Annotated in this window: 36 protein-coding genes; 25 read left to right on the plus strand and 11 right to left on the minus strand. The window is 71.3% G+C overall.

From position 1 onward, the window contains the following. A partial coding sequence (locus tag BFN33_RS44040) for a DEAD/DEAH box helicase (RefSeq protein ID WP_141758063.1) occupies positions 1–1,405 on the minus strand: 1,405 nt, incomplete at its 3' end. Positions 1,406–1,891: 486 nt separating this feature from the next. Here BFN33_RS44040 and BFN33_RS44045 point away from each other — a divergent pair. Beyond that, entirely contained in the window at positions 1,892–2,647 is a 756-nt protein-coding gene (locus BFN33_RS44045; protein WP_069765851.1) for a ferritin-like fold-containing protein, read from the plus strand. A gap of 70 nt (positions 2,648–2,717) precedes the next feature. Here BFN33_RS44045 and BFN33_RS44050 read toward each other — a convergent pair whose 3' ends face one another. The 4 genes from BFN33_RS44050 to BFN33_RS44065 all read right to left on the minus strand — a co-directional run bounded on the left by BFN33_RS44050 (position 2,718) and on the right by BFN33_RS44065 (position 4,732). Next, the gene (locus BFN33_RS44050) at positions 2,718–2,987 is read right to left on the minus strand and encodes a hypothetical protein (protein ID WP_079141336.1); all 270 of its coding nucleotides are present in this window, start codon (positions 2,985–2,987) and stop codon (positions 2,718–2,720) included. Between the two features lie 197 nt (positions 2,988–3,184). Further along, a complete protein-coding gene (locus BFN33_RS44055; protein ID WP_019754243.1) occupies positions 3,185–3,412 on the minus strand; it encodes a DUF3107 domain-containing protein in 228 nt (75 codons plus the stop codon). Positions 3,413–3,613: 201 nt separating this feature from the next. Beyond that, positions 3,614–4,255: a TetR/AcrR family transcriptional regulator gene (locus BFN33_RS44060; RefSeq protein ID WP_069765852.1), complete on the minus strand. Its 642-nt coding sequence runs from the start codon at positions 4,253–4,255 to the stop codon at positions 3,614–3,616. A gap of 225 nt (positions 4,256–4,480) precedes the next feature. Then, positions 4,481–4,732 (minus strand): hypothetical protein, encoded by a 252-nt coding sequence (locus tag BFN33_RS44065; RefSeq protein WP_069765853.1) that lies wholly within the window; start codon positions 4,730–4,732, stop codon positions 4,481–4,483. Between the two features lie 190 nt (positions 4,733–4,922). Between BFN33_RS44065 and BFN33_RS44070 the strand changes: the two genes are divergently transcribed. The 12 genes from BFN33_RS44070 (at position 4,923) to moeZ (ending at position 20,257) form a co-directional block, all read left to right on the plus strand. Further along, entirely contained in the window at positions 4,923–5,996 is a 1,074-nt protein-coding gene (locus tag BFN33_RS44070) for an alpha/beta fold hydrolase (protein ID WP_069765854.1), read from the plus strand. 512 nt (positions 5,997–6,508) lie between these two features. Then, positions 6,509–8,107 (plus strand): DUF3152 domain-containing protein, encoded by a 1,599-nt coding sequence (locus BFN33_RS44075; protein WP_079141337.1) that lies wholly within the window; start codon positions 6,509–6,511, stop codon positions 8,105–8,107. A gap of 57 nt (positions 8,108–8,164) precedes the next feature. Next, a complete protein-coding gene (locus tag BFN33_RS55730) occupies positions 8,165–8,260 on the plus strand; it encodes an Ms4533A family Cys-rich leader peptide (RefSeq protein WP_370743381.1) in 96 nt (31 codons plus the stop codon). A 165-nt stretch (positions 8,261–8,425) separates the two neighbouring features. Next, positions 8,426–10,144: an ABC transporter substrate-binding protein gene (locus BFN33_RS44080; protein WP_069765856.1), complete on the plus strand. Its 1,719-nt coding sequence runs from the start codon at positions 8,426–8,428 to the stop codon at positions 10,142–10,144. Between the two features lie 4 nt (positions 10,145–10,148). Next, positions 10,149–11,153, plus strand: coding sequence for an ABC transporter permease (locus tag BFN33_RS44085; RefSeq protein ID WP_069765857.1), 1,005 nt, complete (start codon positions 10,149–10,151; stop codon positions 11,151–11,153). Further along, the gene (locus tag BFN33_RS44090) at positions 11,150–12,148 is read left to right on the plus strand and encodes an ABC transporter permease (RefSeq protein ID WP_069765858.1); all 999 of its coding nucleotides are present in this window, start codon (positions 11,150–11,152) and stop codon (positions 12,146–12,148) included. Before BFN33_RS44085 ends, BFN33_RS44090 begins: the two co-directional genes overlap by 4 nt. After that, a complete protein-coding gene (locus tag BFN33_RS44095) occupies positions 12,145–13,737 on the plus strand; it encodes an ABC transporter ATP-binding protein (RefSeq protein ID WP_069765859.1) in 1,593 nt (530 codons plus the stop codon). Before BFN33_RS44090 ends, BFN33_RS44095 begins: the two co-directional genes overlap by 4 nt. Before the next feature lie 85 nt (positions 13,738–13,822). Beyond that, entirely contained in the window at positions 13,823–15,634 is a 1,812-nt protein-coding gene (locus BFN33_RS44100) for a DUF3492 domain-containing protein (RefSeq protein ID WP_305144243.1), read from the plus strand. Positions 15,635–15,894: 260 nt separating this feature from the next. Further along, a complete protein-coding gene (locus tag BFN33_RS44105; protein ID WP_256123038.1) occupies positions 15,895–17,130 on the plus strand; it encodes a hypothetical protein in 1,236 nt (411 codons plus the stop codon). A gap of 191 nt (positions 17,131–17,321) precedes the next feature. Then, positions 17,322–18,281 carry an NAD(P)-dependent oxidoreductase gene (locus tag BFN33_RS44110; protein WP_069765861.1) on the plus strand — a complete coding sequence of 320 codons (960 nt, stop codon included), beginning with the start codon at positions 17,322–17,324 and terminating at the stop codon, positions 18,279–18,281. Next, a complete protein-coding gene (locus tag BFN33_RS44115) occupies positions 18,269–19,015 on the plus strand; it encodes a spherulation-specific family 4 protein (protein ID WP_069765862.1) in 747 nt (248 codons plus the stop codon). The genes BFN33_RS44110 and BFN33_RS44115 overlap by 13 nt, the downstream gene beginning before the upstream one ends. 63 nt (positions 19,016–19,078) lie before the next feature. Further along, the gene (moeZ, locus tag BFN33_RS44120) at positions 19,079–20,257 is read left to right on the plus strand and encodes an adenylyltransferase/sulfurtransferase MoeZ (protein ID WP_069765863.1); all 1,179 of its coding nucleotides are present in this window, start codon (positions 19,079–19,081) and stop codon (positions 20,255–20,257) included. Positions 20,258–20,310: 53 nt separating this feature from the next. Here the strand turns inward: moeZ and BFN33_RS44125 are convergent, their stop codons facing one another. The 3 genes from BFN33_RS44125 to BFN33_RS44135 all read right to left on the minus strand — a co-directional run bounded on the left by BFN33_RS44125 (position 20,311) and on the right by BFN33_RS44135 (position 26,335). After that, complete coding sequence (locus BFN33_RS44125) at positions 20,311–21,858, minus strand: alpha/beta hydrolase (RefSeq protein WP_069765864.1); 1,548 nt, start codon at positions 21,856–21,858, stop codon at positions 20,311–20,313. Between the two features lie 141 nt (positions 21,859–21,999). Then, complete coding sequence (locus tag BFN33_RS44130; RefSeq protein WP_069765865.1) at positions 22,000–23,544, minus strand: alpha/beta hydrolase; 1,545 nt, start codon at positions 23,542–23,544, stop codon at positions 22,000–22,002. Positions 23,545–23,626: 82 nt separating this feature from the next. Then, on the minus strand, positions 23,627–26,335 hold the full coding sequence (locus BFN33_RS44135; RefSeq protein WP_069765866.1) for a lysylphosphatidylglycerol synthase transmembrane domain-containing protein: 2,709 nt from the start codon (positions 26,333–26,335) through the stop codon (positions 23,627–23,629). Positions 26,336–26,521: 186 nt separating this feature from the next. On the opposite strand from BFN33_RS44135, the gene BFN33_RS44140 reads away from it, so the two are divergent. The 6 genes from BFN33_RS44140 (at position 26,522) to BFN33_RS44165 (ending at position 37,731) form a co-directional block, all read left to right on the plus strand. Further along, positions 26,522–26,908, plus strand: coding sequence for an MGMT family protein (locus BFN33_RS44140; protein ID WP_069765867.1), 387 nt, complete (start codon positions 26,522–26,524; stop codon positions 26,906–26,908). Positions 26,909–27,270: 362 nt separating this feature from the next. Then, positions 27,271–30,885: a UvrD-helicase domain-containing protein gene (locus BFN33_RS44145; RefSeq protein WP_069765868.1), complete on the plus strand. Its 3,615-nt coding sequence runs from the start codon at positions 27,271–27,273 to the stop codon at positions 30,883–30,885. A 111-nt stretch (positions 30,886–30,996) separates the two neighbouring features. Further along, positions 30,997–34,587, plus strand: a complete 3,591-nt coding sequence (locus BFN33_RS44150) for an ATP-dependent DNA helicase (RefSeq protein ID WP_069765869.1) — start codon at positions 30,997–30,999, stop codon at positions 34,585–34,587. Between the two features lie 10 nt (positions 34,588–34,597). Continuing rightward, on the plus strand, positions 34,598–36,010 hold the full coding sequence (locus BFN33_RS44155) for a dipeptidase (RefSeq protein WP_069765952.1): 1,413 nt from the start codon (positions 34,598–34,600) through the stop codon (positions 36,008–36,010). A 154-nt stretch (positions 36,011–36,164) separates the two neighbouring features. Further along, positions 36,165–37,109: an NAD(+) diphosphatase gene (gene nudC / locus BFN33_RS44160; protein WP_069765870.1), complete on the plus strand. Its 945-nt coding sequence runs from the start codon at positions 36,165–36,167 to the stop codon at positions 37,107–37,109. Positions 37,110–37,119: 10 nt separating this feature from the next. Next, positions 37,120–37,731 carry a bifunctional 2-polyprenyl-6-hydroxyphenol methylase/3-demethylubiquinol 3-O-methyltransferase UbiG gene (locus BFN33_RS44165; protein ID WP_069765871.1) on the plus strand — a complete coding sequence of 204 codons (612 nt, stop codon included), beginning with the start codon at positions 37,120–37,122 and terminating at the stop codon, positions 37,729–37,731. 32 nt (positions 37,732–37,763) lie between these two features. Here the strand turns inward: BFN33_RS44165 and BFN33_RS44170 are convergent, their stop codons facing one another. Beyond that, a complete protein-coding gene (locus BFN33_RS44170) occupies positions 37,764–38,006 on the minus strand; it encodes a mycoredoxin (RefSeq protein ID WP_069765872.1) in 243 nt (80 codons plus the stop codon). A gap of 182 nt (positions 38,007–38,188) precedes the next feature. Here BFN33_RS44170 and BFN33_RS44175 point away from each other — a divergent pair, with 182 nt between their 5' ends. From BFN33_RS44175 to BFN33_RS44185, 4 genes are all read left to right on the plus strand, one after another. Further along, positions 38,189–40,384 (plus strand): ATP-dependent DNA helicase UvrD2, encoded by a 2,196-nt coding sequence (locus BFN33_RS44175; protein ID WP_176742623.1) that lies wholly within the window; start codon positions 38,189–38,191, stop codon positions 40,382–40,384. Positions 40,385–40,553: 169 nt separating this feature from the next. Next, positions 40,554–40,877, plus strand: coding sequence for a hypothetical protein (locus BFN33_RS50870; RefSeq protein WP_079141338.1), 324 nt, complete (start codon positions 40,554–40,556; stop codon positions 40,875–40,877). Between the two features lie 174 nt (positions 40,878–41,051). Then, entirely contained in the window at positions 41,052–41,420 is a 369-nt protein-coding gene (locus BFN33_RS44180) for a WhiB family transcriptional regulator (RefSeq protein WP_020119791.1), read from the plus strand. Then, the gene (locus tag BFN33_RS44185) at positions 41,417–41,740 is read left to right on the plus strand and encodes a hypothetical protein (RefSeq protein WP_069765874.1); all 324 of its coding nucleotides are present in this window, start codon (positions 41,417–41,419) and stop codon (positions 41,738–41,740) included. Before BFN33_RS44180 ends, BFN33_RS44185 begins: the two co-directional genes overlap by 4 nt. A 153-nt stretch (positions 41,741–41,893) precedes the next feature. Here the strand turns inward: BFN33_RS44185 and BFN33_RS44190 are convergent, their stop codons facing one another. Together BFN33_RS44190 and BFN33_RS44195 are read right to left on the minus strand one after the other, a co-directional pair. Then, the gene (locus BFN33_RS44190; RefSeq protein WP_069765875.1) at positions 41,894–43,264 is read right to left on the minus strand and encodes an AarF/ABC1/UbiB kinase family protein; all 1,371 of its coding nucleotides are present in this window, start codon (positions 43,262–43,264) and stop codon (positions 41,894–41,896) included. Continuing rightward, positions 43,257–44,474 carry a TOMM precursor leader peptide-binding protein gene (locus BFN33_RS44195; protein ID WP_069765876.1) on the minus strand — a complete coding sequence of 406 codons (1,218 nt, stop codon included), beginning with the start codon at positions 44,472–44,474 and terminating at the stop codon, positions 43,257–43,259. The genes BFN33_RS44190 and BFN33_RS44195 overlap by 8 nt, the downstream gene beginning before the upstream one ends. 261 nt (positions 44,475–44,735) lie before the next feature. On the opposite strand from BFN33_RS44195, the gene BFN33_RS44200 reads away from it, so the two are divergent. Then, entirely contained in the window at positions 44,736–45,332 is a 597-nt protein-coding gene (locus tag BFN33_RS44200) for a M48 family metallopeptidase (RefSeq protein WP_079141339.1), read from the plus strand. 115 nt (positions 45,333–45,447) lie between these two features. Further along, positions 45,448–46,110, plus strand: a 663-nt coding sequence (locus BFN33_RS54960) for a TerD family protein (protein WP_256123039.1), incomplete at its 3' end; no start/stop codon positions are given.

Below are 46,110 nucleotides of genomic sequence, written 5' to 3' on the forward strand. Positions count from 1 at the left end.
TGCGGGGCGCGGTGGTGTCCTCGACCGCGGTGGTCTCCGACGGGGCGACCGCCTCGACGGGGGCCGGCGCGTCCGGCGAGCCGCCACCACGGGTACGACGGCGACGGCGCGGCGTACGCTCCGAACGCTCCGGGTCGGCGGTGCGGGACTCGTCCCGGCCACCACGCCCGCGACCCCGGTCACGGTCACCGCGGCCGCGTGCACCGCGTCCGCCCGGCTCGCCCAGGTCCTCCAGCTCCTCCGCGGCGAGCCCCGCGCGTGTGCGGTCGGCCCGCGGCAGGACACCCTTGGTGCCCGCGGGGATGCTCAGCTCCTCGTAGAAGTGCGGGGAGGTGGAGTACGTCTCCGGCGGATCGTTGAAGTTGAGCTCGAGCGCCTTGTTGATCAGCTGCCAGCGCGGGATGTCGTCCCAGTCGACGAGGGTGATCGCGATGCCCTTGGCACCCGCGCGGCCGGTACGGCCGATGCGGTGCAGGTACGTCTTCTCCTCTTCGGGAGACTGGTAGTTGATGACGTGCGTGACGCCCTCGACGTCGATACCGCGGGCGGCGACGTCGGTGCAGACGAGGACGTCCACCTTGCCGTTGCGGAAGGCGCGCAGCGCCTGCTCACGGGCGCCCTGGCCCAGGTCGCCGTGGACCGCGCCGGCGGCGAAACCGCGCTGCTGGAGCTGGTCGGCCAGGTCGGCCGCGGTGCGCTTGGTGCGGCAGAAGACCATGACCAGTCCCCTGCCGTCGGCCTGCAGTATGCGCGCGACCATCTCGGGCTTGTCCATGTTGTGCGCGCGGTACACGTGCTGCTTGGTGTTCGCGACCGTCCTGCCCGCGTCGTCGGGCGAGGTGGCGTTGATGTGCGTGGGCTGCGACATGTAGCGGCGCGCGAGACCGATGACGGCGCCCGGCATGGTCGCCGAGAACAGCATCGTCTGGCGGCGGGCCGGCAGCATGTTGATGATCTTCTCGACGTCGGGCAGGAAGCCCAGGTCGAGCATCTCGTCGGCCTCGTCGAGGACGAGCGCCTTGATGTGGCCGAGGTTGAGCTTCTTCTGGCCCGCGAGGTCAAGCAGTCGGCCCGGGGTGCCGACGACGACGTCGACGCCCTTCTTGAGGGCCTCGACCTGGGGCTCGTAGGCGCGGCCGCCGTAGATGGCGAGAACGCGTACGTTGCGTACCTTGCCCGCGGTCTGCAGGTCGTTGGTGACCTGGGTGCACAGCTCGCGCGTGGGGACCACGACGAGCGCCTGCGGGGCGTCGGTGAGGGCCTCGGGCTTGGCGCGGCCGGCCTCGACGTCGGCGGGGACGGTGACGCGCTCGAGGAGCGGAAGGCCGAAGCCCAGCGTCTTGCCGGTGCCGGTCTTGGCCTGGCCGATGACGTCGGAGCCGGAGAGGGCTACCGGGAGCGTCATCTGCTGGATGGGGAACGGGTTGATGATGCCGACGGCTTCGAGAGCCTCGGCCGTCTCGGTGAGAATCCCGAGATCGCGGAAGGTCGTAGTCAGGGTGCTGCCTCTTCTGTGTGCGCGGTGCGAGGCGAGCGCGGGGGGTCGTCTACCGTGCTGGGGACGTCGGCTGCCTTACGGGCTAAGCCGTAATGGCACGGGACCACTGCCGACGCTCTAGCGCTCGTACCGCTGAGGGTCCCCCTCCGAACTTCGTACGCACAGTGCCGTACGGGCGAGGAGGGCTGTCGGGTCGGAGCCGATCGGGCCACCGACCGGGCATCCTCATACGTGCGGCCTGTCGAGGTTCGGTGCACTCATGAAGTGCCGTCGTACCAGCAGGCGCATTACCACCATACCCCGGAATCGTGCACATGCGATGGCCGATTTGGTCACGTAGTCGTCGTCACACTGATTGACCAGGACCTTCCGCCGTCCGGAGAGCGGGCTATTGTGCGCTTCATGACGACCTCTGACAAGCCCGACAACGCCTCCGAGACCCCTGCCGAACCCACCGGAGTCGCCGCCCAGGACTGGACGAAGGCCTCCGCCGACCCGCAGTACCGAGCCGCGGTCGTCGACCTGCTCGGCGCGCTCGCGTACGGCGAACTGGCGGCCTTCGAGCGGCTCGCGGAGGACGCGAAGCTGGCGCCGACGCTGTCGGACAAGGCGGAGCTGGCGAAGATGGCGTCGGCCGAGTTCCACCACTACGAGAAGCTGCGCGACCGGCTGACCGAGATCGGCGAGGAGCCGACGCTCGCGATGGAGCCGTTCGTCGCGGCACTCGACGGCTTCCACCGGCAGACGGCTCCGTCGGACTGGCTGGAGGGGCTCGTCAAGGCGTACGTCGGCGACTCGATCGCCAGTGACTTCTACCGGGAGGTCGCTGCACGGCTCGACGCGGACTCGCGCGAGCTGGTGCTGGCCGTCCTCGACGACACCGGGCACGCCGGCTTCGCCGTCGAGAAGGTGCGGGCGGCGATCGACGCGGAACCGCGGGTGGGCGGTCGACTGGCCCTGTGGGCGCGGCGGTTGATGGGGGAGGCGCTCTCGCAGTCGCAGCGGGTCGTCGCCGACCGGGACGCGCTGTCGACGATGCTCGTCGGGGGCGTCGCTGACGGGTTCGACCTCGCCGAGGTGGGACGGATGTTCTCGCGGATCACCGAGGCGCACACGAAGCGGATGGCCGCACTGGGCCTGGCCGCCTAGCGTCCGGCAGCTCGGGGGGCTGTGCCCTGTCGGCGGCCGTGGGTTCGTTGTGGCGGGTCGCGCAGTCCCCCTACGCCGGCGCTGATCGGCGCAGCCTGCCGTTCGGCCGCAGGAGCAGGGACAGTGACGCCACCGAGACCACTGCCGCGCCCAGCAGGATCAGCAAAATGTTGCCCGGGCCCAGCGCGGTGTGGGTCAGGAAGGCGCCGAAGAGGCCTCCCGCGGTGCCCGTCGCGAGGACCAGGGAGCGGGCCGGCAGGCGGTGGGCGAGGCGGTGTACCGCCACCCCTGCCAGTACGAGACCGAGCAGAGCGGAGCCGAGCGCTTCGAACAACATCATGGGGTCCCTCCCACACGGCCACACTGCGCATCACGGTCGTAGCCCGTCATACCCGTGACCTGCGGAATGCAATCCTCCTCCGGGTGCTCCCCGTGCTCCATACGTGGAGAAAAGAAACCTGGACAAAGGAATGCCGCCCGCGGCGCGAAGAGGGGCCCGGCGACCACCGGTCGCCGGGCCCCTCTCCGTCTGTCTGCCTACAGCGCGCCGAAGCCCACCTTGCGCGGAGCCGGCTCACCGAGCTCGACGTACGCCAGACGGTCGGCCGGGACGAGGACCTTGCGGCCGTGCTCGTCCACCAGGCTCAGCAGCTGGGACTTGCCGGCCAGGGCCTCCGACACCGCCCGCTCGACCTCCTCGGCGCTCTGACCGCTCTCCAGAACGATCTCGCGGGGCGCGTGCTGCACGCCGATCTTGACCTCCACGGCTATGTCCCTCCGACGGTCAGTGAAGTGCGCGGCCTTCCGCGCCGTACCCAGCACACATTAGCCCGGTGAGGGGACGTACACGTTCCGCGCGAGAACGCCAACAGCGAACAACGGACGGGAACAAACGACCCGCACGCGCGCGTGCGGGTCGAAGTGCTGGTCCCAGCGGTGCTCTCAGTGGTGCTCTCAGTGGTGCTCTCAGTGGTTCTCCATGCCGTGCAGCGGGAATCCGGCGATGCCCCGCCACGCCAGTGACGTGAGCAGTTGGACCGCCTGGTCGCGCGGGACGCTGCGGTCGCTGTGCAGCCAGGACCTGGCCACCACCTGGGCGAGGCCACCGAGGCCCGAGGCGAGCAGCATCGACTCCGCGCGCGAGAGGCCGGTGTCCTCCGCGATCACCTCGGAGATCGCCTCGGCGCACTCGACGGTGACCTTGTCGACGCGCTCGCGCACCGCGGGCTCGTTCGTCAGGTCCGACTCGAAGACCAGGCGGAAGGCGCCGCCGTCGTCCTCGACGTACGCGAAATAGGCGTCCATGGTCGCCCGTACGCGCTGCTTGTTGTCGGTCGTCGACGCGAGCGCGGTGCGCACCGCCAGGATCAGGGACTCGCAGTGCTGGTCCAGCAGCGCGAGATAGAGATCGAGCTTGCCCGGGAAGTGCTGGTAGAGCACCGGCTTGCTGACGCCGGCGCGCTCGGCGATGTCGTCCATCGCGGCCGCGTGGTAGCCCTGCGCCACGAACACTTCCTGCGCGGCGCCCAGCAGCTGGTTCCGTCGGGCACGGCGCGGCAGGCGCGTCCCGCGCGGGCGTGCCGCCTCTGTCTGCTCGATGGCTGTCACGCCGCCTCCCAATGTCGTCCACATGCGGTGTGCGCCGCGCCGCCATCGTACTTTTCGGTAACCGTGCTGTGCGCGGTGCGAACGCAGAATTTCACGGACCGGACGGTGACGAAAACCGCCCAAAGGTTTCAAAAGGTCATCTAGTGGGCACTGGCCGCCCCGTTCCTGCCAGGGAATGTGCTGATGAGTGCTTTGTCGGCCGCTCGGCGCCAGGCCGGGCCGACGTCACCGATAGTCGTCCTCGTCGAGCGAGACGACCCTGGCCTGTTCGACGAGGTCGGCCTCGTTGGCCCGGTCGGGGTCGACGCCGGTCAGGGGGTCGTCGCGGTCGGGCGCGATGTCGGTGTGCTGCTCTGCCGCGTCGCCCTCGGGGGCCTCGACGTCGAGCTCGACGACGTCGTCCTCCTCGACGGCCTCGGAATCGGTGAAGGCCTCGGGGTCGGTGAAGGCCTCGGGGTCGGTGGGGTCGTAGGCCATGGTGGGCTCCCTTCCTAGAACGTCCCTGATGTACACAGGGGGCCACATTCGGGTGCCCTGCGTACGAGCCTAGGAGACACACGATCTGGATGCCATGCGATGTGGGCGCCGCCGCCGAGCACGCCTCGTACACGTGCTCTGTGATGGCGAACACACGAACCACTGCGTGATCGTCTCGTAACATTGCCCCATGTCTTCGACCGAGCTGCCCTTCGTGCCGCCCGCCACCGTCCTTCCGAAGGTGGCACCCGTCAGGGTCGGCGAGGGCGAGCGGATCAGGTCGGTGGGGCTGCCGGGGATCACTCTCACGGTGCGTTCGAGACCACCCGCGCGCGAGGGGCTGCCGCCCGCGTTGTACGTCCATGGCCTGGGCGGTTCCTCGCAGAACTGGTCGGCGCTGATGGAGCAGCTGGAGGGCGACGTCGACGGCGAGGCCGTCGATCTGCCGGGCTTCGGTGACTCGCCGCCTCCGGACGACGGCAACTACTCGATCACCGCACACGCGCGCGCGGTGATCCGTTTTCTCGACGCGTCCGGCCGCGGTCCCGTCCACCTCTTCGGGAACTCCCTCGGCGGCGCGGTCTCCACGCGCGTGGCAGCGGTGCGGCCCGACCTGGTGCGCACCCTCACCCTCGTTTCGCCGGCCCTCCCGGAGATCCGCGTCCAGCGCAGCGCCGTGCCCACGGGGCTGCTGGCGGTGCCCGGCGTGGCCGGTCTGTTCACCCGGTTCAGCAAGGACTGGACGGCCGAGCAGCGCGTCCGCGGGGTCATGGCCCTGTGCTACGGCGACCCCGGGCGGGTCACTCCGGACGGCTTCCGGTACGCGGTGGAGGAGATGGAGCGGCGGCTGCAACTGCCGTACTTCTGGGACGCGATGACGCGTTCCGCGCGCGGGCTGGTGAACGCCTACACCCTGGGCGGCCAGCACGCGCTGTGGCGTCAGGCCGAGCGTGTTCTCGCGCCCACGCTCCTCGTCTACGGCGGCCGTGACCAGCTCGTCGGCTTCCGCATGGCCCAGAAGGCGGCCCGGGTCTTCCGTGACTCCCGACTGCTGACCCTGCCGGAGGCGGGGCACGTGGCGATGATGGAGTACCCGGAGACGGTGGCGGGGGCGTTCCGGGACTTCGCGGCGGACAGGGGGCCTTCCGACGGTTCCGTGGGAGGCTCTGACAGGCGTGACGGCTCCGTGGGGGCCTCCGCTGACAGCGGCGATGCCGCGACGGCCTCCGGTGACGGGGCCGACGCCACGACTGTGGGGAGCTGAGGCGGGGCGTGGGACGCCACAGTCGACGCGGGTCCGCTCCCAAGAAGGGGCCCGACAGGGGCAGTTCCGAACAGGCCGATCCGGGCAGCCGCGCGGGCGCCAAGGGTCTCGGGCCGGGGGTTACGGGCCGGGCGGGCGCTGAAGGAGTGCGGGGCGTCGAGGGTTTTGGGCCGGGGGTTACGGGCCGGGCGGGCGCTGAAGGAGTGCGGGGCGTCGAGGGTTTTGGGCCGGGGGTTACGGGCCGGGCGGGCGCTGAAGGAGTGCGGGGCGTCGAGGGTTTCGGGCCGGGGGTTACGGGCCGGGCGGGTGCCGGAGGGGCGCGAGGCGTCGGCCCGGGTCTCGGCGCGGAGGCGACCGGCCGGAATCTCGGCTCGGAGGCGACCGGCCGGGGACGGACGCCGACTTCCGCCGCTCCGGCGCCGCAGGCTGCTCGGCAGAGGGCGCAGGGAGGCCGGGGGCCCGACCGTGGGGCACCCGGGGCTGGGCCCGGGGTCGACGCTGCCGGGTATCGGGTGCCTGCGCAGGGCGGCCCGCGGCTTGCGGATGGCACGCCCGCGCGTGGCGTTCCTCGGCTTGGGGACGGGACACCCGCGCAGGGATTTCCTCGGGTTCCCGATGGCACCCCCGCACATGGCTTCCCCCGGCTTGCGGATGGCACGCCCGCGCGTGGCGTTCCTCGGCTTGGGGACGGGACACCGGCGCACGGGTTTCCCCGGGTTCCCGACGGCACCCCCGCGCACGGCTTTCCTCGGCTGGCCGACGGCACGCCGGCGCGTGGGGTTCCTCGTGTGTCCGACGGTCCGGCCGGCCAAGGTCCGCGGCGCGTCCCGGACGGGACGCCCCCGCACGGTTTCCCGCGGCTGCCCGACGGCACCCCGGCCCATGGCGTCCCCCGGGCCCGTGGTGGCCATCCCGAGCAGCGTGAATCCGGCGGTGGCTGGGGGGAGTTGAGCGATCAGGGGCCGGACGGGCACGCCGCCGCCGGACCGGGAGCCGCTCCTCCGCGGCAGCGGCAGGGCCCGTCGCGGTCGAGGTCGGGGCCACGACAGGACTACCTCGACGCGTTCACCGACGAGGTCGACGCCTTCGCGCCCGGCGGCCCTCGTGGACCCCGCGGCCCTGTTCCCGCGAACGGTCCCGCCACAGGGGCCCGCGCGTCCGCCTCCGCGTACCCCGCCACCGCGCACCACTCCGACCCGTACGGCTCGGTCACCGACTGGCCCGACGCCGGCGACACCGACCCCGACGAGGACGCCCGCCCCGACTCCGGCGACGCGCCGCCGGCCGACCCGCCGCCGGTGGCCAAGGGCGGCAAGGGCCGGGCGTTCACCGGCATCGCGGCCGCCGCCGTCGTCACCGTGCTCGCCGTCGTCGTGGCGGGGCAGGTCACCGGCGGGCACGACACCGCCGTGGGCACACAGTCCGCGACCGACCAGGCCCGGGACGCCCGCGACTCCGCCACGGGTGCGGACGGGCAGCCGACGCCGTCCTCCTCGGCCAGTGTGGCGACGCTGCCGTACGACCAGGCGATGGGCATCAAGTACCCGCTCAGCGCCAAGCTCGACGGCTCGGGGAAGTTCGACGCGGTCCAGGGCGTCGACAAGGCGCCCGGCAAGGGACAGAAGTACACCTACCGCGTGGACGTGGAACAGGGTCTCGGACTCGACGGCGAACTCTTCGCCGAGGCCGTGCAGAAGACGCTCAACGACGACCGCAGCTGGGCCCATGGCGGTGCCCGGACCTTCGAGCGCGTCTACTCGGGCAAGCCCGACTTCGTGGTCACGCTCGCCAGTCCCGGCACCACGGCCGACTGGTGCGCCAAGTCCGGCCTCGACACCACCGAGGACAACGTCTCGTGCGACTCGGCCGCCACCGAACGCGTGATGATCAACGCGTATCGATGGGCGCAGGGATCAACCACATACGGTGATCAGATCCATGCCTACCGTCAAATGTTGATCAACCATGAAGTCGGTCACCGCCTCGGCTACTCCCATGTCACCTGCGACAAGAACGGCGAGCTCGCGCCGGTGATGCAGCAGCAGACAAAGTTCCTCGACCACGACGGCATCCACTGCCGGGCCAACCCCTGGGCCTACCCCGGGAGTTGACGGATGGTGCCCATGTCACATTGACATGGGTTGATCCGGTCGTACATATTGCTGCGCATGTGGTCTAGTCATGTCACCGAGAGCAGCGCCGCCATCCAGCTGGCGCTCATCGGTGTGACCCCGCTCTGCGTGGCCGACATTCTCTGTCGCTGACGCCCGCCCTCAGGCGCGCGCGTCGCGAATCCCGCATTTCTCCGTGGCCTCGGTCACGACTCTTTCGACGACCCGACGCCGGGGCAGACGTCTGTCCACTTTCGTCTCACCCTTCGTCAATCCGTCTCGCCATTCGAGACTCATCATTTCGAGAGGTCGTCTCCGATGCGTCCACCGTTCCTCACCACGCGCCGTGTGGCAGCGGTATCCGTAAGCCTGGTTCTGGCAGCGGGCGCCGCCGCCTGCGGCCCTGAGGACAACGATGCCAAGAGCTCCGGTGGCGACTCCACGCCCCACAAGGGCGGCACCCTCACGGTGCTGAACTCCAACCCGCAGCAGGACTTCGACCCCGCACGCCTGTACACCTCCGGCGGCGGCAACGTGCCCTCGCTCGTCTTCCGCACCCTCACCACCCGCAACCGCGAGAACGGCGCCGCCGGTGCCAAGGTCGTCCCCGACCTCGCGACCGACCTCGGGCGCCCCAACAAGGACGCGACCGTGTGGACATACACGCTGAAGGCCGGGCTCAAGTACGAGGACGGCACCGCGATCACCTCGGCCGACATCAAGTACGGCATCGAGCGCTCCTTCGCGCCCGAACTCTCCGGCGGCGCCCCCTACCTGCGGGACTGGCTGGTCGGCGCGGCGGACTACCAGGGGCCGTACAAGGACAAGAAGGGTCTCGCGGCCATCGAGACGCCGGACGCCCGCACCATCGTCTTCCATCTGAACAAGCCCGAGGGCGAGTTCCCGTACCTGGCCACCCAGACGCAGTTCACGCCGGTCCCGAAGGCCAAGGACACGGGTACGAAGTACGAGGAGCACCCCGTCTCGTCCGGCCCGTACAAGGTCGTCACCAACCAGAACGACGGTGAGCATCTCGTCCTGGAGCGCAACACGTACTGGTCCACTTCCACGGACGCCGAGCGCAAGGCGTACCCGGACAGGATCGACGTCAAGTCAGGGCTCGACTCATCGGTGATCAACCAGCGGCTGTCGGCGTCCCAGAGTGCGGACGCCGCCGCGGTCACCACGGACACCAACCTCGGCCCGGCCGAACTCGCCAAGGTGACGGGCGACAAGGAGCTCGCCTCCCGCGTCGGCACCGGGCACTTCGGCTACACCAACTACATAGGGTTCAACCCGACGGTCAAGCCGTTCGACGACGTCAAGGTGCGCCAGGCGATCTCGTACGCCATCGACCGGTCCTCCGTCGTGAACGCGGCCGGCGGCAGCGCGCTCGCCGAGGCCGCCACCACCTTCCTGCCGAACCAGAAGTCCTTCGGCTACGAGCCGTACGACCTCTTCCCGGCAGGGGCGACGGGCAACGCGGCGAAGGCCAAGGAGCTGCTGAAGCAGGCCGGTTACCCGAAGGGGCTCACGGTCACGCTCACCCACTCCAACGCCAAGGACTTCGAGACCAGCCCCGAGATCGCGACCGCGATCCAGGACGCGCTCAAGAAGGCCGGCATCACGGTCAAGCTCCAGGGCCTGGAGGAGAACGACTACTCGGACACCATCCACAGTGTGAAGACCGAGCCCGGCTTCTTCCTCGCCCACTGGGGTGCCGACTGGCCCTCCGGTGGGCCCTTCCTCGCCCCGATCTTCGACGGCCGGCAGATCGTCAAGGACGGCGCGAACTTCAACACGGGCCTGCTCAATGACAAGTCGGTCAATGACGAGATTGACGCGATCAACAAGTTGACCGATCTTGACGCTGCCGCCAAGCGTTGGGGCGCACTGGACAAGAAGATCGGCGAGCAGGCACTGACCGTGCCGTTGTTCCACCCGGTCTACAAGCGGCTGTACGGCAAGGACATCAAGAACGTCGTGATCAGCGACTGGACCGGTGTGCTGGACATCTCGCAGGTCGCGGTCAAGTAACCCGATGAGCGAGGCACTTGTCGCCACCGAGGTTCCCGAGGCGTCCGCCGCGGGGACCTCGGGGGCACGTCAGTTCTGGCGGCGGCTGCGGACGCAGCGCGCCGCCATGGTCGCGGCGTTCGTCGTCGCACTGCTCGTCCTGCTGGCGCTCGCGGCGCCCCTGCTCAGCGCGCTGGAGGGCCAGGACCCGACCACCTACCACCCCTCCCTGGTGGACTCCGCGCGCGGCGGTGTGCCCATCGGGTCCTTCGGAGGCATCAGCGCGGACCACTGGCTCGGCGTCGAACCGCAGACCGGACGCGACCTGTTCGCGCGCCTGTTGTACGGCGCCCGGGTCTCCCTGGGCGTCGCGCTGACCGCGACCGCCGTACAGGTCTTCCTCGGTGTCGTCGTGGGCGTCGCGGCCGCGCTCGGCAACCGATGGGTTGATCAACTGTTGAGCCGGATCACCGACATCATCGTGGCCATGCCGTTGATGATCATGGCGCTCGCGCTGCTGGCCATCGTGCCGAGCAGCTTCCCGCGGCCGGTCCTGGTCGCGCTCATCATCGGCTTCGTCGCCTGGGGCACGATCGGCAAGATCGCGCGCGCCCAGACGCTCTCCCTCAAGGAACTCGACTACGTGGCCGCCGCCCGGCTGAGCGGCTGGGGCACCCTGCGGATCGCTCGCCGGGAACTGCTCCCCGGTCTCGCCGCGCCCGTCATCACCTACGCGGCACTGATGGTGCCGGCGAACATCAGCATCGAGGCCTCCTTGTCCTTCCTCGGCGTCGGCGTGAAGCCGCCCACCCCGTCCTGGGGACAGATGCTCTCCTCGGCCGACGTCTGGTACCAGGCGGCCCCGCAGTACCTGCTGCTGCCCGCGGCCGCGCTGTTCCTCACCGTCCTCGCGCTCACCGTCCTCGGCGACGGCGTCCGCACCGCCCTCGACCCGCGCGCGGCCTCCCGCCTGCGCATCGGCACAGGCCGCAAGCAGGAGTCCAAGGCCGGAAAGGAGGGCACCGCATGAGCGGCTTCACCGGATTCGCCCTGCGCCGGACCGTGAGCGCCGTACTCACCCTGCTCGCCCTCTCGGTCATCATCTACGTGGTCTTCTACGCCACTCCCGGCAACGTCGCCCAGATCACCTGCGGCCCCCGCTGCTCGCCGGAACAGGTGCACCAGGTCGCCCAGCAACTCCGTCTCGACGACCCGCTGTACCTGCGTTACTGGCATTTCCTCCAGGGCATCGTCGCGGGCCACGACTACTCCACCGGCACCTCGGTAGAGCACTGCCCGGCGCCCTGCCTCGGGCTGTCGTACCAGAGCGACCAGCAGGTCACGCAGATCATCCTGAACAAGCTGCCCGTCAGCCTGTCGCTGGTGGTCGGCGCGATGGTGCTCTGGCTGCTGCTGGGCGTCGGCACCGGCGTGCTCTCCGCCTGGCGGCGCGGCCGCTTCACCGAGCGCGCGCTGACCGGCCTCACCCTCGCGGGAGTCGCCACACCCGTCTTCGTCATCGGTCTCGTCCTGATGATCGTGGTCTGCGGACAGCTGGAGCTCCTGCCCTTCCCGGAGTACGTCGCCTTCTCCGACGACCCCGAGCAGTGGATGTGGGGCCTGCTGCTGCCGTGGGTCACGCTCGCCCTCGCCGAGGCGGCCTATTTCGCCCGGCTGACCCGTGCGTCGATGCTCGAGACGCTCGCCGAGGACCACATCCGCACCTTCCGGGCCTACGGCGTCGGCGAGCGGTCGATCGTCGGGCGGCACGCCCTGCGCGGGGCCCTGGCGCCGATCATCGCCCTGAACGCCAACGACTTCGGCAGCGCGGTGGGCGGGGCCGTGCTCGTCGAGTCCCTGTTCGGCCTGCCCGGCATCGGCCAGGAACTGGTCCACGCCGTCAGCGTCGTCGACCTCCCGGTCGTCGTCGGGATGGTCCTGGTCATCGGGTTCTTCGTGGTGCTCGCCAACGCCGTCGCGGACGTCCTGTACGCGGTGGCCGACCGACGGGTGGTGCTCGCATGAGCCTCGTCCATGTCACGGACCTGACCGTCGAGTTCGGCGACCTGCGCGCCGTCGACGGCCTCTCCTTCCGCCTGGAGCAGGGCGCCGCCCTCGCCCTGGTCGGCGAGTCCGGCTCCGGCAAGTCCACCGTCGCCTCGGCCCTGCTGGGGCTGCACCGCGGTACGGGCGCGCGCGTGGGCGGCTCGGTCGAGGTCGCCGAGGTGGACGTACAGCGGGCGTCGGACGACGACCTGCGGCGGCTGCGGGGCGCGAGGGCCGCGATGGTCTTTCAGGACCCGCTGTCGTCCCTGGACCCGTACTACGCGATCGGCGACCAGATCGCCGAGGTGTACCGCGTGCACACGCGCGTGTCGCGACGAGCGGCACGCGCGCGGGCGGTGGAGGTGCTGGACCGGGTCGGCATTCCGGACGCCGTACGGCGATCCCGGGCCCGTCCGCACGAGTTCAGCGGCGGCATGCGTCAGCGCGCCCTCATCGCGATGGCGCTGGCCTGCGAGCCCGGCCTGCTGATCGCCGACGAGCCGACGACCGCGCTCGACGTGACCGTCCAGGCCCAGATCCTCGACCTGCTGCACACCCTGCGCCAGGAGACCGGCATGGGCCTGCTGCTCGTCACGCACGACGTGGGCGTCGCCGCCGAGAGCGTCGACGACGTGCTCGTCATGCGGCACGGTCGCGCGGTCGAGCAGGGGCCGGTCGGCGCGGTGCTCGGGGCGCCCGCGCAGGCGTACACGCGGGAACTGCTCGCCGCCGTACCGCGCGTGGACGCGCCTCGGGCGCCTTCCCGGGCGTCCGGCGAGGTGGTCCTCGAAGCGAGGGGCCTGCGGCGCGAGTTCGGGCGCGGCAAGAAGGCCTTCGCGGCCGTCGACGACGTCTCGTTGACCATCCACCGCGGCGAGACCCTCGGCGTCGTCGGCGAGAGCGGCAGCGGCAAGACGACCCTGGGGCGCATGCTGGTCGGGCTGCTGGAGCCGACGGCGGGCGAGGTCCGTCACGACGGCCACGCGCGCGTGGGCGTGAACCCGGCAGTCCAGATGGTCTTCCAGGACCCCGTCTCCTCCTTGAACCCACGCCGCAGCGTGGGCGAGTCGATCGCCGACCCGCTCCGCGCGCGTGGTGAACGGGACGAGAAGCGGATCAGGGGGCGCGTGACGGAACTCCTGGAGCGCGTGGGGCTCGAAGGGGCGCACCACGACCGCTATCCGCACGAGTTCAGCGGCGGCCAGCGCCAGCGCGTGGGCATCGCGCGGGCGCTCGCGGCCGACCCGCGCGTCATCGTCTGCGACGAACCGGTCTCCGCTCTCGACGTCACCACCCAGGCCCAGGTGGTCGCCCTGCTCGGCGAGTTGCAGCGGGAGCTCGGACTCGCGCTGGTCTTCGTCGCGCACGACCTCGCCGTCGTACGCCAGGTCAGCGACCGGGTCGCCGTGATGCGGCGCGGCCGGATCGTCGAGACCGGTCCCGCCGACGAGGTGTACGACAACCCCCGGGACCCCTACACCAAGCAGCTCCTGGCCGCCGTACCGGCGCTCGATCCGCGGATCGCGGCCCGGCGCAGGGCGGAGCGCCGGGAAGTGGCCGTGACCTGACGTTCCGTGTCCACATGATCTCCTAGCGCGACCGAACGCGATCCGCACGGGAAAGTTACGACCGTTCACCCCTTTTGGTGGCGCGATGGACAACCGTCCGTCGCGCCACCGCCTTGTCCGCATACGTTCGTCCCGCTGCGAGCCGCCGGGCCAACGGCGGCTCTCGACACGGGAGATCGGGGGCGCACTCGTGCGCATAGGACTGCTTACGGAGGGTGGCTATCCGTATGTGAACGGTGACGCCAGGCTCTGGTGCGACCGGCTCGTGCGCGGCCTGGAGCAGCACGAGTTCGACATCTACGCGCTCAGTCGCAGCGAGCGCCAGGAGGACGAGGGCTGGGTCCAGCTGCCGCCGCAGATCGGCCGGGTCATCACGGCTCCGCTGTGGACCGCGGCGGACGACGGGGTGGTCTACGGCAGGCGGGCGCGCCGTCGGTTCGCCGAGTCCTACGGCGGGTTGGCGGCGGCGCTGTGCGAAGGCGGGGTCGGCGACGCCTCGGGGGAGTCGTCGGCCGTCGAGGCGGACCGTTTCGCCAGCGCTCTGTACGGGCTCGCCGAACTCGCCCGCGACGAGGGCGGACTGGTGGGGGCGCTCCGCTCCGAGACCGCCGTACGCGCCCTGGAGCGCGCCTGTCGCGCACCCGGCGCCCGGCAGACGGCGCGCGAGGCGCGCGTACCGGATCTGCTGGCTGTCGCCGCGCACCTGGAGCGCGCCCTGCGCCCCCTCTCGCTCGACTGGTACGAGGACGACGCCCTCGGCGCGGTCGACCTGTGCCACGCGGCCTCCGGAGGGCCGGCCGCCCTGCCCGGTCTCCTCGCGCACCACTTCTGCGGCGTCCCGCTGCTGGTGACCGAGTACGGCGTGCGGCTGCGCACGCACTACCTGGCCGACACCGAGTCCGCTCCCGCCGTACGGGCCCTGCTCGCAGCCTTCCACGGCCGGCTGGCCACCGAGACCTACCGGCGGGCCGCGGTCGTCACGCCCGGCAACACTCATGCCCGCCGCTGGCAGGAGCGCTGCGGCGCCGACCGGGAGAAGCTGCGCACGGTCTACCCCGGCATGGACGCCACCCGCTTCATGGACGTGGGGGAGTCCGCTGACTGCGGGGACCCGGACCGGCTGGTCTGGGTGGGTCGCGTCGAACCCGCCAAGGATCTGATCTCCCTCCTCCACGCCTTCGCGGAGATCCGCAAGGAGGAGCCCAAGACCCGGCTGAGAATCGTCGGCGCGCCCACCGGCCCCGAGGGCGCGGCCTATCTGGGGCACTGCAAGGCACTGGCCGCCCAGCTCTTCCCGGACGAGGCGGAGGGGCTGCACGATGTCGGCGACAACCCTGTCTCCTTCGAGGAGATCGGCGGTCCCGAGGTGCCGACACTCGCCGAGGCATACGCCTCGGGCGCGGTCACCGTCCTGTCCAGCGTCGTCGAAGGCTTCCCGATCAGCCTGGTCGAGGCCATGTTCTGCGGCCGGGCCACCGTGTCCACCGACGTCGGCGCGGTGGTGGAGGTCATCGGCGGCACGGGGCTCGTCGTCCCGCCGCGCAACCCGAAGGCGCTCGCGGAGGCGTGCGTGACGCTGTTGCGCGACCCCGAGCGACGTGAGCGCCTCGGTGCCGCCGCGCGCGCCCGCGCACTGGAACTGTTCACCGTGGAACAGAACATCGCGGCATTTCACAGCATTTACCTGGAGATCGTCTCGCACACGCCGGTCCGCCGGGTCGTGCTGGACGCCACCGGCGAGCCCCTCCCGTTCGCCGCCCCCGCCGAGGCCCATGTCCCCGGCCACTGGGCCGAGCTCAACCCCCACGTCGTGGCCCGAAGCGGCCCAGGCTGGGCCGCGGGACCCCCGGTCCGCGCGACACCTCCCTTCGCCGCCACGGAAGGAGCGTCCGGATGAGCGAGGTGGGACTCGGCCGCCCGGGCGCCGCGGGCAGCTCGGGGGCCGGCGGGCGGGGGATGGATGGCGACACGGGGCGCGTCGGGGCATCGGGAGCGTCGGGTACTTCGGAGCTGCGAGCCATGAAGAGCCGAGATAAACCAGACGAGTTCGGAGGATCCGAGGAGTCCGGAGGGGCCGGAAGGTCTGAGGCGGGCGTCGCCCACACACTCACCGGCGAAGCTTCCGGGGGCGCCGCCGCGCGCACCTCTGAGTCCCCCATGGCCCCCGGAGATACCGGCGCGCACGCCCCGGCGTTGTCGGGAGACACGGACGCGCACATTTCGGAGGGCGCGGACCCATTGGCACCCGCCCCCCGCGCGCCCGAGGTCTCCACCGGCCGCAAGGCCGCCACCCCAGGCCCCACCCGCCGTTCCCCCGCCGACCCGGTGAAGGCCCTGATGCACCGTCACCGGGAGCTGTGCGAACGGGCCGTGGACCCCCTGGAGATCGCCGCAGGTCTCGAAGCCCACGGCGTCACCGACCGCACTGCCGCCCGCTTCCGGCACCGGGACGTCTTCTCCCTCGCCGAGGAGATGTACGCCCGCGTCCCGAGGGACGGCGAGACGCCCCCGCCCCCCACGGCGGAGCAAGCAACCAAGGCTCGTGCCGACTGGGCCCTGCTCACCCTCCTCCCCGGCGCCCTGTGCGCGGCCACGGTGGCCGGCGTCCGCCTCACCGACGGCCAGTCCCGCCTGGTCGCCGCCCTGGTGGGCTTCCTGGCCGTGTCCCTGGCCATGCGTGCGGCCCTGTCCCGCGGCCCCCTCGGCATCCCCGACCGCGCACCCACCACCGGCACCTCCACCTGGACGTACTGGCTCCTCGCCTACGCGGCCCTGGGTGACGGTCTCCTGACGGCGGCCGTGACCGGCGGTCCCGACGCCCTGCCCACGGGCGCCGCCGACGCCCCCTGGCCCATGGCCACGGCTCCCGTGCTCGCCCTGGCCCTGTCCTGCGCTCCGGCAGCCTGGTCCGCCCACCTCTTCGCGGCGGGCGCCCGCCGCAAACTGACAGTCAGTCGAGGACTGGAGGACTTCGCGGCCTCCGTACGCCCCCTGCTGCTCGGCACGTTCGCCCTGTACCTGTGCGCCCTGACGGCTCTCTCCGCCTTGTCCGGCGCAGCCCTGGACGAACCCTCCGCCCACCCACAGGTCATCGCCCTGGGCGCCCTCCTCTTTCTAGCCCGCCTCCTCACCGTCCACGGCTTCACCCACGCCCCCGCGGTGGTGCTCACCGCCGCTACGACAGCCCAGGCGACGGCCCTGGCCGCGGCCTTCGCCTCCCGGCTACCGGGCTGCGGCTTCCTGACCGCTCCGGTGGACGCCCTCGTGGACCTCTGGGGCGCGGGCGGCATCCAGACCCTTTCCTGCGGGCTCGGCGCCCTGGCCCTGCTGATCCACGGGTTCCGCAAGCTGACGAGGGCCTCGGCCCACGCCCAGGCGGAGGACCCGTGCTGACCCGGCCCCGAGCGACCCACCCGCCGTAGGCGCGGCCACCCGCCCGCCGTGGGCGCAACCGCCCCGCTGAACCCTCACAGGCCGCCGCAGGCACCCCGGCCCCAAGCCGGTGGCAACTCGCAAGCCCCTCCCGAAGGAGAACCCGCAATGACCACCTCCCGACCTGCCCCCAAGGCCCCGGGAGCAGCCCGATGAGAGTCCTGCTGATCGGAGCCAACGGCTACCTCGGCCGCTTCGTCGCCGACCGCCTGCTCGCCGACCCCGCCGTCCAGCTCACCGCGCTCGGCCGCGGTGACGACGCCGACGTCCGCTTCGACCTCGCGTCGGGCAGCCCGGGCGCCCTCACCCGCTTCCTCGACGCGGTCCACCCGGGCGTCGTCGTCAACTGCGCCGGCGCCACCCGCGGCGGTGCCCGCGAACTCACCCGCCACAACACGGTCGCGGTCGCCACCGTCTGTGAGGCCCTGCGGCGCAGCCGCTGTGGTGCCCGGCTCGTGCAGATCGGCTGCGGCGCGGAGTACGGCCCCAGCCAGCCCGGCTCCTCCACGGCCGAGGACGCCGTCCCCCGCCCCGGCGGTCCGTACGGCGTCAGCAAACTCGCCGCCACCGAACTGGTCCTGGGGTCCGGCCTGGACGCGGTCGTCCTGCGGGTCTTCTCACCGGCGGGTCCCGGCACTCCCGCGGGCTCCCCGCTCGGCCGTCTCGCCGAGGCCATGCGCCGCGCCATGCAGTCCGGCGACGGCGAACTGAAACTCGCCGGCCTCGGCGCCCAGCGCGACTTCATCGACGTCCGCGATGTGGCCCGCGCCGTCCACGCGGCCTCGCTCTCCGCCGCACAGGGTGTCATCAACATCGGCTCGGGCCGTGCCGTCCGCCTCCGCGACGCCGCCGCCATCCTGGCCCGGGTCGCCGGATACGGCGGCGCCCTCCATGAACTCGACGGTCCTCCCGGCCAGCTCAGGGCGACCATCGGGCATCCCCGCTCCGAGTCGGACCACGCGGGACCCGTCGCGTACCCGTACCCCGACGGCTGCGGCAGCTGGCAGCAGGCCGACGTGCGCACCGCACGCGACCGGCTCGGCTGGCGCCCCCGGATCAACCTCGAAGAGTCCCTCGCCGACATCTGGATGGAGGCGGCATGCCGCATCTGACCAGCACGGAGACAAGCACGCCGAGCACCGACCTGCGCGCCGGCCTCGGTGCCCCCGGCTTCGCCCACCCCTTGGTCGCCCCCGCCGAATGGGCCGAACTCACCCGCCCCGGCACCCCACTGCACTGGGCCGTCCTCAACGTCGCCGACGGACCCGGTGCCCGCCCCGACCCGCACTGCCTCGAAGCGGCCGGCCGACTGCGCAACGCGGGCGTCCGCGTCCTCGGTCACCTCGACACCTCCGGAGTCCGCACCTACGGCGAACTGGTCCCCGAGGCGCACCGCTACGTCGACTGGTACCAGGTCGACGGCTTCCTCCTGGACCACTGCCCGGCCGAACACGCCGCGCTCCCCGAAGTCCGCCGCACCGTCACCGCGCTCCGCGCGCTCCGTGACGATGCCCACATCGTCCTCGGCCACGGCACCCACCCGCACCCCGGTTACGTCGAGACCGCCGACCAGCTGGTCACCTTCTCCGGCCCCTGGAGCGACTACCGCTGGTCGCAGGTGGCCGAGTGGACCGCCGACTACCCGCCCGCCCGCTTCTGCCACCTCGTCCACGGAGTGCCGGGCCCGCACCTCGAGGAGGCCCTGCGGATCGCGCGCTGGCAGGGCGCCTCGACGATCTGGTTCACCGACCGCACGGACCGAGGCGGCAGAGTCGACCCCTGGGAGGCCATGCCCGGCTACTGGGACGAAATCGTCTCGCGGATCGGAACGGGTGTCTCGGAATGAAGAAGGCCATGGCAGTGTTACGGGGAGAACAACTGTAGTGATTGACCGACCAACGGAGTCCCCGTGTCGCTGCCACCCCTGGTCGAGCCCGCCTCCGAGCTCACCGTAGACGAGGTCCGCAGGTACTCCCGCCACCTGATCATCCCCGACGTCGGGATGGACGGGCAGAAGCGGCTGAAGAATGCCAAGGTGCTCTGTGTGGGCGCCGGCGGCCTGGGCTCGCCGGCGCTGATGTACCTGGCCGCGGCGGGCGTCGGCACGCTCGGCATCGTGGAGTTCGACGAGGTCGACGAGTCGAACCTGCAGCGCCAGATCATCCACAGCCAGGCCGACATCGGCCGCTCCAAGGCCGCGTCCGCGCGTGACTCGGTCCTCGGCATCAACCCGTACGTGAACGTGATCCTTCACGAGGAGCGGCTCGAGGCCGACAACGTGATGGACATCTTCAGTCAGTACGACCTGATCGTCGACGGAACCGACAACTTCGCGACCCGGTACCTGGTCAACGACGCGTGCGTGCTGCTGAACAAGCCGTACGTCTGGGGCTCGATCTACCGTTTCGACGGCCAGGCCTCCGTCTTCTGGTCCGAGCACGGTCCCTGCTACCGCTGCCTCTACCCGGAGCCCCCGCCCCCCGGCATGGTCCCCTCCTGCGCCGAGGGCGGCGTCCTGGGCGTGCTGTGCGCGTCCATCGGCTCCATCCAGGTCACCGAGGCGATCAAGGTCCTCACGGGCATCGGCGATCCGCTCGTCGGCCGCCTGATGATCTACGACGCCCTCGAGATGCAGTACCGCCAGGTCAAGGTCCGCAAGGACCCGAACTGCGCGGTCTGCGGCGAGAACCCGACCGTCACCGAGCTCATCGACTACGAGGCCTTCTGCGGCGTCGTCTCCGAGGAGGCCCAGGAGGCGGCCGCCGGCTCGACGATCACTCCGAAGCAGCTCAAGGAGTGGATCGACGACGGCGAGAACATCGAGATCATCGACGTCCGTGAGATCAACGAGTACGAGATCGTCTCGATCCCGGGCGCGAAGCTGATCCCGAAGAACGAGTTCCTCATGGGCACCGCCCTGGAGGGTCTTCCGCAGGACAAGAAGATCGTCCTGCACTGCAAGACGGGTGTCCGCAGTGCGGAAGTCCTCGCGGTGCTGAAGTCCGCGGGCTTCTCCGACGCCGTGCACGTCGGTGGCGGCGTGATCGGCTGGGTCAACCAGATCGAGCCGGACAAGCCGGTCTACTAGGCCCACGTTTTCCCGGAAGGGGCTCGGCACCAGGTGTGCCGGGCCCCTTTCCGCTACTCGTGCCGGCCGCAGACCTTGCCGTCCTTCGGCACCGTGCCCTTCAGCAGATACGTGTTCACCGCGGAGTTCACACAGTCGCTCCCGTTCCCGTACGCCCCGTGTCCCTCGCCCTTCCAGGTGAGCTCCACGCCGACGCCCTTGCCCAACTCGTCCGCCATCCTGCGGGCCCCTTCGTAGGGGGTCGCCGGGTCGCCCGTGTTGCCGATCACCAGCACCGGTGCCGCACCGGGCGCGCTCACCTCCGGGGTCTCGTACTGTCCGGGCACCGGCCAGTCGTGGCACCAGCCGGCCGCGTCCCAGCCGAGGAAGGGGCCGAACACGGGCGAGATCCGCTCGAACTCGGGCAGCAGCTTCTTCGTCGCCGCGAGCGTGGGCCGCTGCTTGTCGTCCAAGCACGATATGACCCGTTGTGACTGCGTCACCATGCCGTAACGCCCCGAGGGATCCCGCTCGTTGTAACCGTCGGCGAGCGCCAGCAGTTCGGAGCCGTCCCCCTGCTCGGCCGTATCGAGGGCGCTGGTCAGCGAGGGCCAGCTGTCCTGGCGGTACAACGGCCAGACGATGCCGGTGAACGCCAGCACCTGGGTCAGCTTCCGCCCGGAATACGTGTCCAGCGGTTTCGCGTCGATCCGCTCCAGCAGGTCCGCGATCTTCCGGGTGCCCCGCGCGGGGTCCTGGCCGGTGGATTCGAGGTAGTTGTCGAGGGCGCGCTGGAAGCCCCGGGCCTGGTTCTTGCGGTGGTCGACCAGGTCGGCGGTCGGATCGACGACCGCGTCGAGCACCAGCCGCCCCACCTTCTCGGGGAACAGGTGGGCATAGACGCCGCCGAGTTGGGTGCCGTAGGAGATGCCGAAGTAGTGCACCTCGGTGTCGCCGAGGACCTGGCGCATCAGGTCCATGTCCCGCGCGGTGTCGGTGGTCGAGACGTGCGCCAGCAGCCCGCCCACGCCCTTCTCGCAGCCCTGGGCGAAGTCGGAGGCGTCCCGGAGGTACGCCCGTTCCTCGGCAGGGGTGTCCGGGGTGGGGTCCACGGCCTCGGCGGCCTGGGTCTCCTTGTCGCTACGGCAGCGGACGCCTTCGCTGGCGCCGACCCCGCGCGGGTCCCAGCTCACCAGGTCGTACCGCTCGCGGAGCAGGGAGACGGTGGCGGCGTACCCGGGCATTCCGGCGACGCCCGACGCGCCGGGGCCGCCGAAGTTGAACAGGAGCGAGCCGATGCGGTCGCCGCCGCGGGCCTTGGAGCGGATCAGCGCGAGGTCGATCGTCTCGCCGTCGGGCTTCGACCAGTCGAGCGGCACCTTCAATGTCGCGCATTGCCAGTCTCTGCCGGGCGGGGAGGAGTCCGCGGTGGCCTTGCACCGCTCCCAGTCGAGCTTCTGGGAGGTCAGCGCGGCGGGCAGCGCTTTCGCGCCCGTGGTGGTGGGCCTCGCGCCGCCCGACCGCTCCACCCCCTCGCCGTCGCCGGAGGAGCCGCCGCTGCAGCCCGTCGTCAGCAGTGCGGCCGCGGCGGTCACAGCCGCCCACCGTACGAAACGCCCCATTTCCAGTCCCCCTCCCCAGCCGTCCGTGCCGAGCCACGAACGTCGGTCCGGCCATGGTATGCCGATCACCCGACACCCGTCGGGGCCTGTGGATAACTCTCTGACCAGCGATTTCACCGAGGCCGAGGTGGCTTCGTCGCGCTACGAGCAGACGGTCCCGGCCGTCGGCACCTTGCCGGTCAGCAGGTAGCCGTTCACGGCGTCCTGGACGCACTTGTTCTTGCTGTCGTACGCCCCGTGTCCCTGCCCCTTGTACGTCAGCTCGACCCCGACGCCCGCTCCGAGCGCCTGCACCATCTTGCGCGCGCCCTCGTACGGGGTCGCCGGGTCCCCGGTGTTGCCGACGACCAGGATCGGCGCCGATCCGGTGGCGCTGACGTCGGGATGGTCGGCGGCGCCCGCCACGGGCCAGTCGGTGCAGCTGACCATCGACCAGGCCAGGAAGTCGCCGAACAGAGGGGACGCGGCGCGGAACTCGGGCAGCTTCCGCTCGACGTCTGCGGAGGTGTACCTAGCCTTGTCGTCGGCGCAGTTGATGGAGATGTTGGCCGCGGCGAGGTTGCTGTACTCGCCGTTCTCGCTGCGCCCGTTCAACGAGTCGGACAGCAGCATCAGGGTGCTGCCGTCGCCGTCGTACGCCTGCTCCAGGCCCTCGGTGAGGTACTCCCAGAAGTCCTTCGAGTACAGCGCCTGGGCGATGCCGTTGGTCGCGGCGGTCTGGGTCAGCACCCGCTGCCCGATGCCGGGGATCGGCTTGCTGTCGAGGTCGGCCAGCAGTTTGGCGATGCGGTTCCTGACGTCCTGCGCGGTGTCGCCGACGGGGCAGTCCGTGGGCTGCGAGGTGCAGTCCTCGGCGAAGTTGTCGAGCGCGAGCTGGAAGCCCTCGGCTTGTCCGAGAGAACCCTGCTCGCTGTTCTGCGTGGGGTCGACGACCGCGTCGAAGACCGCGCGCCCCACGTGCTTCGGGAAGAGATGGGCGTAGACACCGCCGAGTTCGGTGCCGTACGAGATGCCGAAGTAGTGCAGCTTGTCGTCGCCGAGGACCTGGCGCATCAGGTCCATGTCGCGGGCCGCGTCGGTCGTGCGCACATGCGACAGCGTCTTCCCGGAGTTCTCCTCGCAGGCCGCGTTGAACTCCTTGGTGTTGTTCAGGAGCGCGGCGCGCTCCGCCGAGTCGTCAGGGGTCCAGTCCTGCTCGAAGTACACGTCGAGCTGGGGGTCGTTCAGGCACTCCACCGGGGCGCTGCGGCCGACCCCGCGGGGGTCGAAGCTCACCAGGTCGTAGCGGGTGCGCAGTTTCGCGTAGTCCGTGCCGAAGGCGGGCAGCGTGGTGACGCCCGAGCCGCCGGGACCACCGAAGTTGAAGACGAGCGAGCCGATGCGCTTGTCCTCGGCGCCACTGGCCTTCGCCCGGATCAGGGCGAGGCCGATCGTGTCGCCCTTCGGCTTCGCCCAGTCGAGGGGAGCCTTGAGGGTGGCGCACTGCCACTCGTCGTCACCCGGCAGCGGTGAAGGGGCCTCACCGCCGCCCTCGGCCTGGGAGGGTGCCGGGCAGTCCTTCCAGCTCAACTTCTGGGCCGACAGGTCCTCGTCCTGGGAGTCGTCGCCGCAGCCCGCCAGCACGGAGGTCAGCAGAAGGGCCGTGGCGGTCAGGGCGGCGACGCGCAGGTGAGGGGGGTTCGGCATGATCCCATCCTGCGGTCGCGCGCGTGGGCGCGCTCGGGGCGCGAGCCGTACGAGGTACGTGCCGCGGTTCGGGCGGCACGCACTACAGCGCGCCCTTCCGGGACAGCTGGTTGAAGGCCAGCCAGCCCGGCAGCACCGGCAGCCACAGCGTCAGGAGACGGAACAGCAGGACGGCCGGGGCGGCGACCTCCTTGGGGAGTCCCACGGCGATCAGACCGACCGTCAAAGTGGCCTCCACGGCGCCCACACCGCCCGGTGTCGGGGCCGCCGACCCGAGCGCGTTGCCGGCGAGGAAGACGACGGCGACGCTGGCGATGCTGAGCGACGTCCCCTCCTGGCCGAAGGCGCGGATCGAGGCGTCCAGACACATCACGAAGCACGCCGTCAGCAGCAGCATGCCGCCGATGCCGGTGACCAGCTTCTGCGGCCGCTGCAGCACGTCCAGCATGCGCGGCACGACACCCGCGAACAGCGACCTCACGCGCGTGACGACGAATTTCCTGAGGAACGGCACCGAGGTGACCACGAGCACGAGCACCGCCACCGTCAGCAGACCCGCGATGACCGTCCGGGACGGCGACAGCGACGGCGTCTTCTCCGTACCGGTCAGATAGCCGAAGGACAGCAGCATCAGGATGTGGCAGCCGAGCCCGAACAGCTGCGAGGCGCCGACACTCGCCACCGCGAGCCCCGGCCGCACGCCCTGGCGTTGCAGGAAGCGCGTGTTCAGTGCCACACCGCCGACCGCGGCCGGCGCGACGATCTTCACGAACGAACCGGCGACCTGGGCCGCGACCGTCCGCAGGAACCCCACCCGCTCGGGCACGAAGCCCAGCAGAGCCATGGCCGCGGCGAAGTAGCTGCACGCCGAGAACAGCACGGCGGCCGCGACCCAGCCCCACTCGGCGTTGGCGACGAGCGGCCCGAACTCGATGTGGGTGAGCTGCGTCAGCAGGAAGTACGCGCCGATGGCACCCGCGATGAAACTGATCAGCGTGCGCGGTTTCACCCGCTCCAGGCGGGCCGGTTCGACCGGTGCCTGTGGCCTGATCAGCAGCACCTGGTGGCGGATCTGCGTCAGCAGGTCCTCCTCGCGCGCCTCTTCGATGGCCTCGTCGATGGCCCGCTTCTCGGCCCGCGCTTCCGCCTTCACGGTCTTCTTGTCGGGCTTCTCGAGTACGGGTCCTGCGTCCCCCGGCGCCTCCTCCAGACGGGCCTGCTTGGCCTGATGGGACGCGTCGAGGACCGCCTCACGCTCGCGCTGGGCCCGCTCCCGCGCCAGTCTGCGCAGTGTCGCGCGCGTGGAGCGCGTCAGCGCGATGGGCTGCAGCATCGGCAGACAGTCGGCCACGGCGTCGGGGCCGAGGATGCTGACCGCCGAGGCCACCGCACGCTCCGCGCCGGCCAGCAGCCCCAGCGTCGTCACCAGCTGGGCGACGTCCATGCGCAGCAGCAGGGTGCTGGCCGCGATCTCGCCGCCACGAAGATCGGTGAGGATCACCGCACCGGAACGATCCACCAGGATCGCGTCACCCGCGAGCCTGCGGTGCGCGATACGCCGCGACTGCAGCGCCTGCACCTGACGCCAGGTGTTGCGCAGCAGCTCGTCGGTGATTTCTTCCTCGGCCAGTGACTCGAGCGTGCGTCCGCCGGTGTGTTCGTACACCAGCATCACGGCATCGGGACCGAGCTCGGAGGTGGCGATCAGCTTGGGCGCGTTGGCACCGGCCGCGATGGCCGCGTAGGCCAGCAGCGCCTCCTGCTCCAGCGCCTGTCTGAGCGACTGGAGGCTGCTGCGGGTGGCGAAGCCGCGCAGTGTGAGATTGCGCCACACGCGGTAGAAGAAGCCCTGCGCCTGCTGCTCCCGGTCGACGACCGTCACATCCAGCGGGGGGCCGTCCTCCAGGGTGACGAAGTAGCGCCGGCCGCGGTCACTGTTCTCCGCGGTCTCCGAGGCCTCCTCGCGGGCCGCGCTGACCGGGTGGAAGCCGACGGTGCTGAGGCCCGCGATCAGCGTCTGCCCGGTGGGCCGGACATTGGGCGAGCCGACCGCGTACAGCGTCCCGTAGGCGACCGTCCAGCCGATCAGAACCGTCAGGATGATCGAGAACGGTGTGGTGTAGCCGGTGACGAGCATCGAGAACGCGTCGAGCATGAGCACGATCCACAGCACCGCCCGCCAGCGCGGCCTGCGGGACATGCCGACGGCCGTCATATAGGCGATGACGGGCGCGAGATAGCCGTGGACCGGGTCGGTGAGGGCGTGGATGTCGCCGGGGGAGGGCTGGGTGAGTGCCTCCTGGATCGAGCCCGGGGCGGCCTTGGCGACCCACAGGTCGGTGGCGAGAGTCACACCGTGGGCGAGGACCGCGGCGAGCACGCCGTCGGCGATCCGCAGTCCGTCGCGCTTGATCAGCCGTTCGATCGCGAACGCGACCGGGACGAGGAGGATCGCGATGCTGGAGGCGAGACCGGCGATCTTGATGAGCAGGTCGGGTGCCTGGCCGGTGCCCTTGTTGATGTCCTGTTCGAGGCCGGAGGTGGTGCCGTGCGCGAACGCGGCGATCGCGAGCAGGACGACGACGGCCAGCACGCCGACCAGCAGTCGCATGAGGTCGGAGGGCCGGTGCACGCGCGCGGGAAGCAGCGGTTCGTCGCGCTCGACCTCGTCGGCGTGCACCTCCTCGACGCAGGCGTCGGTGCCCTTGCCGTCCGCGTCGGCGGTGTCGGGGCGCGACGAAGCGTCAGAGGTGCTCTCGGCGCCCTCCGGGTGCACACCCTGTGGCTTCATCGTCTCTTCTTGATCTCGTATCACCAGTCACCGCCCGCACGATGGTGGCATGCCCCACCGACACGCGGGGGCGTCAGGGTGCACATGCGGGGGCGCACAGTCTGCCCGAAGCGCTGTCCCTGAGCGAGGGATACGCACAGTCGCGAGCCCGTCACATTGTCGGTGGGGTGGGGCAGGATGGGGCGGATGAGCGAGCAGAGCCTTCCTCGGGATGCCCACCTGGAGTACGCGGACACGCTGCCGGAGTACGCCGAGCGGGTCCTCGACGTCGCCGAACGCATTCCGCCGGGGCGCGTCATGACGTACGGCGACGTCGCCGAGTGGCTGGAGGAGGGCGGCCCCCGTCAGGTCGGCCGGGTCATGGCCCTGTACGGCGGAGCCGTCCCGTGGTGGCGTGTCGTCCGCTCGGACGGCGTCCTGCTTCCCGGGCACGAACTGCGGGCGCTCGGCCACTACCGCGCCGAGGGCACGCCCCTGAAGGAGGCGAGCAGGGCCGCCGGGAACCATCTGCCGCGCCTCGACATGAGACGGGCGCGCTGGGACGGCGGCGATCCGGCGGAGGGTCACACCTGACAGCTTCCGCCATCCCGCGGGCCCGGGGACACCCTGAGACCCGTACGGGGGAAACAGGGCACGTCCGTGGCATGCCGTACGTTCGTGGGGTGAGGGACGTACGGGTCGCGTGGGCCGCATGGGTCGCGCGGGAAGAAGCGGAAGTCCTGCTTCCGTACTCGGCGTCGGCGTAGCGTCGGCGGCACGCGTCCCCCTCACCCCCCGTCCACCGCCCTCCACGCGCGGGGGGCCGCCCAACAGCACACCCACCAGGACCGGCGAACCACGTGAGCTCCTCTTCCTCCACCAGGCGTCTGTCGCACTCCGCGGTGCGACAGGGGACCCGTGGCGCTTACCGACTGGTCCGTACCCCGCCGGCCCGGATGGATCCCCCTCGTCTGGACGCCGCACAGCGCGCCGTGGTTGAGCACGGCAGCGGCCCTTTGCTCGTTCTTGCAGGTCCGGGTACCGGGAAGACCACCACGCTCGTCGAGTCGGTCGCCTCACGAATCGCCCGTGGAGGGGACCCCGCGCGCGTGCTCGTGCTGACGTTCAGCCGCAAGGCGGCCGTCGAGCTGCGCGACCGCATGGCGCTGCGCATAGGAGCGGCGCGCGCGCCGCAGGCGACCACCTTCCACTCGTTCTGCTACGCCCTGGTCCGCGCCCACCAGGACAGTGACCTGTTCGTGGAGCCGCTGCGGCTGCTGTCGGGACCCGAGCAGGACGTGACCGTACGCGAACTGCTCGCCGCCCAGCCCGACCTGGAGCGGCTGGGCCTCGCGCATGTGCGCTGGCCGGACGAACTGCGCGCCTGTCTGACCACCCGCGGCTTCGCCGACGAGGTTCGCGCGGTCCTCGCCCGCAGCCGTGAACTGGGCCTCGGACCGGGTGCCCTGGACGCCTTCGCCCGCCGCAGCGGCCGCCCCGACTGGCAGGCCGCCGCCGCCTTCCTCGCCGAGTACCTCGACGTCCTCGACCTCCAGGGCGTCCTCGACTACGCCGAACTCGTCCACCGCGCGGTGCTCCTCGCCCGCCGCCCCGAGGTCGCCGAGCGACTCGCCGCCCAGTACGACGCCGTGTTCGTCGACGAGTACCAGGACACCGACCCGGCCCAGGTACGGCTGCTGCAGGCGCTCGCCGGGGGTGGCCGCACCCTCGTCGCCTTCGGCGACCCCGACCAGTCGATCTACGCGTTCCGTGGCGCGGACGTCAACGGCATCCTCGACTTCCCGTACGCCTTCCCGCGCGCGGACGGCCGGACGGCCCCCGTCGAGGTCCTGCGCACCTCCCGCCGCTCCGGAGCCGCCCTGCTTGCCGCGACCCGTCTGGTGACCCAGCGCATGCCGCTGACCCGGCTGCCGGCGGAGAAGGTCCGCGCCCACCGGGAGCTCGCCCCGGTCCGGGACGGGGGACACGTTGAGGTGTACACGTACCCGACGTCCGGCACCGAACTGGACAACATCGCGGACATCCTGCGCCGGGCGCATCTGGAGGACGGCGTCCCCTGGGGCGAGATGGCGGTTCTGGTGCGCGCGGGATCCCGCACGATTCCGACGGTCCGGCGCGCTCTCACAGCGGCCGGAGTTCCCCTCGACATCGACGGCGACGACCTGGCCCTGCGACACGAACCGGCGGTGGCGCCGCTGCTGACGGCGCTGCGAGCGGTGGCCACGGCGGAGGCGGCGGAGGGTGCCGTACGGCTTGAGGAGGGCGACGCTTCCGACGAGCCGCGGTCGGTGTCCGACGAGGAGGTGGGGCAGGGCGCGGCCGAGGAGCCGCAGCAGGGCGTGGCCGAGGAGCCGGGGTCGGTGTCCGACGAGGAGCCGGGGCAGGACTTCGCCGACGAGGCGCGGCGGGGCTCGGCCGAGGAGCCGGAGCAGGGCTCGGCCGACCAGCCGCAGTCGGTGTCCCATGACGAGCCGCAGCAGGGCTCGGCCGACCAGCCGCAGTCGGTGTCCCATGACGAGCCGGAGCAGGGCTCGGCCGACCAGCCGCAGTCGGTGTCCCATGACGAGCCGCAGCAGGGCTCGGCCGAGGAGCCGTGGTCGGTGTCCGCCGACGAGCCGCAGCAGGACCCCGCCGACGAGCCGCAGCCCCCCTCGGCCCAACCGCCGTCCGACACCTCGTGGCTCGACACCGAGACCGCCCTCACCCTGCTCGCCTCCCCCCTCGCCGGTATGGACGCCGCCGACCTGCGCCGTCTCGGCCGTGCCCTGCGGGACGAGGAGCGGGCCGCGGGCAACGCCCTGCCGCCGCCCTCCGACGTGCTGCTCGCGCGGGCGCTCGCCGAGCCCGAACGCCTGGCCGTGCACGACCCCGCCTACGCGCGCGGAGCCCAGCGGCTCGGCGCGCTGCTCGCCAAGGCCCGCGAGCGCCTCGCGAACGGCGGCAGCGCCGAGGAGGCGCTGTGGGACCTGTGGGAGGGCACGCCGTGGCCCGGGCGCCTTGAGCGGGCCGCCCGGCGCGGCGGCGCCGCGGGACGCAACGCGGACCGTGATCTCGACGCCGTGTGCGCTCTGTTCGCAACCGCCGCGCGCGCGGAGGAGCGCACCGGAGGCCGCGGCGCCCTGAACTTCCTGGAGGAGATCGACGCCGAGGACATCGCCGCCGACACCCTCACCCGGCGTGCCGTACGCCCCGACGCCGTCCGCCTGATGACCGCGCACCGCTCCAAGGGGCTGGAGTGGCGCCTGGTCGTCGTCGCGGGCGTCCAGGAGGGCCTGTGGCCGGACCTGCGCCGCCGCGGCTCCCTCCTGGAGGCCGACCGCATCGGCCGCGACGGACTCGCCGAACCGCTCACCCCGGGCGCCCTGCTGGCCGAGGAGCGCCGCCTGTTCTACGTGGCCGCCACGCGTGCGCGCGAACGACTCGTGGTCACCGCGGTGAAGGCACCGGCGGACGACGGCGACCAGCCCTCCCGTTTCCTGACCGAACTCGGCGTCGAACCCAGGGACGTGACGGGCCGCCCCCGCCGCCCGCTGTCCGTCGCCGCCCTGGTCGCCGAACTCCGCGCCACCACCGTCGACCCACGCGTCTCCGACACGCTGAGGCAGGCCGCCGCCCGCAGGCTGGCACGGCTCGCCGCCCTCGCCGACGAGGACGGCCGCCCGCTCGTCCCCTCCGCCCATCCCTACCGCTGGTGGGGAATGTTCGAGCCGACCGAGTCCAAGGTGCCGCTGCGTAACCGCGACCAGCCCGTCGTGCTCTCCGGCAGCGCCCTCGACCAGCTCGCCAACACCTGCGCTCTGCAGTGGTTCCTGGGCCGCGAGGTGAAGGCCGACGCGCCCGCGACGGTCGCCCAGGGCTTCGGCAACGTCGTGCACGTCCTCGCCGACGAGGTCGCCTCCGGACACACGCCCGCCGATCTCGACGTCCTCATGGAGCGCCTCGACTCCGTGTGGAACGCGCTCGCCTTCGACGCGCCCTGGAAGTCGGCGCAGGAGAAGGAGAACGCGCGCGTGGCGCTCGAACGCTTCCTGAAGTGGCACGTCATGGACCGCACCGGCCGCACGCCGGTGGCCAGCGAGCACGACTTCGACGTCACCCTGGAGGCGGGCGAGGTCGCGGTGCGCATCCGCGGCCAGATGGACCGCGTGGAGGCCGACGGTGAAGGCCGCGCATATGTCGTCGACTTCAAGACCGGCAAGCAGCCGGTGAGTTCCGCCGAGGTCGAACGCCACCCCCAGCTCGCCGTCTACCAGCTCGCCGTCCGCGAGGGTGCCGTCGACGAGGCCTTCGACGGCATACGGCCGGAGCCGGGCGGCGCCGAACTCGTCCAGCTGCGCCAGGGCGCCCCCAAGCGGGACGGCGGCGAGACCCTCCCCAAGGTGCAGGCGCAGGAACCGCTGGAAGGGGAGTGGGTCGGAGATCTGCTCGCCACGGCGGCGGGGAAGGTCCTCGACGAACGGTTCACACCGAACGCGGGGCAGCACTGCTCCCATTGCGCCTTCCGGGCCTCGTGCAGCGCTCAACCGGAAGGACGGCAGATCGTGGAGTGAGGGGAGCACGCCGGTGTGATCAGTCGCACCACGCGTGCTGACCTGCGCTTCTTCCGGCCCGCCGGGATGATTCGTCCTCCGTTGTCAGTGCGCGCCGCTAGCCTCTGCGACATGCCCGCCCGTATCACCGATCCCGATCAGCTCAAGGAGCTCCTCGGTATCCCGTTCACCCCGGAGCAGACGGCCTGCATCACCGCGCCGCCCGCCCCGCAGGTGATCGTGGCCGGTGCCGGCTCGGGCAAGACGACGGTGATGGCGGCCCGCGTGGTCTGGCTGGTCGGCACCGGCCAGGTCGCCCCCGAACAGGTCCTCGGCCTCACCTTCACCAACAAGGCCGCCGGCGAACTCGCGGAGCGCGTCCGCAAGGCACTCGTCAAGGCAGGCGTCACCGACCCCGACGTCATCGACCCGGACAACCCGCCGGGCGAGCCCGTGATCTCCACCTATCACGCCTTCGCGGGCCGCCTGCTGACCGACCACGGCCTGCGCATCGGGCTCGAACCCACCTCCAGGCTGCTCGCCGACGCCACCCGCTACCAGCTCGCCGCACGCGTACTGCGCGAGGCCCCCGGCCCCTACCCTGCCCTGACCCGCTCCTTCGCCGACCTCGTCAGCGACCTCCTCACCCTTGACGCGGAACTCGCCGAGCACCTCGTGCCCCCCGAGCGCCTGCGCGCGTACGACGCCGAACTGCTGCGCGACCTGCAGGGCGCCAAGCTCACCAACGACGCCCTGCGCAGGGTCCCCGAGACGGCCGCCGCCCGCCGTGAACTGGCCGAGCTGGTCGTCCGCTACCGCGCCGCCAAACGCGAACGCGACCTGCTCGACTTCGGCGACCAGATCGCCCTGTCCGCACGCCTCGCGGGGACCCCGGAGGTGGGCCGCATCCTGCGCGACGAGTTCAAGGTGGTGCTGCTCGACGAGTACCAGGACACCTCGGTCGCCCAGCGCGTCCTGCTGGCAGGCCTGTTCGGCGGCGGCACCGGCCATCCGGTCACCGCCGTCGGCGACCCCTGCCAGGCCATCTACGGCTGGCGCGGCGCCTCCGTCGCCAACCTCGACGACTTCCCCGAACACTTCGCCCACCCCGACGGCCGGCCCGCCACGCGCCAGGCGCTCAGCGAGAACCGCCGCAGCGGCGGCCGCCTCCTCGACCTCGCCAACGGCCTCGCCGAGCCCCTGCGCGCCATGCACGCGGGCGTGGAAGCCCTCCGCCCGGCCCCCGGCGCCGAGCGCGACGGCATGGTGCGCTGCGCCCTCCTGCCCACCCACGCCGAGGAGATCGACTGGCTCGCGGATTCGATCGCCCATCTCGTACGGACCGGGAAGGAGCCCGGCGAGATCGCCGTCCTGTGCCGCACGGCGACCGACTTCGCCGAGATCCAGGGCGCCCTCGTCGAACGGGACGTCCCGGTCGAGGTGGTGGGACTCTCGGGCCTGCTGCATCTGCCCGAGGTCGCCGACCTGGTCGCCGTCTGCGAGGTCCTCCAGGACCCCGGTGCCAACGCCGCCCTGGTCCGCCTGCTGACCGGCCCGCGCTGGCGCATCGGCCCGCGCGACCTCGCCCTCCTCGGCCGGCGCGCCCGGCGGCTCGTGTCGTACACGCGCGTGGACGGCGACGACGACCCCGACCGCCGGCTCGCCGAGGCCGTCGAGGGGGTCGACCCGGCCGAGGTGATCTCGCTCGCCGACGCTCTGGAGACCTTCCTGGAGACACCCCTTTACAGCGACGCCGAGGACGACGACGGGCTGCCCTTCTCGCCGGACGCGCGTGTGCGGTTCGCGCGCCTGGCCACCGAACTGCGCGACCTTCGCCGCTCGCTCGCCGACCCCCTGATGGACGTCCTGCACCGCGTCCTCGCCGTCACCGGCCTGGAGGTCGAACTGGCGGCGTCCCCGCACGCGTTGGCCGCCCGCCGCCGCGAGACCCTGTCCAACTTCCTCGACATCGCCGCCTCGTTCGCGGCCGGTGACAACGAGGCGACCCTCCTCGCCTTCCTCGGCTTCCTGCGCACCGCCGCCCAGTACGAGAAGGGCCTCGACAACGCACTGCCAGGCGGTGAGAACACCGTCAAGGTGCTCACCGCGCACAAGTCCAAGGGCCTGGAGTGGGATGTCGTCGCCGTCCCCGGCCTGGTCACCGGCACCTTCCCGAGCACCCAGGGCCGCGAGAAGTGGACGGCCCAGGGCAAGGTGCTGCCGCACGCGCTGCGAGGCGACACCGACACCCTGCCCGACATCGACTCCTGGGACTCACGCGGCATGAAGGCCTTCCACGAGGCCATGAAGGACCATCAGCACACCGAGGAACTCCGCCTCGGCTACGTCACCTTCACCCGCCCCCGCTCGCTCCTCCTCGGCTCCGGCCACTGGTGGGGACCGACACAGAAGAAGCCCCGAGGACCGTCCGACTTCCTCAAGGCCCTGTCCGACCACTGCACGGCCGGCTACGGCGAGATCGAGGCCTGGGCCGACGAACCTGCCGAGGACGCCGAGAACCCCGCCCTGCACGGACAGAGCGCCGACCAGGTCTGGCCCCTGCCCCTCGACGACGCCGCCCTCGCGCGCCGCCGAGCCGCCGCCGAGACGGTCCTTGGCCATTTGGAGAACCTCGCCTCCCACACGGACGGCCATCCCGCCGTTGCCCACGACCCGGACACCTACGACGACCCGGACTGGCCCCCGCCACCGGATGACGAGGAGCCGGACTTCGCGGAGCGGGACTTCGCAGCACCCGCCCCGGATGACTTCGTGGACGCCGAGGACGAGCCCCTCCCCGAGGACCCCGCAGACTGGGACACCTGGACGACGGTCCGCGCGGCCGTCCCGCACCAGGCCACCGCCCCGGACGGCGACGAGCCCCCCGGCCCCGGCGAAGGCCCGCGCAGCCATCCCGAGGAGCGTCCGCGCGCCCGGCAGCAGACTCCCACGCACCCCCGGCTCACCCCCGAGGAAGCCCGCACCATCGCCTCCTGGGACCGCGATCTCGACGCCCTGGCCGGGGAACTGCTGCGGGCACGGGAAGCCGTCACCGACGTGCCCCTGCCGGCGTCACTCACCGCGTCCCAGGTCCTGCGTCTGGCCGGCGACCCGGACGGGCTCGCGCAGGAGCTCGCGCGCCCCATGCCGCGCCCCCCGCAACCCGCCGCACGTCAGGGCACCAGGTTCCACGCCTGGGTCGAAGCCCGCTTCGAAGCCCTGACCCTGCCCATGCTGGAGCCGGACGACCTGCCCGGCAGTGACGCCGAGATCGCCGACGAACGCGACCTGGAAGCCCTCAAGGACGCCTTCGAGCGCAGCGAGTACGCCCACCGCACTCCCTACCGGGTCGAGACGCCCTTCCAGCTCGTCATCGCAGGCCGCGTGATCCGGGGCCGTATCGACGCCGTCTACCGACACGGCGACGGGGACGCGACGACGTACGAGATCGTCGACTGGAAGACCGGTCGCACCCGCACCGCCGACCCCCTTCAGCTCGCCGTGTACCGGCTGGCCTGGGCCGAGCGGCAGGGCGTCCCTGTGGAATCCGTCACGGCCGCCTTCCTCTACGTCCGTACCGGAGACGTCGTACGCCCCAAGGACCTGCCCGGCCGGGCAGCCCTGGAGCGGCTGCTCAACCAGGAACCGGGAGGACGGTCGAGCGGTTCCGCGCAAGCACACTGTGAGGAACCGCCCACCGAGGATGTCGGTGCGGGCCGATAGGCTCGTGACCATGAGCCAACCCGTTGACAGTGCCGTCAGCGCCGTCCGTACGTACATCGAGCAGCACCGCGCCGCCTTCCTCGACGACCTCGCCGAATGGCTGCGCATCCCGTCCGTCTCGGCGCAGCCCGACCACGGCCCCGATGTACGCCGCAGTGCCGACTGGCTCGCTGCCAAGCTCAAGGAGACCGGGTTTCCCACGGTCGAGGTCTGGCAGACTCCGGGCGCGCCCGCCGTCTTCGCCGAGTGGCCCGCCGAGGACCCGACGGCGCCGACGGTCCTCGTCTACGGTCACCACGACGTACAGCCCGCCGCCCGCGAGGACGGCTGGGACAGCGACCCGTTCGAGCCGGTCGTCCGCGACAACCGTCTCTACGCGCGCGGGGCGGCCGACGACAAGGGCCAGGTCCTCTTCCACGCCCTCGGCGTCCGCGCCCACCTCGCCGCCACCGGCCGCACCGCCCCCGCCGTGAACCTGAAGCTGCTGATCGAGGGCGAGGAGGAGTCCGGCTCACCCCACTTCCGCGCCCTCGTCGAGGAGCACACGCACCGGCTCGCCGCCGACGCCGTGATCATCTCCGACACCAGCATGTGGGACGAGGACACCCCCACCGTGTGCACCGGCATGCGCGGCCTCGCCGAGTGCGAGATCCGGCTGTACGGCCCCGACCAGGACATCCACTCGGGCGCCTTCGGCGGCGCTGTGCCCAACCCGGCCACGGCGGTCGCCCGGCTGGTCGCCGCCCTGCACGACGAGCACGCACGCGTGACCGTCCCCGGCTTCTACGACGGCATCGTCCAACTGACCGATCGTGAGCGTGAACTCTTCGCCGAACTTCCCTTCGACGAGGAGCACTGGCTGCGCACGGCCAAGTCGCACGCCACCCACGGCGAGTACGGACACACGACCCTGGAGCGGATCTGGGCCCGCCCCACCGCCGAGGTCAACGGCATCGGCGGCGGCTACCAGGGACCCGGAAGCAAGACGATCATCCCCTCGTCGGCCATGGTGAAGCTGTCGTTCCGTCTGGTTGCGGGCCAGGATCCCGACCACATCGAGAAGGCCGTCCGCGCTTGGGCCACCGAGCAGGTGCCCGCCGGAATCCGGCACGAGATCACCTTCGCACCCGCCACGCGCCCGTGCCTGACCCCGCTCGACCACCCCGCGCTGCAGTCCGTGGTCCGCGCCCTGGGCCGCGCCTTCGAGAGCTCGGTCCGCTTCACCCGCGAAGGTGGCTCCGGCCCCGCCGCCGACCTCCAGGACGTCCTCGGCGCACCCGTGCTGTTCCTCGGCATCTCCATCCCCTCCGACGGCTGGCACGCGCCGAACGAGAAGGTCGAGCTCGATCTGCTGTTCAAGGGCGTCGAGACCGCCGCGTACCTGTGGGGTGATCTCGCCGAGCACTGGAGCCACGCGCCCTGACCGTCCAGCGCCGCCCGGACCGGCAGCGCGCGGGGCATCCTGAAAGGGGCGCCCCTCACCGCGAAGCCCCGCCGGACCCGGTCGCCCTCCGACGTACGTCCCGCCGAACCGTTCGCCGAAACAATCCGCTGCACCGGGGGAGTTGGAAGCACCCGTGACCACCTGGACCGACCACACCGCCGACCGTCCCATCTCGCTCACCGCCCCCAGCGGCATCGACCGCGCCGCACACCACCGGCTCGACGAGGCCTGGCTCGCGGCAGCGTGGAGCCACCCCACGACCCGCTGCTTCGTGGTTTCCGGCGGTCAGGTCCTGATCGACGAGACGGCGGACGGCCGTACCGAACTCGTCATGACCCCGTCCTTCGAAGCCCCGCTGACCGAGGCGCACCGCTACTTCCTGGGCATCGACGAGGAGGGCGTCCGCTACTTCGCCCTCCAGAAGGACGCCCTGCCCGGCCGCATCGACCAGTCCGCGCGTCCGGCCGGTCTGCGCGAGGCCGGCCTGCTGCTGTCCGCACGCGAGGCGGGCCTGATGGTGCACGCGGTCGGCCTGGAGAACTGGCAGCGGACGCACCGCTTCTGCTCCCGCTGCGGCGAGCGCACCGTCATCGCCGCGGCCGGTCACATCCGCCGCTGCCAGGCCTGCGGCGCCGAGCACTACCCGCGCACCGACCCGGCCGTGATCATGGCCGTCACGGACGACGAGGACCGCATCCTGCTCGGCCGCCAGGTGCACTGGCCGGAGGGCCGCTTCTCGACCCTCGCCGGATTCGTCGAGCCCGGCGAGTCCATCGAGCAGTCGGTGCGCCGCGAGGTCTTCGAGGAGGCCGGGATCACCGTCGGCCCGGTCGAGTACGTCGCCAGCCAGCCCTGGCCGTTCCCCTCCAGCCTCATGCTCGGCTTCATGGCCCGCGCCACCTCCACCGAGATCAATGTCGACGGGGACGAGATCCATGAGGCCCGCTGGTTCTCCCGCGACGAACTGGGCGCCGCCTTCGAGGCCGGAGAGGTCCTCCCGCCGTACGGCATCTCGATCGCGGCCCGTCTGATCGAGCTCTGGTACGGCAAGCCGCTGCCGACGAGGAGCTTCGTCTGAGGGGACGGGTATGCCCGACCCGTACTGGAACCACAACGTCCACTACCACCGCCTGGTGCTGGACGCCGTACCGGCCGGCTGTCGCGAGGCCTTGGACGTGGGGTGCGGTGACGGGCTGCTCGCCCGCAAGCTGGCCCGGAAGGCCGCGTTCGTCACCGGTGTGGACCGCTCCCCGGAGATGATCCGGCAGGCGCAGGCGACCGCCTCCGGGAACATCACGTTCCTGGAGGCGGACTACCTGGACGGCGCCGCCCTGCCCGAGGGCAGGTACGACTTCGTCAGCGCGGTCGCCGTAGTGCACCACGCGCCCTTCGAGGACGCGGTCGACGGCCTGGTCCGGCTGCTGGCCCCCGGCGGACGGCTGATGATCGTCGGGATGGCGTACAACGGGACGGCACTGGACCGGGTGATCAGCGCCGGTGGCCTGCCCGTGTCGCTCTTCCTCAGATGGCGACGAGGCGGCAAGCGGGCGCCGGCCGGCATGCCCATGGAGGACTCGACGGTGCACTGGGGCGAGGCCCGCAGCGCCGCCCGCCGCCTTCTGCCCGGCTGCCGGTACCGGCGCCGACTGCTGTGGCGCTACACGGCGGTGTGGGACAAACCACAAAAAGGCGGTTCCTGAGCTGCCTCAGGAACCGCCGATGTGCCGCAGTGTTACGCGTTGACCTTCTGCTTGACCTGCGCAAGCGAGGGGTTCGTCAGCGTCGAACCGTCGGCGAAGAGCACGGTCGGAACCGTCTGGTTCCCGCCATTCGCCTTCTCAACGAAAGCCGCGGACGCCGGGTCCTGCTCGATGTTGATCTCGGTGTACGCGATGCCCTCGCGGTCCAGCTGCTTCTTCAGCCGCTGGCAGTAACCGCACCATGTGGTGCTGTACATCGTCACAGTGCCCTGCATGTCTCACGCGCTCCTTCGGTGGCTCGGGGAAGAGGTCGTCCGTTGAGGGAACGTACGCGACCTGAGCGCCATTCCCGGCGCGGGTGCCCTGCCAGGTGACGCCTGCCGCATTAGTACGACTGCGGCTACCTGCCTGTGGACAACCGGCTCACCCGTCTCCGCCGACCTGGCAGCATGGCCGTGTGACAGCAGCAACGCACTCCACGCTCTTCCCGCGCACACCGGACTCGGCCGACGCGGTGCTCGAAGGGCTCGATCCCGAGCAGCGCGAGGTGGCCACCGCCCTGCACGGGCCGGTGTGCGTGCTGGCGGGCGCCGGTACCGGCAAGACCCGGGCGATCACCCACCGCATCGCCTACGGGGTGCGGGCCGGAATCCTCCAGCCCTCCAGCGTGCTCGCCGTCACCTTCACCAACCGCGCCGCCGGAGAGATGCGCGGGCGATTGCGCCAGCTCGGCGCCGCGGGTGTCCAGGCGCGCACGTTCCACTCCGCGGCCCTGCGTCAGCTCCAGTACTTCTGGCCGAAAGCCATCGGTGGGTCCATGCCCCGACTCGTCGACCGCAAGATCCAGCTCGTCGCCGACGCGGCCGCCGCCTGCCGCATCCGCCTTGATCGGGGCGAGCTCAGGGACGTCACCGGCGAGATCGAATGGTCCAAGGTCACCCAGACCGTTCCGTCCGACTACGCCCTCGCGGCAGCGAAGGCCGGCCGCGAGACCCCGCGCGCCGCCGCCGAGATCGCACAGCTCTACTCCGCCTACGAGGACCTCAAGCGCGATCGCGCCCTCATCGACTTCGAGGACGTCCTGCTGCTGACCGTCGCCATCCTCCAGGACCGGCACGACATCGCCGAACAGGTCCGTTCCCAGTACCAGCACTTCGTCGTCGACGAGTACCAGGACGTCAGCCCCCTTCAGCAGCGCCTGCTGGAGCTGTGGCTCGGGCGCCGCGACAGCCTGTGCGTCGTCGGCGACGCCAGCCAGACGATCTACTCCTTCACTGGCGCAACTCCCGACCATCTTCTCGACTTCCGTACCCGCCACCCCGGCGCCACCGTCGTCAAACTGGTCCGCGACTACCGCTCCACGCCCCAGGTCGTCCATCTCGCCAACGGTCTGCTCGCCCAGGCCCGCGGCCGCGCCGCCGACCACCGGCTGGAACTGATCTCCCAGCGCCGGGCCGGCCCCGAGCCCGTCTACACCGAGTACACCGACGAGCCCGCCGAGGCCGAGGGAGCCGCCCGCCGCATCCGTGAGCTCATGAACGCGGGCGTCCGAGCCAGCGAGATCGCCATCCTGTTCCGCACCAACTCCCAGTCCGAGACCTATGAACAGGCCCTCGCCGACGCCGCAGTGCCCTACCAGCTGCGCGGCGCCGAGCGGTTCTTCGACCGTCCCGAGGTACGCAGGGCCATCGTCAACCTCCGGGGCGCGGCCCGCTTCGGCGGCAACGACTCGCGGTTGGACGACGCCGTCGACCTGCCCTCGCAGGTGCGTGCCGTGCTGTCGGGCGAGGGCTGGACCACCGTGCCTCCGGCTGGCTCCGGGGCCGTCAGGGAGCGCTGGGAATCGCTGGCCGCCCTGGTGAACCTGGCGCAGGACTTCGCCGCCGCGAGAACCGGCGCCACTTTGAACGACCTCGTGGCCGAACTCGACGAGCGGGCCAGTGCTCAGCACGCCCCGACCGTCGAGGGCGTCACCCTCGCCTCCCTGCACTCGGCCAAGGGCCTGGAGTGGGACGCCGTGTTCCTGGTCGGAGTCGCCGAGGGCATGATGCCGATCACCTACGCGAAGACCGACGAGCAGATCGAGGAGGAGCGGCGGCTCCTCTACGTCGGCGTCACCCGCGCCCGCGAGCGCCTCCACGTTTCCTGGTCGCTCTCCCGCTCGCCCGGCGGCCGCCCCAACCGCCGCCCCAGCCGCTTCCTCGACGGACTGCGCCCCGGCTCCACCGCCACGACGGGGCGCACCGCCGGCGGCGGCCCCGGAGGCGTCGAGCGCGGCTTCACGAGTGCCGTCGGCACCGCCCCCAGACGCACCCAGCGCACCCCGGCGCGCTGCCGGGTGTGCGGGCGCACGCTCACCGACGCGGGCGAGATGAAGCTCATGCGTTGCGAGGACTGTCCCTCCGACATGGACGAGGGGCTCTATGAGCGGTTGCGCGACTGGCGTGCCGTACAGGCGCAACGCAGCGGCCAGCCGGCCTTCTGCGTCTTCACGGACAAGACCCTCATGGCGATCGCCGAGACCGTGCCCGACGACGAGCACGAACTGGCGCGGATCCCGGGCGTCGGCCTGCGCAAGCTCAACCGCTACGGAGCCGATGTCCTGACCATCTGCGCAGGTCGGGAGGTTACGGAAGAAGAGGATGAGGGCTGATTTCAACTCGTCGGAAAAATAGTTTGCGCATGCCCCGGCAATCCCCATAGGTTCTTAGCCACGGGGACGGAGGCCTTCTCGAAGGCCCCGATTCCGTGCTCTACTTGCATATCCGTAGGACAGCGGCTCGCGCTGCCGTCCCCAGAGACGCCGAGAGGAGGCGATTGAAGTGATCAGCATCAACAGCAGCAAGGCCATCAGCCCGGCCAAAATGACCGATCGCTCGGTCGTCTCCGCGTGCATGCTCGGCGTTTCGAACCTGGGCACCGGTATGTCCGGCATTCCTGCCGCACGTCCGGCGTCCTCCGTGTCTCTCGCGGTCCTTCCCGTCCGTGAGCGCAATGAGCGACCGACCAAGGCACTGGAAGCAGTAGTGGCACAGGCGCATGCCTATGCCTTTGCGGCGGCCGGTGCCGGATTCCGGAAGCAGACGACGCAGCACCACCTGATGTGGGCCTTCCGTGGGCCAGAACCCTGGAGTGATCCAGCCTGATCTCGATCAGGTCGGCGCCTTCAGGGCCGCGGAACCCCACCCGGGATCCGCGGCCCTTCTGTTTTCCCCGAACGGGGGGAGCGGAGCGAAGGGGCCTCGGGACAAGAAAAGAACCCGGTACCTAGCGACTACCGGTCCAACAGGGCCGGACCGAACAGACGAGGAAGACGAACCGTGCAACTCGAAGCGCACGCCCCGTCCGTACCGCCTTCCGAAACGATCCCCCCGCCCGGCCTCACGGAGGACTCCACCTTGATCCCGCTCACCGCGCTCACCGCGCTCGACGACGCCATCGAGAACCTCGGCGTACCCGTCCCCTGCCGTTCCTACGACCCGGAGGTCTTCTTCGCCGAGTCGCCGGCCGACGTCGAGTACGCCAAGTCCCTCTGCCGCACCTGCCCGCTGATGGAGGCCTGCCTCGCCGGCGCCAAGGAGCGGCGTGAGCCCTGGGGCGTCTGGGGTGGCGAGCTGTTCGTCCAGGGTGTCGTCGTCGCCCGGAAGCGGCCGCGTGGTCGCCCGCGCAAGAACCCGGTCACGGCATGAACATCACAGGAACGATCGACCGCCCCCTCACGAACGACCCCACGAAGCAGGCCCCGATGAAGCCGTCCACCAGCGAGCCCACAGGCTCCGCGATCCCAGACTTCACCACCACCGACGCGTCCGACACGCGTCAGAACAGGACCCGAGAGATGCAACTCATCCCAGAAGCCCTGGCTCGTGCGCATATGCACGACCGCCTGCATGAGGCCGAGCAGGAACGCCGGGCGATCCGCCTGGCGACCGCCCGCCGGATGCAGCGCCGGGCCGAGCGCGCCTCCCTGCGTGCTCGCCGTGCGCTCGCCATCGCCGTCATGCAGTAGATCCGAACCACACCTGAAGCGGTGGCCTCCCGAACCGAGCAGAACTGAGCTCACCGGGAGGCGGAAGCTCTCCCCCGCGGGGGCCGGTCCGTCCGAACGGACCGGCCCCCGCGGGGCGTTGTGCGTCGGGCGCCTTCACCTGACGAAGACCGTTCACGCCTCCGCCGCGGAACCCTCCTCGTCCAGGTCCTCCTCCGGCACGAACCCCGGAAGCCATTCCTCCAGTTCCTCGCGCAGCCGGACGGTCGCGCCCAGCTGGCACAGGACGCCGATGGTGCTCAGGGTGACCCGGTGTATCAGGAGGTATGCCGGAGGGAGGTTGAGCTGCTTGCCCAGTTGGTGGGCGGGGGAGCGGGGATCCGCGATCCGGGCGGCCTGGCTGCGCATCCAGCCGCGGGTGAAGGTGAACTCGTCGACCTCGGCCGGTTCGATGATCGGCAGGAGGTAGTCGAGGACCGCGTCGGGGTCCAGCTCTATCGACTCCTTGACGAAGCCCTCCACGCGGAGGAGGTCGTAGACCGCTTCCGCCTCGCCGTCCAGCGTCATGCGCAGACAGGTGCCGATGGTGTCCGGCAGACCGCCCGGGAGCCGGTCGACCGTGCCGAAGTCCAGGACGCCCAGGCGCCAGTCATCCTTGCCGTTCGGACCGCCGGGCAGGAGCCGGAAGTTGCCCGGGTGCGGGTCGGCGTGCAGCAGGCCGGTGCGGGCGGGGCCGGAGAAGAGAAAACGGGCCAAAAGCTGTCCGGCGCGGTCGCGCTGCTCCTGGGTGCCGTCGGAGATCACCTCCGACAGAGGCACACCGTCGATCCACTCCGTGATCAGGACCTGGTCACTCTGGTGGACCACGGCCGGGACCACGACATCCGGATCGTCCGCGAACTCCTCCGCATGGGCCTGCTGGGCCTGTGCCTCCAGGCCGTAGTCGAGCTCCTCAGAGACCCGGTCGCGCAGCTCGGCGATGAGCGGCTTGATGTCGATCCCGGGGACGAGAGGCCCCAGCAGACGGGCGAAGCGGCCCAGTTGGGTCAGATCGGACAGCAGGGCCTCGCCGGCCCCCGGGTACTGGACCTTGACCGCCACCTCGCGCCCGTCGTGCCACACGGCCCGGTGCACCTGGCCGATGGACGCCGCCGCGGAGGGCTTGTCGTCGAACTCGGCGAACAGCTCCCGCCAGTCTTCGCCCAGCCGCTCCTCGAGCACGGTGTGCACGGTGCGGGTCGGCATCGGGGGCGCCGCCTCCTGCAGCTTCGTCAGGGCCGCGCGGTAGGGGCCGGCAACCTCCTCGGGGAGCGCCGACTCGAAGACGGACAGGGCCTGGCCGAACTTCATGGCCCCGCCCTTGAGCTCCCCGAGCACCTTGAACAACTGGTCGGCGGTGCGCTGCTGCAGCTCGCGGCCGACGATCTCCGCGGACTCGCCCACGATCCGCTTGCCGAGTCCCCAGGTGGCCCGCCCGGCGAAGCCGAGCGGGAGCGCGGCGAGCTTGGCGGTCCGGGTGACCGCCTTCCGGGGAAGATCAGACATGCGCCCTCCAGGTCCCAGCAGGCCGTGGCGTGGTTGCCTCGCGGCACAACTCCTCCGACGACCCTTGCTCCGTCATTGTCTCGTGCGCAGCCTCCTCCTTGGAGGTGTGTTCTCCCTTACCTTTCTCCGCGGCCCCGCACGGACATGCGGGATGCGGCCAGACCGGCCGCGCGTGCCAGCTCAGACCGGGCAGCGAGACCTCCCAGCGGGCGCCCGCGCTCGACGGGAGGCGGCCGTCCAGGAAAGCGAGCGCGTGTGCGGCCGCGAGGCCGGCGACCGTAGTGGCCAGTGCCAGGTCACAGGGCCGCGCCGACTGCTGTCTGCTGCCCGAACGCCACTGGGCGACCAGCCGGGGCCAGGCCCGGTCGCGGTCGGTCCGCGTCTCGTGCAGACAGCCTGCGCAACCCGTCCCGCCCGGCAGGACGAGGGGGCCGACCACTCCCGTCGCCTCGGCCACACCGGCGAACAGATGAGGTGTGCCGGACCGGACGAAGGGCTCGCCGGTGGCCGGGGCGGGCGCGTGCACGTCGACGTCGTCCCGCGGGGCCAGGATCACCAGGGTGAACCCGGGGTCGTCCGTCCCGGCCGAGGACCGGGAGCCACCACGGGGCGGCCGCCCCGGAGCCGCCGCGGACACCGCCCGGCGTGCGGCCGTGTCCCTGCGGTCGCCGACGGAGCAGGCGGGCAGCCCGCCCGGGGCCACGTCCCACGGCTCGACCCGCCCGCTGTCCCGCACGTCGACCTCCCCGACACCGGCGCCCGAGAGCAGTGCGGCCAGCACCGCGCCCACCCGGCCGGCCCCCCTGACCTGCACGCGCAGTGAACGACGTGCGGCCAGGAGCCTCATCGCGTCACCCGGCTCCGACGTGGTCAGCGAGAGGGACGCCAGGTCGGGTGCCAGCCGGTCGAGGATCTCCTTCTTCCCTCGCAGCCTGTCCGCGTCCGGCCCGCCGCCCCTCGCGTCGTCGACGAGCCCGGCCCGCGCGAGCCGCCCCACCAGCGTGTCGACATGGCCCTCGGGCAGATCCATACGGTGTCCCTCCTCCCGGAGCAGCGCGAGACCGCGCGTGCCGTTGAGCAGGTCGAGGAAGCTGCCCGTCGCCGTGTCCATCGGACCCAGCGTCATCGCGTGCGCCGGGGTCATCCCGAACTGCACGGTGTTGAGATCGCGCCAGCCGCGCCGGAGCGCGGGCTTCAGCTGCGGAACCATTGTTTGCTCGAGCGGAACCACTGCTTGCATGACAGGCCCCCGTAGCCCTCGTGGATCGTCCCCGTCCGTCGCCGGAGCCCCGACGACGGTCGGTCGCGGCTCGGGCGGCGGTGCCAGCATGCCCGGACCCGGCCGGCACGTGCCGAAAGTTGTCCACAGGTGAGGGCCATTCGTCGTACAAATCAGACGCATGGCGGGCGATCGGAACCGAACCGTCCCGGAGTCGGGACTTCACCCGTGTGCAGCGGGTAACGTCAGGGCGTGCCCGCCGACCCACTGCACAGCGCCGGAAAGCCACAGCGCAGTACGACGAGCCAGCCGACGAGCGGCTCGGGGGCGAGCGCGATCGAGGTACGCAGGAGCAGCCGTCGCCGCCGGACGGTCTCCGCGTACCGCGAGGGCGATCGCACCGTCGTGCTCATCCCTGCCCGGATGTCCGAGGCCGAGGAGCAGCGCTGGGTGAGCGTCATGCTCGACAAGCTGGCCGCGCAGGAGAGCAAACGGGTCCTCGGCGATACCGAGCTCTCCGAGCGCGCCCGGCGGCTCTCGGCCCAGTACTTTGACGGCCGGGCACGGCCCGCCTCGGTCCGCTGGGTCACCAACCAGAACACCCGCTGGGGCTCGTGCACCCCGTCCGAGGGCAGCATCCGGCTCTCGCACCGGCTCCAGGGCATGCCGGAGTACGTCGTCGACTACGTCCTGCTCCATGAGCTCGCGCATCTGCTGGTGCCCGGCCACGGGCCCCGTTTCTGGCGGTTGCTGGAGGCCTATCCGCGCACCGAACGGGCCAAGGGCTATCTCGAAGGCGTGGTCGCCGCGGACCGGTTGCCGCATCTTCCGGACGCCCGCGGAGAGTGACCGCCGACCCGAACGGGTCTTTGTACCGGATCTGTACCAACCTGCATCGGTGTCCGAGTTTGCCGTTAGCCTGTCGCGACGCACTTGTATTCGGGATGGGGGACGGTCGTTACGCATGGCCAGGGAATTCCAACGCGGCCACAAGGCCAAGATCAGTGACCTGACCGCGGGCACGGATCTGTACGTAGGCGTGCAGATCTCCGGCCCCGGGCTGACCTTCGACATCAGCTGCTTCGGCCTCGACGCCGACGAACGGCTCTCGGACGACCGGTACTTCATCTTCTTCAACCAGCCGAAGTCCCCCGAGGACTCCATCCAGCTGCTGGGAGCGCAGTCGGGCGACACGGAGTCGTTCCGGGTCACGCTCGACCAGATTCCGTCGCAGATCCAGAAGCTGTCGTTCACGGCGACGATCGACGGTGCCGGCCAGATGTCGCAGATCGCCCCGGGCTACCTCCGAATCGTTGCCGGTGGCGAGGAAGTGGCCCGGTACTCCTTCGACGGCAGCGAGTTCTCCACCGAGCGTGCCGTCATGGTGGGCGACCTGTATTTGAAGGACGTCTGGCGGTTCGCCGCGGTCGGCCAGGGCTTCGACGGCGGCCTCGACGCGCTGCTGAAGAACTTCGGCGGCGAGGTCGCCGAGGAGGAGCCCGAGGCCGCGCCCCAGCAGCCCGCCGTCCCCGCCCAGTCCCAGGCGCCGGCCTTCGCCCCGCCCCCGCAGGCCGCCGCGCCGGCACCTTCGTTCGGCGCGCCGCCGGCCCCCGCTCAGGCGGCGCCC

This window comes from Streptomyces sp. LUP47B, assembly GCF_001746295.1.
Classification (GTDB): domain Bacteria; phylum Actinomycetota; class Actinomycetes; order Streptomycetales; family Streptomycetaceae; genus Streptomyces.

Excerpts from the sequence above, each read along its gene's own strand:
- BFN33_RS44115 (WP_069765862.1), top strand. The coding sequence starts at position 18,269 with ATGCCGCATCTGACCAGCACGGAGACAAGCACGCCGAGCACCGACCTG.
- BFN33_RS44085 (WP_069765857.1), top strand. The coding sequence starts at position 10,149 with ATGAGCGAGGCACTTGTCGCCACCGAGGTTCCCGAGGCGTCCGCCGCG.
- BFN33_RS44070 (WP_069765854.1), top strand. The coding sequence starts at position 4,923 with ATGTCTTCGACCGAGCTGCCCTTCGTGCCGCCCGCCACCGTCCTTCCG.
- BFN33_RS44065 (WP_069765853.1), bottom strand. The coding sequence starts at position 4,732 with ATGGCCTACGACCCCACCGACCCCGAGGCCTTCACCGACCCCGAGGCC.
- BFN33_RS44140 (WP_069765867.1), top strand. The coding sequence starts at position 26,522 with ATGAGCGAGCAGAGCCTTCCTCGGGATGCCCACCTGGAGTACGCGGAC.
- BFN33_RS44150 (WP_069765869.1), top strand. The coding sequence starts at position 30,997 with ATGCCCGCCCGTATCACCGATCCCGATCAGCTCAAGGAGCTCCTCGGT.
- BFN33_RS44135 (WP_069765866.1), bottom strand. The coding sequence starts at position 26,335 with ATGAAGCCACAGGGTGTGCACCCGGAGGGCGCCGAGAGCACCTCTGAC.
- BFN33_RS44195 (WP_069765876.1), bottom strand. The coding sequence starts at position 44,474 with ATGGTTCCGCAGCTGAAGCCCGCGCTCCGGCGCGGCTGGCGCGATCTC.
- BFN33_RS44090 (WP_069765858.1), top strand. The coding sequence starts at position 11,150 with ATGAGCGGCTTCACCGGATTCGCCCTGCGCCGGACCGTGAGCGCCGTA.
- BFN33_RS44170 (WP_069765872.1), bottom strand. The coding sequence starts at position 38,006 with ATGCAGGGCACTGTGACGATGTACAGCACCACATGGTGCGGTTACTGC.
- BFN33_RS55730 (WP_370743381.1), top strand. The coding sequence starts at position 8,165 with ATGTGGTCTAGTCATGTCACCGAGAGCAGCGCCGCCATCCAGCTGGCG.
- BFN33_RS44050 (WP_079141336.1), bottom strand. The coding sequence starts at position 2,987 with ATGATGTTGTTCGAAGCGCTCGGCTCCGCTCTGCTCGGTCTCGTACTG.
- BFN33_RS44105 (WP_256123038.1), top strand. The coding sequence starts at position 15,895 with ATGGCCCCCGGAGATACCGGCGCGCACGCCCCGGCGTTGTCGGGAGAC.
- BFN33_RS44145 (WP_069765868.1), top strand. The coding sequence starts at position 27,271 with ATGGATCCCCCTCGTCTGGACGCCGCACAGCGCGCCGTGGTTGAGCAC.
- BFN33_RS44080 (WP_069765856.1), top strand. The coding sequence starts at position 8,426 with ATGCGTCCACCGTTCCTCACCACGCGCCGTGTGGCAGCGGTATCCGTA.
- BFN33_RS44100 (WP_305144243.1), top strand. The coding sequence starts at position 13,823 with ATGGACAACCGTCCGTCGCGCCACCGCCTTGTCCGCATACGTTCGTCC.
- BFN33_RS44185 (WP_069765874.1), top strand. The coding sequence starts at position 41,417 with ATGAACATCACAGGAACGATCGACCGCCCCCTCACGAACGACCCCACG.
- BFN33_RS44190 (WP_069765875.1), bottom strand. The coding sequence starts at position 43,264 with ATGTCTGATCTTCCCCGGAAGGCGGTCACCCGGACCGCCAAGCTCGCC.
- BFN33_RS44130 (WP_069765865.1), bottom strand. The coding sequence starts at position 23,544 with ATGCCGAACCCCCCTCACCTGCGCGTCGCCGCCCTGACCGCCACGGCC.
- BFN33_RS44165 (WP_069765871.1), top strand. The coding sequence starts at position 37,120 with ATGCCCGACCCGTACTGGAACCACAACGTCCACTACCACCGCCTGGTG.
- BFN33_RS44095 (WP_069765859.1), top strand. The coding sequence starts at position 12,145 with ATGAGCCTCGTCCATGTCACGGACCTGACCGTCGAGTTCGGCGACCTG.
- BFN33_RS44125 (WP_069765864.1), bottom strand. The coding sequence starts at position 21,858 with ATGGGGCGTTTCGTACGGTGGGCGGCTGTGACCGCCGCGGCCGCACTG.
- BFN33_RS44110 (WP_069765861.1), top strand. The coding sequence starts at position 17,322 with ATGAGAGTCCTGCTGATCGGAGCCAACGGCTACCTCGGCCGCTTCGTC.
- BFN33_RS44155 (WP_069765952.1), top strand. The coding sequence starts at position 34,598 with ATGAGCCAACCCGTTGACAGTGCCGTCAGCGCCGTCCGTACGTACATC.